Origin of the sequence: Pseudoalteromonas sp. J010 (assembly GCF_003934235.1) — a bacterium.
Classification (GTDB): Bacteria; Pseudomonadota; Gammaproteobacteria; order Enterobacterales; family Alteromonadaceae; genus Pseudoalteromonas; species Pseudoalteromonas peptidolytica.
The window spans coordinates 115344-173014 of the sequence record NZ_RDBW01000002.1 but is presented as its reverse complement, the minus strand read 5'-3'; the positions used below and the strand labels follow the sequence as shown (position 1 = coordinate 173014).

50 protein-coding genes (2 of these 50 cut by a window edge) are annotated in these 57671 nt (G+C 43.0%); 37 read left to right on the top strand and 13 right to left on the bottom strand.

The features are described from left to right. From glmS to EAG18_RS02210, 4 genes are all read left to right on the top strand, one after another. A protein-coding gene (glmS, locus tag EAG18_RS02225; protein WP_125250783.1) for a glutamine--fructose-6-phosphate transaminase (isomerizing) crosses the window boundary here: on the top strand, positions 1–60 show its final stretch. The gene continues 1761 nt to the left of window position 1, outside the view; the window shows 60 of its 1821 coding nt (coding positions 1762–1821); the start codon falls outside the window, past its left edge; the stop codon is at positions 58–60. Between the two features lie 278 nt (positions 61–338). Further along, positions 339–911 carry a hypothetical protein gene (locus EAG18_RS02220; RefSeq protein ID WP_125250782.1) on the top strand — a complete coding sequence of 191 codons (573 nt, stop codon included), beginning with the start codon at positions 339–341 and terminating at the stop codon, positions 909–911. A gap of 520 nt (positions 912–1431) precedes the next feature. Continuing rightward, the gene (locus tag EAG18_RS02215) at positions 1432–1680 is read left to right on the top strand and encodes a hypothetical protein (protein ID WP_125250781.1); all 249 of its coding nucleotides are present in this window, start codon (positions 1432–1434) and stop codon (positions 1678–1680) included. 107 nt (positions 1681–1787) lie between these two features. Beyond that, positions 1788–2336: a hypothetical protein gene (locus EAG18_RS02210; protein ID WP_125250780.1), complete on the top strand. Its 549-nt coding sequence runs from the start codon at positions 1788–1790 to the stop codon at positions 2334–2336. A 540-nt stretch (positions 2337–2876) separates the two neighbouring features. Here EAG18_RS02210 and EAG18_RS02205 read toward each other — a convergent pair. The 3 genes from EAG18_RS02205 to EAG18_RS02195 all read right to left on the bottom strand — a co-directional run bounded on the left by EAG18_RS02205 (position 2877) and on the right by EAG18_RS02195 (position 4974). Next, positions 2877–3296: a hypothetical protein gene (locus tag EAG18_RS02205; RefSeq protein ID WP_125250779.1), complete on the bottom strand. Its 420-nt coding sequence runs from the start codon at positions 3294–3296 to the stop codon at positions 2877–2879. Positions 3297–3572: 276 nt separating this feature from the next. Further along, on the bottom strand, positions 3573–3809 hold the full coding sequence (locus EAG18_RS02200) for a hypothetical protein (RefSeq protein WP_125250778.1): 237 nt from the start codon (positions 3807–3809) through the stop codon (positions 3573–3575). A 193-nt stretch (positions 3810–4002) separates the two neighbouring features. Beyond that, a complete protein-coding gene (locus tag EAG18_RS02195) occupies positions 4003–4974 on the bottom strand; it encodes a transposase (protein WP_125250777.1) in 972 nt (323 codons plus the stop codon). Positions 4975–5632: 658 nt separating this feature from the next. Here EAG18_RS02195 and EAG18_RS02190 point away from each other — a divergent pair. The 3 genes from EAG18_RS02190 to EAG18_RS02180 all read left to right on the top strand — a co-directional run bounded on the left by EAG18_RS02190 (position 5633) and on the right by EAG18_RS02180 (position 8886). Further along, positions 5633–7039: an FtsK/SpoIIIE domain-containing protein gene (locus EAG18_RS02190; RefSeq protein ID WP_125250776.1), complete on the top strand. Its 1407-nt coding sequence runs from the start codon at positions 5633–5635 to the stop codon at positions 7037–7039. A gap of 623 nt (positions 7040–7662) precedes the next feature. Beyond that, positions 7663–8433, top strand: coding sequence for a hypothetical protein (locus tag EAG18_RS02185; RefSeq protein ID WP_125250775.1), 771 nt, complete (start codon positions 7663–7665; stop codon positions 8431–8433). Positions 8434–8553: 120 nt separating this feature from the next. Beyond that, on the top strand, positions 8554–8886 hold the full coding sequence (locus EAG18_RS02180; RefSeq protein ID WP_125250774.1) for a hypothetical protein: 333 nt from the start codon (positions 8554–8556) through the stop codon (positions 8884–8886). Positions 8887–9028: 142 nt separating this feature from the next. On the opposite strand, the gene EAG18_RS02170 is transcribed toward EAG18_RS02180, so the two are convergent. Then, entirely contained in the window at positions 9029–10486 is a 1458-nt protein-coding gene (locus tag EAG18_RS02170; protein WP_125250772.1) for a hypothetical protein, read from the bottom strand. A gap of 347 nt (positions 10487–10833) precedes the next feature. Here EAG18_RS02170 and EAG18_RS02165 point away from each other — a divergent pair, with 347 nt between their 5' ends. The 18 genes from EAG18_RS02165 (at position 10834) to EAG18_RS22110 (ending at position 34652) form a co-directional block, all read left to right on the top strand. Further along, positions 10834–12135 (top strand): type VI secretion system ImpA family N-terminal domain-containing protein, encoded by a 1302-nt coding sequence (locus EAG18_RS02165; RefSeq protein ID WP_125250771.1) that lies wholly within the window; start codon positions 10834–10836, stop codon positions 12133–12135. Between the two features lie 94 nt (positions 12136–12229). Then, complete coding sequence (locus tag EAG18_RS02160) at positions 12230–12760, top strand: type VI secretion system tube protein Hcp (protein WP_125250770.1); 531 nt, start codon at positions 12230–12232, stop codon at positions 12758–12760. 11 nt (positions 12761–12771) lie between these two features. Next, positions 12772–13269 carry a type VI secretion system contractile sheath small subunit gene (gene tssB / locus EAG18_RS02155; protein WP_125250769.1) on the top strand — a complete coding sequence of 166 codons (498 nt, stop codon included), beginning with the start codon at positions 12772–12774 and terminating at the stop codon, positions 13267–13269. After that, a complete protein-coding gene (gene tssC / locus EAG18_RS02150) occupies positions 13269–14744 on the top strand; it encodes a type VI secretion system contractile sheath large subunit (protein ID WP_125250768.1) in 1476 nt (491 codons plus the stop codon). Before tssB ends, tssC begins: the two co-directional genes overlap by 1 nt. A 126-nt stretch (positions 14745–14870) precedes the next feature. Continuing rightward, entirely contained in the window at positions 14871–16148 is a 1278-nt protein-coding gene (locus tag EAG18_RS02145) for a type VI secretion system contractile sheath large subunit (protein ID WP_125250767.1), read from the top strand. Beyond that, positions 16145–16588, top strand: a complete 444-nt coding sequence (gene tssE / locus EAG18_RS02140) for a type VI secretion system baseplate subunit TssE (RefSeq protein WP_125250766.1) — start codon at positions 16145–16147, stop codon at positions 16586–16588. The genes EAG18_RS02145 and tssE overlap by 4 nt, the downstream gene beginning before the upstream one ends. Next, entirely contained in the window at positions 16581–18398 is a 1818-nt protein-coding gene (locus EAG18_RS02135; protein WP_125250765.1) for a type VI secretion system baseplate subunit TssF, read from the top strand. The genes tssE and EAG18_RS02135 overlap by 8 nt, the downstream gene beginning before the upstream one ends. Further along, positions 18389–19309 carry a type VI secretion system baseplate subunit TssG gene (locus EAG18_RS02130; RefSeq protein WP_125250764.1) on the top strand — a complete coding sequence of 307 codons (921 nt, stop codon included), beginning with the start codon at positions 18389–18391 and terminating at the stop codon, positions 19307–19309. Before EAG18_RS02135 ends, EAG18_RS02130 begins: the two co-directional genes overlap by 10 nt. A gap of 15 nt (positions 19310–19324) precedes the next feature. Further along, on the top strand, positions 19325–21898 hold the full coding sequence (tssH, locus tag EAG18_RS02125; protein WP_125250763.1) for a type VI secretion system ATPase TssH: 2574 nt from the start codon (positions 19325–19327) through the stop codon (positions 21896–21898). A gap of 4 nt (positions 21899–21902) precedes the next feature. Then, positions 21903–22622 carry a transporter substrate-binding domain-containing protein gene (locus tag EAG18_RS02120; protein WP_125250762.1) on the top strand — a complete coding sequence of 240 codons (720 nt, stop codon included), beginning with the start codon at positions 21903–21905 and terminating at the stop codon, positions 22620–22622. Between the two features lie 3 nt (positions 22623–22625). After that, positions 22626–23438 (top strand): hypothetical protein, encoded by an 813-nt coding sequence (locus EAG18_RS02115; RefSeq protein WP_125250761.1) that lies wholly within the window; start codon positions 22626–22628, stop codon positions 23436–23438. Further along, positions 23423–23935, top strand: a complete 513-nt coding sequence (tssJ, locus tag EAG18_RS02110; RefSeq protein ID WP_125250760.1) for a type VI secretion system lipoprotein TssJ — start codon at positions 23423–23425, stop codon at positions 23933–23935. Before EAG18_RS02115 ends, tssJ begins: the two co-directional genes overlap by 16 nt. Positions 23936–23937: 2 nt before the next feature. Further along, a complete protein-coding gene (tssK, locus tag EAG18_RS02105) occupies positions 23938–25257 on the top strand; it encodes a type VI secretion system baseplate subunit TssK (protein ID WP_125250759.1) in 1320 nt (439 codons plus the stop codon). Beyond that, complete coding sequence (locus tag EAG18_RS02100) at positions 25257–26426, top strand: DotU family type IV/VI secretion system protein (RefSeq protein WP_275557209.1); 1170 nt, start codon at positions 25257–25259, stop codon at positions 26424–26426. The genes tssK and EAG18_RS02100 overlap by 1 nt, the downstream gene beginning before the upstream one ends. Next, positions 26423–29785, top strand: a complete 3363-nt coding sequence (locus EAG18_RS02095; RefSeq protein WP_125250758.1) for an ImcF-related family protein — start codon at positions 26423–26425, stop codon at positions 29783–29785. Before EAG18_RS02100 ends, EAG18_RS02095 begins: the two co-directional genes overlap by 4 nt. 26 nt (positions 29786–29811) lie before the next feature. Then, positions 29812–31824, top strand: a complete 2013-nt coding sequence (tssI, locus tag EAG18_RS02090) for a type VI secretion system tip protein TssI/VgrG (protein ID WP_125250757.1) — start codon at positions 29812–29814, stop codon at positions 31822–31824. Between the two features lie 8 nt (positions 31825–31832). Continuing rightward, positions 31833–32336, top strand: a complete 504-nt coding sequence (locus EAG18_RS02085) for a hypothetical protein (protein WP_125250756.1) — start codon at positions 31833–31835, stop codon at positions 32334–32336. Positions 32337–32351: 15 nt separating this feature from the next. Continuing rightward, positions 32352–34652, top strand: coding sequence for a hypothetical protein (locus EAG18_RS22110; protein ID WP_185745538.1), 2301 nt, complete (start codon positions 32352–32354; stop codon positions 34650–34652). A 64-nt stretch (positions 34653–34716) separates the two neighbouring features. Here EAG18_RS22110 and EAG18_RS02075 read toward each other — a convergent pair whose 3' ends face one another. The 3 genes from EAG18_RS02075 to EAG18_RS02065 form a co-directional block, all read right to left on the bottom strand. Continuing rightward, positions 34717–35010, bottom strand: coding sequence for a PAAR domain-containing protein (locus EAG18_RS02075; protein WP_125250755.1), 294 nt, complete (start codon positions 35008–35010; stop codon positions 34717–34719). Positions 35011–35145: 135 nt separating this feature from the next. Then, complete coding sequence (locus EAG18_RS02070) at positions 35146–35445, bottom strand: putative quinol monooxygenase (RefSeq protein ID WP_125250754.1); 300 nt, start codon at positions 35443–35445, stop codon at positions 35146–35148. Next, positions 35426–35656: a DUF2798 domain-containing protein gene (locus EAG18_RS02065; protein WP_125250753.1), complete on the bottom strand. Its 231-nt coding sequence runs from the start codon at positions 35654–35656 to the stop codon at positions 35426–35428. Before EAG18_RS02065 ends, EAG18_RS02070 begins: the two co-directional genes overlap by 20 nt. A gap of 89 nt (positions 35657–35745) precedes the next feature. On the opposite strand from EAG18_RS02065, the gene EAG18_RS02060 reads away from it, so the two are divergent. Further along, positions 35746–36606: a LysR family transcriptional regulator gene (locus EAG18_RS02060; protein ID WP_125250752.1), complete on the top strand. Its 861-nt coding sequence runs from the start codon at positions 35746–35748 to the stop codon at positions 36604–36606. Positions 36607–36626: 20 nt separating this feature from the next. Here EAG18_RS02060 and EAG18_RS02055 read toward each other — a convergent pair whose 3' ends face one another. Beyond that, complete coding sequence (locus tag EAG18_RS02055) at positions 36627–37328, bottom strand: NUDIX domain-containing protein (protein WP_125250751.1); 702 nt, start codon at positions 37326–37328, stop codon at positions 36627–36629. A gap of 485 nt (positions 37329–37813) precedes the next feature. Here EAG18_RS02055 and EAG18_RS02050 point away from each other — a divergent pair, with 485 nt between their 5' ends. From EAG18_RS02050 to EAG18_RS02035, 4 genes are all read left to right on the top strand, one after another. Next, entirely contained in the window at positions 37814–38509 is a 696-nt protein-coding gene (locus EAG18_RS02050; protein WP_125250750.1) for a response regulator transcription factor, read from the top strand. Beyond that, a complete protein-coding gene (locus EAG18_RS02045) occupies positions 38506–39885 on the top strand; it encodes a HAMP domain-containing sensor histidine kinase (protein WP_125250749.1) in 1380 nt (459 codons plus the stop codon). Before EAG18_RS02050 ends, EAG18_RS02045 begins: the two co-directional genes overlap by 4 nt. A 66-nt stretch (positions 39886–39951) precedes the next feature. Beyond that, entirely contained in the window at positions 39952–40827 is an 876-nt protein-coding gene (locus tag EAG18_RS02040; RefSeq protein WP_125250748.1) for a retropepsin-like aspartic protease, read from the top strand. Positions 40828–41029: 202 nt separating this feature from the next. Next, on the top strand, positions 41030–41569 hold the full coding sequence (locus EAG18_RS02035; RefSeq protein ID WP_125250747.1) for a carboxymuconolactone decarboxylase family protein: 540 nt from the start codon (positions 41030–41032) through the stop codon (positions 41567–41569). Positions 41570–41607: 38 nt separating this feature from the next. On the opposite strand, the gene EAG18_RS02030 is transcribed toward EAG18_RS02035, so the two are convergent. From EAG18_RS02030 to EAG18_RS02020, 3 genes are all read right to left on the bottom strand, one after another. Further along, on the bottom strand, positions 41608–42030 hold the full coding sequence (locus EAG18_RS02030) for a hypothetical protein (protein ID WP_125250746.1): 423 nt from the start codon (positions 42028–42030) through the stop codon (positions 41608–41610). A gap of 11 nt (positions 42031–42041) precedes the next feature. Beyond that, positions 42042–43838, bottom strand: a complete 1797-nt coding sequence (locus tag EAG18_RS02025) for a S8 family serine peptidase (protein WP_125250745.1) — start codon at positions 43836–43838, stop codon at positions 42042–42044. Between the two features lie 101 nt (positions 43839–43939). After that, complete coding sequence (locus EAG18_RS02020; RefSeq protein ID WP_125250744.1) at positions 43940–44344, bottom strand: YbaN family protein; 405 nt, start codon at positions 44342–44344, stop codon at positions 43940–43942. 256 nt (positions 44345–44600) lie between these two features. On the opposite strand from EAG18_RS02020, the gene EAG18_RS02015 reads away from it, so the two are divergent. After that, positions 44601–45839, top strand: coding sequence for a Zn-dependent hydrolase (locus EAG18_RS02015; protein ID WP_125250743.1), 1239 nt, complete (start codon positions 44601–44603; stop codon positions 45837–45839). A 70-nt stretch (positions 45840–45909) separates the two neighbouring features. On the opposite strand, the gene EAG18_RS02010 is transcribed toward EAG18_RS02015, so the two are convergent. Next, on the bottom strand, positions 45910–47205 hold the full coding sequence (locus EAG18_RS02010) for a porin (protein WP_125250742.1): 1296 nt from the start codon (positions 47203–47205) through the stop codon (positions 45910–45912). Between the two features lie 312 nt (positions 47206–47517). On the opposite strand from EAG18_RS02010, the gene EAG18_RS02005 reads away from it, so the two are divergent. The 6 genes from EAG18_RS02005 to EAG18_RS01980 all read left to right on the top strand — a co-directional run bounded on the left by EAG18_RS02005 (position 47518) and on the right by EAG18_RS01980 (position 56807). Further along, positions 47518–49476, top strand: coding sequence for a methyl-accepting chemotaxis protein (locus EAG18_RS02005; RefSeq protein ID WP_125250741.1), 1959 nt, complete (start codon positions 47518–47520; stop codon positions 49474–49476). A gap of 288 nt (positions 49477–49764) precedes the next feature. Beyond that, on the top strand, positions 49765–50616 hold the full coding sequence (locus tag EAG18_RS02000; protein WP_125250740.1) for a D-hexose-6-phosphate mutarotase: 852 nt from the start codon (positions 49765–49767) through the stop codon (positions 50614–50616). A gap of 392 nt (positions 50617–51008) precedes the next feature. Beyond that, entirely contained in the window at positions 51009–52358 is a 1350-nt protein-coding gene (locus EAG18_RS01995) for a sigma-54 dependent transcriptional regulator (RefSeq protein WP_125250739.1), read from the top strand. Continuing rightward, on the top strand, positions 52336–53607 hold the full coding sequence (locus tag EAG18_RS01990) for an ATP-binding protein (protein WP_125250738.1): 1272 nt from the start codon (positions 52336–52338) through the stop codon (positions 53605–53607). The genes EAG18_RS01995 and EAG18_RS01990 overlap by 23 nt, the downstream gene beginning before the upstream one ends. Before the next feature lie 61 nt (positions 53608–53668). Beyond that, complete coding sequence (locus EAG18_RS01985; RefSeq protein ID WP_125250737.1) at positions 53669–53905, top strand: hypothetical protein; 237 nt, start codon at positions 53669–53671, stop codon at positions 53903–53905. A 91-nt stretch (positions 53906–53996) separates the two neighbouring features. Beyond that, positions 53997–56807, top strand: coding sequence for a hypothetical protein (locus EAG18_RS01980; protein WP_125250736.1), 2811 nt, complete (start codon positions 53997–53999; stop codon positions 56805–56807). A 78-nt stretch (positions 56808–56885) separates the two neighbouring features. Here EAG18_RS01980 and EAG18_RS01975 read toward each other — a convergent pair whose 3' ends face one another. Further along, positions 56886–57671 carry the end of a PKD domain-containing protein gene (locus tag EAG18_RS01975; RefSeq protein ID WP_125250735.1) on the bottom strand. 1026 nt of this gene lie beyond the right edge of the window, so the window shows 786 of its 1812 coding nt (coding positions 1027–1812); the start codon falls outside the window, past its right edge — the gene reads right to left on this strand; its stop codon occupies positions 56886–56888.

Here is a 57671-nt window from a genome sequence, read left to right as displayed (position 1 = left end):
ATCAAAGGCACCGATGTTGACCAACCGAGAAATCTCGCCAAGAGTGTAACGGTAGAATAAGAAAAGGCGCGCAAGTGCCTTTTTTGTGGGTGAACAATAAAGATTCTAAGTATTAGAGTATCATACTAGAATGGCAGCGATCATAGTCGATACGCTGCCATTCTTAAATCGAAAATGCCCCAAAACATGCTTATGTGAATGCCTCAAAAAAGCGAACAACGGACATTAAAAAATTATTTTTCAGTACTGATTTTGTGTCTAGTTGCTATGAACTTCTCCTATTCAGGAAAGCGACCTATTATTGGTCGATATTAAATTGTTATATGACTAAGGAAAGTATGTGTAAATTTTTAATTTTGATGGTATTTTTAGCTTCTCGCTTGGCTTATGCCGACTCTGACCCTTGCGAGTCAAATCAGTACCCTGTTAAATGGAAGTCTGATTTAAGCCATCCCGTATCTTATGAGCTACCTGCAATTTTCTATAAAACTAACAACTCAAAAGTTATTGTCTCTGTTTCAAAGGCGATAAATTTTGTTGAAGGTAATATGGCAACTAATAAACCTTATTTGAAAAACGCCAAAGAATACATAATTAATAGCTTGGCTGGCTTACCGAAAAACAAACTTGTGGATCATTCAAACCTTTTGATCGTGACAGAAGGATTGAAAGGGCAAGAGTTAAATAAAGCAATTCATGTGATGGCGGGTTATCAAGGGTTATTCGAAGGCTTATTGTTAAACAATGAAGCATCAGTAAGTATTAATGAAAAACTAATTGCCTCATCTAATACTGCGTATATGATTGGTAGAGATCCAGCACCTCTTCATGGTTTGGATTATGTGCACAAGCTTATTGTTTCCAACTCTAATGACATAGTATTTTCTAAATGTTGGCTAGACAGCAAATAACCATATAACAAGCGCATTAATGAATGGAAGTCTAAAGCTTGGCTGCGCTCATTCCTCGCTAATCTTAGCCTGTCATTTTGCGCCGTTTACGGCAAGCGTTGGTGCACATTTAGAATGTGGCGTGTGATTATAATATTGATGCTTCTATCAGGTTGTTCGGCTAAACCGGTAAATGGATGTACTTTCGATTTGAATCATTTGGAGGAAATAAACAGCACCCCTGAAACTTTAAACTCTAAATATAAAACTGATATCGATTCTTGGTATAAAAATCAAGACGGAGACCTGTTTTACTGTAAACGGTTTATTGGTAACAATGTTTGTGGAAATGAGTTCGAAATACACTTTAAACAAGCTAATGGCTCTTATCAATCAGACGAAGTTATCTGCATGCAATAGTGTAACTAACAAAGCAAATTAAAAGTGCTGACAAAAATAGTTGGCTTTGTTCGTACCTCACAAATTTTAGCTAGCTAATTTTTGCCATTTATTTGCAGAGTTATATGCCAAAAGGGTTCTGATGCTAGCTTTAGAAAAAGCAGAACAAGTTTTTATACATGCTTCACCAGAAAAGTGTCGCTGGTTAGCATCTCGGTTAGAGGTTATTGCAGCGCAAGCCGAAAAAACTGGAAATGCACATGATCATCTAATGACAGAAGAGCGGGGAGGTAGTGAGTTAACCAATGAGTTAATTGGTAACCCCAAGTCTCGAGAAATTATTAATCACCTTGTTATTTATGGTCATAAAATAGATACAACAGGCATATAACAAATTAAATTAAAAAGGGCGGACACAAAAAGCTTGGCTGTGCTCGTTGCTCGCAAATTTTAGTCAAGCATTTATGCGGCTAACAGTGAGGCGCTAGGATTTTCTTTATGATTAAAACGCTACGTATGAGTATTTTATCTCTTCTATTTGTACCTCTCATTTCATTAGCTAACGGGTTAAAAATGCAAGATATGAAAACAGTCAACTATCGAGATGCCGTTTCATTTCAAATCCCCGCGAACTGGAAAGTTGAGGACGAACTAGGCGTCCAGGGTACATTTTATGAAGACTTACCTGATACTGGAACTTTGAGGATTAGCGTATTTGAATTTGCCAGCAATTCTGAGGACGAAAGAAATACAAAAATAAAAGATACTCTACTTCCTGGCACTGTTGAAACACTAGCAAAGGGTGTATATCTAAAGAGGGCAACATTACTAGGTGAAGAAGAGGGTGAAAAGCTTTCGTTATACAGATGGTTGGTAGCATTGGCATTACCAGAAAATCTATTTAGGGTCGTCATATTTACCCACACGATTGTTAAAGGACAAGAATCAGATCCCAAAATAAAACGAGAGTTAGATTTGATAGATGCGTCTGTTAGAAATGCTCATTACAGTTACAGTACTAAATTAGAGTTTGTTGACACACCGTGAAAATCCTAACAAGTAAGTGACTGAACTGAGGCTATCAGAGCAAGTCATGCCTCTGCTTTCGCAACTGCACGCTGTACTCAGCAAACTCGTTACTCAGGGGGAGATGTACTGAGTGGCTATCGTAAATCGGCGTACATTTGCTACAGTATTGTCTACGTTCTCAGCTCTTGTTTTAGCCGCGTTGATTGCGGTTATATTATGAGGTGCTACAGCTTTTTGGAGTGCTTCTCTTGTGAGAGAACAAACAACCCTGACATCTGTTCACCACGGTTATGGTAGTTTCGACTTAGAATTGTACAAATTTGCTCATTATTTGTATCAAAAGAGCTTCTAAAATAAAGTTTCTGTTTGGCTTCGCCCATATTGCTGGGCGACACCTTTGTGACTTAGGAATAAAATATGGAGCTACATTTTTATCCCTAAGTATTAAAGGTCTACATATTGTCAGAATGACCAGTGACTGACCAGTTCAGTGTATTCAGAGTCTCGATCAAACTAGCAAGTTTTTGCTCGACTCTGAGTCGCTTTGTAAGGTCTAGACTAAAATGCTTTACCACCATTTATGGTTACTGATTGCCATTTATTTTTTGAAACTACATCAGAAATCACCGCTCTAGCAACAAGAAAACCATCGGTTACTGAAGAATCTATAGCTCTTCCCGTAATGGAGCCAAAGCCCATAAAGTTAGAAGCTGAAGCTGGAACACACATTTGGATAGTATTTTGAGCCGATAAAGTAAACTCTGTATTTACAGCTCCCTCACCAGTAATGCTACCTGTATACAAACTACCATCTTGCTTATATAGCTTCACCGTTACACCGACATCGCTAGATGATATATTACTGATGTTAATACAAGTATGTACATAATTATGCTGTCTCCATTCAGGGATAAGGGCGCTACCTGCGTTAGCGTAAAATGAAGACAGTAAGAGTAATGCGATAAGTGCACTTTTCATTATTTTTCCTTAAAAGGTTTGTGGTACGACGAGATCTTTCTAAGCAACTCATTAGCTCTTAAACCCCAGAGCGGGATAAAAATTTAAAAACTAGGAGCTATAACACTGTTCCAAGGTCAGATATTTCGACCAAAAAAAGAGTAGCTTATAAAGGAACAGTCATGAATAAGTTAGCTGAGCTATTTGCTAATGTCGATGATTTTTTAGTTTTTTCGAAGTTGTACGTCTACTATTTTTATTCGCTTCGATTAAACGAAACTTAGGCTGGTGTATTGATTATTTCTCATGAGCATTTAGCTCAGCCACATATCGGTGGTAGCCGTTTTCTTCTAGTGCTTCGATTATACCACTATCGGTTATCACCCCTTCGGCTCTTAAGCGTACTATCATTTCATGGTGTTCTTCGAAATTGTCGTAACTAAACCAATGACTCGCATGATGGTCTTTTAAGGGAGAAAAATAAGCGGAAAAATAAGAGCGGAAAAATAAGTGACACCCATCACAATTAATCACAATTAGCATCCAAACTGAGGTAGTGAAGTAAAAAAGTATGTAAACACCTCAATCACTGGGTACAAAAACGTTTTTCGGTAGGCCAATTTTTAGCGCCCAAGCGTATCTCTACACTAAAACTGGGTTATCGCGCACGGCAACGCGCTGCAAATACAGCAGTAAGAAAATTCTAGMRTTGAGAATGTGARTTTTGCTAAGCCAACAAGCGCTCGCAGTTTGTKAGGTTTGTCCGCCGTCGCTTTTGCAGTGTTTCACAGTAGGTGGTTACTGTTCGCTCTCGACCAACTGCACCGTGAAATACCTGAGAAAACTGCGTAGTGAGTTTTATCCAGTTCTCAGGTTCTATATTGAGTCGAGTGAGTATGGGCTGAGATTCAAAGATATAGCCTCGCTTGTCGTCTCGAATACAACGGCCTGTGAGTTCAACCAATTCAATATAGGATTTGAGTTCAAAAGGCAGGCCTTTTGGCATATGTTTTCGTGGGCTGCCCACAAAGCGTAGTAGGTTTTTTGGTTGCTTTCCCAGCTTAGCGTGGTCGATGCGTTTTTTGATGCTGGCGTAGTCTGAGGTTTCAGGCGTTGCGGCGGTGTTGGATCTAATTGGGTTTAGGTCTACGTATGCGAGACAAGCAGCCAGCGCTGCTTCATCCAGTAATGCTTGGGATTTAAACCGTCCTTCCCAAAACCGACCTGTGCAATTATCTTCTTTATTTGCTCGGCGGGCGATGTCTTCGTTAAGTACTCGCATAAACCAGCTAATATCGGCCAGCCTTTCCCTGTACTTATCAACCAGCTCATCTAATATCAACTGCTCCGACTCATTGAGTGGCTCACCTTCAGTAAATTTTTGGCTTATCCAATTACCTTTAAATAACTTGTGCCATCGTATCACTATCGCTTCATCGGACAGACGTTTCGCCTTGTTGTCATCAACATATAAAACAATGTGAGTATGATTACTCATCACGGCATAAGCACAAACATCAATGCAAAATATGGAAGCCAACATCAATAGCGTTTCTTCAACCCAATCCCGGCGGTGCTCGTATGATTTTCCGGTGAATTTATCTTCACCACACAGAAAAGCACGCCTGACGCAACGGGAAATACAGTGATAATATTTGGTATCGGTTAAACTGATTTGTTTTTTACGGGCAGTTGCCATAGTTTGTTTTTCTCAATCCATTGAGTGCAGGATTAAAGCTTAGGCGGTATATTTAGAGGGGGCAAATTAGTGGTGGGTGTCAGCGACTTGCTGCAGCATACCCGAGCGCGCTATTAACGCGAGCAGCGACGTTTGAAAGGCTTGCTACTCATGCCCGAGACGAAGGGCGAAAACAAGAAGCGATAACGTTTTATCAGCTAGGTTTACACTTCAACCCTGATAACGAGACTCTCCTAGCAGGGCTGAGTGCACTGAAAGTGAACAAACAACACTAGAGCAAACAGCGCTGACACCCATTGTTATTAGCGGTGGGTGTTATTAGTTTCAGTATTGGTTTCTCCCTGGCGCTAATTAGTTTTCAGCTTAAGTCCTTACAACTTGTATGTATCCTTTGTTTGCTTTTTTATTTTTTCGATATCTGAATCTCCCAGAGTCGTTTTCTTCTCCTTTTTTGCCGCGAAAAGCTTAAAAGGCAGGCTGATAATTAACCATGCGAGTTTAAACGTGGAGAGAACAAACAAAATTGCAATTTGATTGAGCTTTGTAAACATAATAATCCTTTTACCAAGAGTGAAATACATTGTTAACATTTGCATTGCTTTAATGTTACGTTTAATTATAATTCAAGTTTACTTTTTAAGCAAAGGAGTTGTGAAAAATGAGCTACGATAAACAATTTGATAGTGCAGCAAAGTTAGTTTTTTACCTTATATTACTGCCTTTCAAAATTATTGGATGGCTTATCAGTTTTTTCATGAAGCAAAAACAAGACGAAGTTTTTCGCAGTTACTATTCTATTCTTAATGAAATCAAAGCAATAGAGCCCGAGTTGAACGCATGTCATGATATTCAAAGCATCGAGGGACAATGGGAGCACTTTAAGTCATTAACTGAACGTTTTGATGTAGTCGCTGCACAAGTTCGCCATATGGTAACAGTTGTTGAGTTTAATAAGGAGTACAATGAGGCAATTGACTTAATTAGATACATCGACGATGTATTCGCACAAAAAAAGTTAAAAATACTATGTAATTCAGAATCAAAGTATGATAGAGCAAATGTAATGGCGGTTGCTTTTGAGTTAAAAGATACTCAGGGAGATTATATTAATGTCGAGTATGTAGAAAACGAGCAGTTGCTTTATCTGAGCTCTGGCCACGGTACTATCGACTCATCAAGAATAGCCGCACGCCTCAAAGATATTTCTAATTATATTGATATGGAATTAACACGTTTAGACACTTTTGCCAAGGGATTAGTACTACATAATGGTACTTTTGTGGATCCAAAAAATATCATCCCTGAATTCGTGTCTAGCGAGGATATTGAGTTGACTTCAGGGGAGGTTATCTACGGTATTAGTAATGGCTCCAATATAGTTGGGCATAGTATCCAAGAAATGACCCACATACTAACTGTCGGCCAATCTGGGTCAGGTAAGACTGAATTTATACGCTGGCTTCTTTATCAATTTCTCACTGTAAACAGACCATATATCGATTGCATCAATATAATCGACTTAAAGATGGGTGCTGGGTTTAACTGTTTTAAAAATTCTGAAAAAGTCAGCTTAGCAATTGATAAAGAACAAACTTTACAATTGCTCAAAGACTTAATAGACACCATGAACTCTAGACTCAAACAAGTCATTGACCAAGGACTTGATGCTTGGAATGGCCCTTTGAATATTTTAATAATTGATGAATATGCAGATATTAAACTTGGTTTTAATGACTCTGCCGAAGCCTCCAAATTGCTCGATCAATTATCAATGAAGTCAAGGGCTGCTGGTATTCGAATTATCGCAGGCTTGCAACGGGCTGACCAAAAAACAATGTCTCAGCAATTTAAACATAATCTTACATCACAGTTTGTCTTTAAAAGCCGAGATATGGGTTCAGCAGAACTTGCATTTGGCACATTGCATGAAATAGAAGAACTGGGCTGGCATCCAAAAGATCTCAATAGAGGAAGGTGCATTGCAGATATAGAAGGAGCTGACTCCCTAGTCAAAATTCAGGTACCTCTGTTAAATAAGGGGTTAATAATAAAAAACGAATGTTGACAAATAAAAGTCTGCGTGTAACATTTGGTTAACCCGATGTGGGAAGAGTAACTCAATGAAAGTTCAATCCAATGGGACGTACTCTAAAGTTATTGGCATTAATCCTTCACATAATTAAGTTATTGATTGATATTGCTAAGAATTTATGGGAAGTAGCAAAAGATTTAATCTAGTTGCTTAATCTTCTTACTTGGGTGTTTTTAGAGCACTTGGGTAGGGACCTGCTCATTTCACCGAGTCGCATCGATAAAAGCTCGCTGCGCCTTGGTGGAGTGTAAGGTTTCCTCCCAAGTGAACTAGAATGGGCTTTGTTCAAAGCAAAAAGTTTCTTTCAAGAGTTTGGTAAGGCTAGTAATAACACTGATACCCTCTATTATTTATTCGCTTCAATTAAACCAAACGTATGCTGGTGGGTTCTTTTTCACCTATTGATTATTTCTCATAAACATTCAGCTCAGCTACATATCGGTGGTAGCCGTTTTCTTTTAGTGCCTCGATTATATCGGCAACGGGAAATGCTGCGCCGTGCGGTAATGGTGTCTGCATGTACTTGCTCAAATTCCTCTAAACGACCCAATATGTCAATATAAAATTGTTATAAATCAAAAGGAAGTATGTCTTAAATGTGGAATCCATTCTCGATATTAAGTTTTTTTTATACAATAGCGAAAGACGCACCAGACCCAATAAATGTACAATTTGAGCAACCTTCTCCAAATTTGTTGCCTAGTGAACTGAGAAAAAAAGCAAAAGTGGATGGTTTTTACGTATCTCAGTTATGGATTGAAAACCTTTCGAAGCGTGTACTCGAAAATGTCAGAATAAATCTAACTTCTCCTCTAGAGTACGCACCAATAGTAAGAACAAACAAGCGGCATGGTGAAGTAGAGTTCAGTTATGACAAGTCAAAAATGGAATTGCTCATTACAAGGCTAGACCCTTCTGAATCGTTGAAACTTTCATTCTTTCCTGAATTGGATCAAATTTTAAACTTTGATGAACCACAAATCATTATCGAAGGTCAAGAGCTTAGCAAGCTTATGGTGCAACTAGGCTTTTATAAGAAATATCCATCAATATTATCAATTTATATTTTTACCATTTTTATTTCAATTTTTACCCTTTGTGCCATTAGCTTTTCTGGTTATCTTGCACTTAGAGATAACGCGTACTTCTTTCCTAACTCTGAATATGCGGTATTACGACAAGCTCAAGAAAGGCTCTCAAAATATGGTTGCCCTTTAATAGTTAGAGATAACACTGACGAATTAAAAGAAAAATTACAATCAGGTCCTCCGTATCATTTACCAACGATAATGGAAGCAAATGGTGTGATTACTGAAAGAGAGCTGTGGAAAAAAGAAACTATTGCATTTATTGAATGTAGGAATTGATTTATAACAAACGCATCAACGCATGGACTAATAAGGTTTGGCTTAGTTCGTGTCTTACTAAATATAGCCAAGCTTAATCCGCCCATTATGCGGGCGTTATATTGCAACAGGAAATATTGTATGGAACTCGAAACATTTATAAAAGAAACACTAACCCAAATATATCGTGGTGTTGAAAGCGCTAATACTGAGCTTGAACCGTCAAGAACAAAAGAAGATGGCTCACCGTTACCAAAAATGTTCCTTTTGCAACCTGGCGCTAAAAAAGACTCAGGTAGCGGAGTATTTTTTGATGTTGCAGTCACAGTAAAAAGTAATAGTAATGCTGGAGCTAGCACAAAAGCATCCTTGTTGTCAGTTGTTGAGATTAATGTTGATGGCAAACAACAAGGCTCGTCGGAGCAGGTGTCACGAATAAGCTTTGCAGTAAATACAAATCAATGGCATGGCTAATTGCAATATATCAAGTCAAACGGATTCACTTTGTTCGCTGGGGCGCATACACGCAGGGTTGCTTCGCAATTATGCCTTTCGTGCCTGCGCCCGTTATTGAAAAGTTATGTGTAAGGCAAAGCATAGAGTTTAATGATAGTCTTTATTCAGCGGGGACAATCTCCCACTCGGTGACATCTAGATGTGTTTCAGTTGCTTTGCACAACGCCGACCAAATTGTCACAAAATGCACCTTTTGAATATCGCTGCCACTGTGCATGATGCTGTTGGAAATTGCTTCTGTGCTCGGGGGCGCATAAAGTCTAGGATGCGAGTCTTTATACTTTTTGTAGGCCCAACTATTTTGACCAAAGGTATCTTTTAACTGTTGCTTGCGTCGAGTGATTTGGTCATTTTTATCTTGTATTTCTTGATAAGTTTGTTCAGCCTCTGGGCGTTTGACTATGGTGGTTTTAGAAATCAGGTTAGGCAAAGACACATTGGCCTGCGTGGCCATTTGCGTAAAGCCGTCTTGCATCTCTCTAAGGCGCTTGTTCCCTGTCGATACCCTTTGTGAGCGTATGGTACTTGGCCAAACATTATCTAGCCTTAGCTTTGCCATGGTGGAGTTGCTATGCACACCAAAATACTCGTCGGGCAGCCCAAGCATATGCCCAAATTCATGCGTCATCACAATGTATTTATGCGGTACGGTGCGATCGACGTTATGCGGAGTGCGAATAACAATAAGTACGCCACCATCTTGACCAGACACCGTGTGGTTACGATCGCGAGTTTTTAAAAAGGTCACTGCGTCTTTTGCCCACTGCTGAGACGTGTTGGCCACAATAGCGAAGTTGTCGCCGACAATGCGCTGGTTAATATAGTTGGCAACTGAATTTGCTCGGCGTGATTCTAAATTGTATGTAAAGGTGCTGTCATTTTTGCCTTTCAGGCCAATAATGTACGCTTTAATACCAAGTACATCTGGGGTTCTACGTGCTCTTACGACCGTTAAAAAACGGTCTAAATAGCTTTTCATACCACTGGTTAGAATGTGTTGATCCGATGAAAAAGTAATATAGTCACCATCACCGGCAGGCAGCAAGCTTCTCAATCCTGAGCGCAGTAACCCCTCTTTGTAGTTGAAAATCCGCTCTTGGTTTTTGGTGGTGTCAATTTCATTGGCGAAATTGTTTACGCCGCAAACATGAGGAACCATACCATGATTAATACCACCACTAGATTTATACCGTGCAAGCTTTTTCACCTCGACAATATACCGGCAGTACGCTGGGTTGTTCACTTCTGCAATGACAAAGTTAATGTCCATCACAAACTCTTCCCAGTTTTGTTTAGTGCAGCGGATTTTATAATTGTTTGCCCACTTTTCTAAAATGACGCGCCGGGCATTGCGTTTAAATTCATTCTTTTCATTCATGGACCAAGAGAGTTGATCTTCGGTGTTGTCGATAAACCGATAAAAGATTTTGACAATCACGGTGATTTTCTTTTTGTGTGGTTCCACTTTGAGATCAAACTTACCGATTTTTGTGGCAGGCACAAAGTCTTTAACAACTAAGTTGCCTCTAATGCCATCCCTGATGAAATTGTCTTTCATTTAAACCTCTTTGTATGACGCCAATTGGCGCAACTATAGTGGAATGTAAAAGTTGAATCAAAGTTAAAAAACTATAATTAAAGTGTTTTTTAGGTTTTTTTGAAAAACAGCAAAAAGTCTGACTAAATTCATTTTTTGTCCATAGTTACTTGATATTTTCTCGTCATTTAGGGCTGTTCACGTTTGTATTTATAGCGAAAAATAATGGTTTTTTCTCTGCGTATTAACGGTTTTATGATCTAACCCTATAATTTAACAAGGTATTAATATCTTGACTTTGGATCATTCTGCTCCACAATGGAATGAAGAATAAATAATAACGCGTATAGGGTTGAAATTAGCCGCCTATGTTACTTTTTTCTCCGAGTACTGAGCTTGATGCCGGTGTATTTCTTAAAGAAGAGCGGACTAAGTTTCGGGAACTACGTAATTTACTCAACGTCGCACAGTCCAGCCTGCGTAAGTTGTTAGAAACGCCTACCTCGGCTCAAGATCAAGTGCTTCAGCGCCAAAACGCTGATGATTGGTATCAGTTGCAGCAAAGTGCAGGTGAAACGCTTAAAAATGATTCTCGTGACATCGAAGTATTTGTATGGTGGCTTGCTTCACTGGCGTACAAAAAAGATGACTTATCTTTATTTAATAAAGGGTTAGGCGATTTTTTGTTTGCACTTAAGCAACTTGGAGAATCTATTCATCCAAGGCTTCCTGAAAAGAAAGTTGCCAAGCTGGATGCCACAGAGGCTGCACAAAAGCATTGTGATAACCAAACCAAACCGCTTGAGCAGCTAACAGGCGACAGTCCAAATTCTGGCTTGTTAAACGTACCATTGATGCACTATCCGTTGTTAGATGAATACACCTTTGGTGATTACTTGCTGGCGCAAAAAGATGGCAGTCTTGAGGCGAAAAAAGCGGAATTTGCAGCCACGCTGCAGTCGCGAAAAGGCGAGTTGAGTGAGCGCTTTAATCTGTTGAGCGAGATTGAAAGCAAGCTTAAAGACGTTGATTTATTCATCAATGGTTATCGCAACAAACATGGCTTGGCGTTGCTTGGCTTTCGCTTTATACGCGATACGATCAAGCAAATAAAGTTGATGTATCAGTACTTTTTTCCTGATGTTGAGCAGCAAGAGTCAGCAATCACTGAGGAAGTACAGTCAGCAGAGCCTGTTGTCGCTACGCCAAATGAAACCGCCAAGAGCGCGCCACAGGCCACCTATCAAGCACCGCAAGCCGCTGTAGTTGCCACGCAGCCAGTTGTCGCAAAAGCTGTGTATACACGCGAACATGCGCTGGAAGAATTAAATAGAATTGCGGTTTTTTTCAAAAAGACCGAGCCACACAGTCCTATTCCTTACTTGCTTGCAAGAGCAATTCGGTGGGGAAATATGTCGTTCTCCGACTTAATGGGAGAGTTAATCGCCAAAGACTCACCAGCACTTGCAGAAATCAGCAAGCTGACGGGCGTAGACAATGACTTAGGTGAATTATTGTCGGAAGAGAGTATAGCAGTATCTAATCCGACTCCTGCGGTTGTTGAACCAGTTGTGCCAGAGCCGGTGCAACCCGTGCAAACAAACGTTGAACCAGAGCCTGAAGTAAAGTCTGCAACAGATAGCAGCGCGACATCAGGACCACTTTGGTAGCGAAGAGTCCTGAACTTATGGTTCAGGGAAATGAAAGATTTAAATTTGTGCCTACACTAAGTAGGGAAAAATAACATAGCTATGGAGAATACAAATGGCGTCAATTTTCATGAGAATCGACGGCAATGACAGCATCAAAGGGGCTGCTACAGTTGCCGATTTAAACAGCAAAAAAGGTTGGTTCGCAGTAGATAGCCTATCTTGGGGCGCTATGCGTGGCGTTTCTGTAGATATTGGCAATGCAAACAACCAAGATAACGGTATGGTGGCGCTGGGTGAAATCAGCATTTCTAAAACGTATGATGGTGCAACACCGTACCTACTAACTTACTTATTCCAGCCAGGTGCAGACGGTAAAACCGTTGAGCTAGTGATGACTAAGCCGTCTCGTGATGGTAAAGGGATTGTGCCTTACTATGTTATCTCTCTTGAAGAAGCACGTATGGCAAACTTTAGTATTTCAGGTAGCGATGGCGGTCAACCGTCTGAGTCATTCTCGCTTACTTACACCAAAATTGAGCAAATCTTCTTCGTTGAAGACGAAGGCGGTAAGCTTGAGAAAGCTGCATCTGTTAAATACGATGCAACCACTAACCAGCTTACTTCTGCGGCTGATCTTAAGTAAGGTAAATCATTATGGCACTTAATTCGCAACATAAGCGTGTTAGTAAAAACCGCGTAAGTATTACGTATGATGTTGAAACTAACGGCGCTACTGAGAAAAAAGAGCTGCCGTTTGTATCAGCGGTACTCGGTAATTTTTCTGGTGACAGAGAAGACCCAAAAGAAGTTGAAGATCGCGAGTTTATTCAAGTCGATCAAGATAACTTTGATGATGTACTGGGCCGTATTCAACCTTCACTTTCATTGAAAGTAGATAATGTCATCGAAGCTGATGACAGCCAGTTTGAAGTTAATCTAGATTTTGAATCTATGAAAGACTTTGAGCCTGACGCTTTGGTTCAACGTATCGAACCACTGAAAAAGCTACTTGAAACCCGTAATCAGCTAAATGAGCTGCTAAGTAAAGCGGATCGCTCTCGCGATTTTGAAAAGCTCCTTAAAGACATTTTACAAAGCGCGGACTCATTGAGCGCGTTGTCTAGCGAGCTTGGCGTGAAAGGAGAAGAGTAATGTCTGAAGAATTACAGCAAGATGGCGGCGCAGCAGCAGGCGATAGCGGTTCGTTTTTAGACCGTGCTATCAGCGCGACGAGTCAAACGGCACCTGATAGAACCAAAGAGCTACTGACTTCTTTAACCAAAGAAGCAATGTCTGGCACGGTAACATGGGATAAAAACCTCACTGACACTATTGCAAATGCGGTGGCTGAGATTGATAAAAAAATGTCTCAGCAGCTTTCTGCGATTATGCAGCAAGACAGTTTTCAAGAGCTTGAGGGTTCGTGGTTAGGTTTACAAAAACTGATCCGCAACAGTGCGCTGGGTACATCTCAAAAAGTGAAGTTACTCAACATCACAAAAGATGAGCTGCTTGAGCAATTTGAAGATGCGCCAGCGGTAGACCGCAGCCCGTTGTTCAATACGCTATATCAACATGAGTATGGCACAGCTGGAGGGGAGCCGTACGGCCTGATCCTGGGTGACTACGCGTTTTCACAAAATGATGAAGATGTTGCGCTATTGCGTTATATGGGAGAAGTGGCAGCAGCAAGCCATGCGCCATTTATCGCAGCGGCGGCGCCAGAAATGTTCGAATTAAGTAGCTTTTCTACCTTCAGTGAAGGTAAACCAATAGCACCTGCTTTTGATTCGCCTAGTTATGCTTCGTGGAACTCATTCAGAGAAAGCGATGATGCCCGTTATGTAGCGCTGACTATGCCTCGCACCATGGCGCGTTTACCGTACGGTGGTAAAGGCAAAAAAATCAAATCGTTTGAGTTTGAAGAGCTTGCAACTGACAACGCTGGTAATCCAAAGCCAACAAGCAATGATGAAGTTGTTTGGTCAAATGCGGCCTATGAAATGGCGCTTAAAATGAACCAAGCATTTGAAGCTTATGGTTGGTGTACAGCAATTCGTGGTATGGAAAACGGCGGTAAAGTAGAGGCTTTACCAAATCTTACGTACCTCACGGATTCTGGTGATATTACACAGCAATGTCCAACTGAAGTGAACTTAACCGATGAGCGTGAGAAAGAGCTGAGCGATTTGGGCTTTTTGCCGCTAGTACATTATAAGAATACAGATTATGCCGTGTTCTTAGGTGGGCAGACTACGCAAAAACCAAAAGAGTATACGGACCCTGATGCGACCGCTAATGCAGCTATTTCTGCACGTTTGCCATATATCATGGCGAGTAGCCGGATCGCTCATTACCTCAAGGTAATGGGGCGTGACAATATTGGCTCGAATATGGAAGCGGCAGATATTCAAAAGCAAATGAGTGAGTGGATTGCGATGTACACAAACTCAGGTGCTATGGGTAATGAAGAGCGCGCTAAAACCCCACTTGCTGAAGCACAAATCTCAGTGATCGAACAACCTGGTCGCCCTGGGGCGTATTCAGCCGTTGCGCATTTGCGTCCTTGGTTACAAATGGAAGAGCTAACGACCTCTGTGCGTATGGTAGCAAGCCTACCTGGCTAATGATAAAAACGTTTTTATCGCCTCACCTGAGCGTTAAAAGCATTAAGTGGCGGTGAGATAATACCTGTGGGTATGCTCACTCCACTTCTTTGTATTAACTAATTGAGCGCTGGAACGCGATTCCCCATGTCTACGACAGTACATCACTCAAACCAGATTGCACAAGTAAAGCTATTAATTGCTGAGATAGACAATTTGATCAGTGAACAGCTGTCACTGGTTATGTCTCATCACCAGTTTGTGGCATTAGAGGCGCGTTGGCGATCACTGCATGAGCTAGTTAACCTACCAGTTAATTACAAGACGGTAAGAGTAAAGCTGTTGAATATCTCTTGGGCTGAAATATCTCAAGATCTCAATATTTCGCCGTCGGTAAAACAGGCAAAGCTATATAACCTAATAGCCAACCGTGAGTTTAATACACTTGGTGGAGAGCCTTATGGTCTTATCGTTATTGACCATAATATTAGCTTAGATATCGATTATGCTAATGAGTTTGATGATATTTATACCCTTGAGCTACTTGCAGAACTTGGCGAGAAAAGCCTCTGTCCTATCGTCTTGGATGCTGATGAAGCGTTCCTCGGGGCGACAGGAGAGTCTTTTTTATGCGATACCGCGAAAGTAAAGCGAGTGCTGGCCGCCCATGAATTTGAGAGTTGGCATCGTCTAAGAGCTAAAGACAACAGCCATTTTATTGGCTTGGTATTTAACAAGGTCGGTTATCGACGCATTTACCGTTATCACCCCGCGGGTTTTGTGTTTAATGAAGATGCCCAAGACAACTTTCGTTGGGGAAATACAGCGACGACATTTTTAAAGAATGTCATTATCGAGTTTAATCGGGTTAGGTGGTTTGGATTCTTAAAATCACGCAAATTAGATGGCTCAGGGGGCAGCGCCATTCATTATTATGGCGCCAAAAAGGAGGAGCTGCCCGTGGTATTTAAAACGCGGCTTTCAGCCAGTAATGCGGCGTTTATTTCTCAGCTTGGTTTGATCCCCATATTCCATAACCCATTAAATGAAAGATACTTTTTTCAGTCCAATTGCTCTATCAAAACAGAAAGTGAGACAGAAAATCGCTATTTGCTACAAACTACACTGATGATCAGTCGCATTGCCCATTATCTTAAGGTGCAACTTAGGGAAATGGTTGGCTCTTCAATGGAAGCACATGATTGTGAAAACAACCTGACACATTGGTTAGAGCAGTACTGCTCAAATTCAATTGTGTCGGATGAAATGACACTTGCGAAGATGCCCCTAAAGTCGGCTAAAGTCAGTGTCGTGGAAGAGTCAGGTGAATTTAAGCGTTACAGTTGTCATGTTGATTTAGTGCCACAGTATCAATTTGACCGGGTCGCCAGTACGGTAAGTTTATCCACGGCGGTGGAGCGATGAGCTTTTTCAGTGCATTTTATATGGATAGAGAAGATGTCTCTGCGGATCATGCTACCGAGGTGGTGCAGTCGATCCATCATAATATCGGTCTGATCTTAAAAACAGAGGCCGCATTTTTACAGGAACGTGACCGAGAACTGGTCAATCAATCGAGTATTTGCTTTGGTCTTGAAGACATTGCGCTATTTAGCCGACTCAATAGTGGTGAGCAAATCGCCATGCGGATAAAAAACAAAATAAGTCAATTTGAGCCCAGACTTCACAGCATAGAAGTTATGTATCTTGCGCAAGACGAAGAAAAACATATTGCTAATACGATGCGTTTTGAGATCTCAGCGGTACTTTCGATTAAAGGCAAAGAAGAATTATTGCAGTTTGACACTGATATTGATTTGACGCGTCTTACTGTATTGATTGAAAACGAGAGTCAATATGATTAGTCGTATGTTAAAGCACTTCGAAGATGAGTTAGCGAGCATTCGCTATGGCTTAGAAGGCTTTCGAAAACATTTTCGAAGAGAAGCTGAGCATATTAACCTCAATGACAAAGGCCAAGAAGATCCTAATGTCACACGGTTAATTGACAGTTTTGCATGGGTTGCGGCAAAAAATGCGATGGAAATTGATGCCCTACGAACACGTCATGTAGAAGAGTTTGCGGATATTGTCTCGCCTAATTTGTTTAAAACGTTACCTATGGTGGTGCAAGCGCATTTTCAGCCTAATGCCGACGACTTTAACAAACCGGTGTTTTTAGATAAACAAGTAGAAGTTGAGTTGGATGTCATTAATAAAGGTGACGATAACACCACGGTTAAGTTGTGTAACTCCTTGCCTGTKACTTTCTCACCTATGTCGGTATCGCGCTTTAAGTTAGAGCAAACCCCATTTCAACACGCTGTGCCTGCCAACCTCGATAGTAAACTTTCACCATATTGCTTGCGTGTCGAATTATCGCCATTGAGCAGTGATGTGGATATGCAGCAGGCACTGGCACAACCAATCCAGTTGCACTTTAGTAACGAGTCTATTGGCCGTAATGTTGCCGATATTATTAACCAAGCCGTCACCAAAGTGGCCATTTGTGTGGCCGATGACGACTTTGCATATGATGTGGGTAAAGGTAATTTTCATCCATTATTGGCTGACGACGATTTCCTTATCTCACCGATTGATAGTAACGAAATTCCCGCCTATTTTAAGCTTAAAGAGTACTTTTCTGTCCCTGCAAAGCGCCAGTTCTTTATTTTGAAAAACCCGCATAAGCTTAATGTCGGTCATGGTAAAAGTGTGTTTATCGACTTTTACCTAAATGAGCTAGGAGCTGTGTTGCTGGAAGAAAAAAATCTCTCAGTGAAGATAAACAAAACACTATTTAGTAATTTATTTCATCAATCATCTGAGCCCGTAAGAGTGAACTATCAAGAGCTCTCATATCCCGTGATAGCAGATGCCAGTCAGCATCATGTGCAAATTTATTCCATCGACAAAGTGTATGTTGTGACCTCCGAGGGGCAACAAGAGATCCCGCCTGTGGTAGGTACGCAGACCGTCGATTTTGAGTCGCAGTTATATTGGTCTCAGAGTGTGAAACTAGGGCATATTGACGAGGCTAATAAAACAGCTTCCTTGGATGAGGTTAAGCACCTTGTTTTACCTATAAACAAGGCGACAGCGACTTACCCTAATGGGTTTACCGCGTTTGCACAGATCACCTGTTATGATGCGCAGCTTGCCAACAAAGTCCATGTAGGTAACCAAATCGTGGTGAATACTGAAGAAGCGTTGGCAGGAGAGTTTAACGTTGGCGGTGTCACTATCCAGCCGAGTAATGTCGCAACAGATGAAAAAAATTACTGGCGCTTGCTCAAGCTCATGTCTTTTAATCTTTCTCAGCTATTACAAGTAGAAGACGCCAAAACGTCATTAATTGGCTTTTTAAAATTGTTTGTCAATGCTAATGCCACTCATCAGGAACTAAATTCAATTTATGACGTGTGTGCTGAAAAGATCAATGCACCATTTCTTGTTGAAGGAAGAATGATATTTGTACCTGGCATGGCGCTTACACTGACGTTAGATAACTCAGAGCTCAATGCTGACTTTTCACTTTTCGCTGAGCTTATTAATGACTTTTTAGCAGCGCAAACTCCATTTGATCGCTGTAGTCAATTAACCGTGAAATATACCAGTTACAACTGGCCTGCAAAGCGCTTTGATGCGCAACTAGGAGCGCGAGTATGCAGTTGACGCGACGCCTATTTGCTAAAGTTTCTTCGGTACTTCACTTTACTCGATTATTGCGGGTGGCTGGGGCGAAAAAAATCAGCTTCAAGCAGCACTTGTTTTCAGACACCTATGGCAAAAGAAAAATAGACTATCAAGAGCTGGCTGATAAGCACTTTGTGGTAGACAGTAACGAAGCCACTTTATTTGGTGAGCGTGGCGGGTTGGCACATTTTATTTTAGATTGGCTCAAAGAAGCGTATCTGCGAAATAACCGAGCTTATCTACGATTTCTTGCTATTTTTGATAATACCTTGGTGCATCAATCTTTACAGATAAAATCATTCTCTTCTTTGATTTTTCGTACAGAAACAACGACCACGACACAACAACAGCGCCAGCTCTTGCAAAGCTATTTTAGCTCGCTTACAGAGCACTACGGCGAGTTATCCATGCTTCCTGCAACACTTATCACTCGGGCAGAGCATTATTCTCTGAGTAACTTACAGCGGTTGCTAAGGCATTATTTTCCTCATGCAATTCACTTAGCGATGAGTGACATTGAGGTCAAAAGTATACCGTCACATGCAAGAAGCCAATTAGGCTCCTGTCAGCTTGGTCGTGGCGCGGTGCTCGGTGCACAGTTTGCTCAGCTTGGCAGAACATTAACGGTCACTGTTATGTACGAAGATGCTGCTATTTTTTCGAAATTAGAGCAGCAAGAAGCGCAGCAAGTTGAGCTATTAAGCGCGATCAAGTCGTTATGCAGCCACTATGTGAGCCACGAAGTCGTGGTTGAAGTGGAAGCACAATATATTGGAACCGTGCCATCTGATTTGGTACTCACTCATCATCAAAAGGGCATTGTGTTAGGTGTGAACGCGAATGTAACACGACGCAATGGCAACCAGAAACGAACAGTAAGGGCTCTGTAGAGTTAGGGATAAATCATGTCTCAAGTATCTATTTCAAAACTAATTTCTTATTTAGATAGTAACTTAAAAAATGCGTTGGAATATGCAGCAGCAGATGCGATGAATAGTCAAGCGGGTGCTATTGAGGTCGAGCATTGGTTACTTTCATTATTGAAGGGCAGAGACCCTAAACTACAACAGTTTCTTGAGTCACAACAGGTTAATATTGCGCAGTTCGTACAAGAACTCGAAGCCAAATTAAGCCAACTGTCGCCAAGCCACTCTGGACAGCCAACCATTAGTCCTGAGCTAATTGAGTTAGTTAAATCAGCTTGGTTACTTGCCTCTGTCGAGTTTTCCCACAGTGCTGTTGCTGGACTCCATTTATTATTGGAGATATTGCAGCCAGATCCATTGTCATTTAAACAAAAAGAGTATGCAGCACTCAAAAATGTCTCGGTGGAGAGTTTAAAAGCACATATTCAATCTTTGTCTGTTGCACCGAAAACATCGGCGAAGGGCGCTGCAAATACCGCAGCACATAATGTCGTTACTGGTGCATTAGATAAATATACCGTAAACCTTACCCAAGCAGCCGCAGATAATGAACTTGATGTGGTATCTGGTCGCGCTGATGAAGTGAGACAAGCGATAGATATTTTGTGCCGAAAGCGTCAAAACAACCCTATTTTTGTTGGTGAACCTGGGGTTGGGAAAACAGCGGTGGTCGAGGGGCTTGCGCAAAAAATAGCAGCCAATGAAGTACCTCCTGTATTGTCTGGTGTGCAAATTCATTCACTAGACCTTGGCTTATTGCAAGCCGGTGCGAGTGTAAAAGGTGAATTTGAAAATCGCTTAAAAGATGTGATCAATGAAGTGAAAAACTCTGAAGTGCCCATCATTGTTTTTATTGATGAAGCACATACCTTAATTGGCGCAGGCGGTGCCGAAGGGCAAAATGATGCTGCTAATTTACTAAAACCGGCATTAGCACGTGGTGAATTTCGCACTATCGCCGCGACGACCTGGGAAGAGTATAAAAAGTATTTTGAAAAAGACCCTGCGTTGACTCGTCGCTTTCAGGTAGTCAAGGTTGAAGAGCCCAATGCTGAGGATGCGCTTCAGATGCTCCGTGGCGTAGCTGAATCGTTAAAAAGCCATCATCAAGTATTCATCACGGAAGCGGCGCTGCAAGCGGCAGTGGACTTATCTATCCGATACTTACCAAGTCGTAAGTTGCCAGATAAAGCTATTAGTGTGCTAGATACTTCATGTGCACGGATTGCATTAACACAAAGTGCTAAACCTGCCAGTATCGAAGCAGCAGAGCAAGGGATCCGCTATTTAGAAAAAGCACTAGTATCTTTGGCTAAAGAACATGAGATGCTGGCTAATCAGGCAACAGCAATAGCTGAAAAAGAAGAACAAAAATCGCAACTTGAAACCCAATTAGTGTCATTGAAGGCGCAATGGGAGAAGGAAAAAGAATTAGTTTCAACATTGGCAAAGATCCAAGCTGGTGAAGAGCAAGGCGACTTTACGGCGCAATTGGCAGCATTAAAAGCGTTACAAGGTGAGCAGCCAATGGTACATGCAATTGTAGATGAGCACATCATTGCACAAGTCATTGGCGCGTGGACGGGGATCCCAATTGGTAATTTGGTTAAAGACGAAGTGGCTAAGTTGCTGACATTAGAAGCGGCATTACATCAGCGAATTATTGGTCAAAAACATGCGCTGCATGAGCTGTCTAAGAGCATTCGGGTATCGCGTGCGGGACTGACGGATAAACGTAAACCAGTTGGGGTGTTTTTAATGTGTGGCCCAAGTGGGGTCGGTAAATCAGAAACCGCATTGGCGTTGGCAGATCAACTTTTTGGCGGTGAGCAGGATATGACGGTCATCAATATGACCGAGTTTAAAGAGGCACATAAAGTGTCTATGTTGCTTGGCTCTCCAGCGGGTTATGTTGGTTATGGTAAAGGTGGTGTATTAACGGAAGCTATTCGCCGCAACCCTTATTGTGTGCTACTGCTTGATGAAATGGAAAAAGCCCACCCGAGTGTCCATGATATCTTTTATCAAATATTTGATAAAGGCTGTATTCAAGACAGTGAAGGTCGCAATATAGATTTTAAAAACACCTTGATCATCATGACTTCCAATGCCGCAGATAGCGCTATTGTCGACTTTTGTAATGTCAGTGATTCACGTCCAGATTTAGTGGAGCTTGTTGAGAATGTGCGACCTGCGTTACAAAGCTTCTTTAAACCGGCCTTTTTAGGTCGTTGTAATATTATTCCTTATTATCCGTTAAATACCGATGAGCTGGCTGAAATTACTGAAATTTCATTAAAACGTGTGGCACAAAAGCTATCGGAAACATATGGTGCGACGCTTAGTTATGATCAGGCGTTTGTGGAATATGTGGTAGCAAAAGGCAATGAGCCAACGATTGGTGGCCGTGCTATCGAGCAGATCATCAATCGCAATTTGATGCCGCAACTAGCTGAGCGCTGTATTGAACGTATTAGTCAAGGTGAGGCCATCACAGCGGTGGTGATCTCGGGAACGGCTGATAGCTCAGGTTTTGAACTGACGATAAATTAACGAAATGATGCGAACAATCAACCTTATACAGACCCTTATATTGGGTCTTGCCTTAACGACAACACACTCGGTGGCCAAAGAGGTGGTGCAACTGGCAACGCATGACGCCTATCCGTACCACTACGTTGAAAACGAGCTGGTTAAAGGAAAGGTGATCCGTCAAGTTCAGTGCGCATTTAGCCGCATGGAAACTCCGTATCGTGCAGAATTTGATACTTGGGTAGAAGCCGAGCTTAAGTTGCGTACAGGTAAGCTGGACGCCATTTTTGCTGTCGCGGGGAGTGAAGCAAGATCGCGCTACGGGAGTTTATCTACTGCCATTGCGAAAAAACACTTGTACTGGTATTTCTCTGGTGCTGAAATGGATATCAGTGACAGCAACCCCTTGTATAAAAAATATAAAGTGGCAGCTGAGTTTGGTTCAGATGAATGGTTTGACATCAAACGTAAGGGCTACAACGTACAAATGAAACCACGCAACGGACATGCGCTGTTAAAGTTGTTATTAGGTCATGAAGTCGATGCGATCTTAATCGATGAGCATGAATTTGAGTATGAGCTGGCCAAGTTTAAGCTACATAATACCAACTTTTCTCGGCGCGAGTATGGCACCATAGAACTGGGTGTTTTGTTCTCAAACGCCTTTTTAAAAGCGCGCCCCACTTTTCTTGAGGCTTTTAATAGTGCCGCCTCAAATTGTCTTGTTGCCGATAATAGGAAGTAATAAATGAATGCTGCAATGTTACAAGTCACAGAGTGTCCTGATGATGTTCGGCTACTCTCGAGAATGGCGACGGTTTCCAAGTCAGGGGTGGTGTTAGGCGCTTCAATCGAGTGTGACTTAATCTTACCTCACGCAGAACAAGAGACGCAGCAGCATGACATCTACGCGCGCATCGAACAAGAAGCCGACAGTGGGCAGCTGCGCCTTTATACTGAAGTCGAAGGGGTGCGCTTAAATGGCCGTCCGCAGATCACACACTCTTCATCGTTGCTCTCTGATGGCGATATTATCGTCGTATTCGGTTACACCTTATTACTCTCAATGCAGTCTGAATTTTCAGCTGCGCCACTTACCACCGAACCAAAAGAAGAAGCTTTTTTTGATGTTATTGATGAGGTTGAGTTTGATGCTAGCAATATTTTTGCTGATCTAGAGACTGAACTGGAACAGATAAATACGCAAACAGAACAAGCGGAGCAAGCACCTTTTATAGAGTACCAACGAGAGCATAGCAATACGGTAGAGTCAGAGAGTAGCGTCAATAATGCAGCCATTGAGCAAAAGCTAGATAAGCTACTTGAGGCCTCTCGCAGCCCGTGGCAGCAACAAAAACAAATGTTGTTGATGCTCGACCAAGTGATGGATGAGTTTCTCAAAGAGTTTGACCCACAGTTGATAGAGGAAATGGTGGGGCCACCTTCTCGATGGAGTGGCAAGCACTGGACTGCATATAAGCACTACTACACAAGAAAAATGAACGAAGGACACTTTAAGCGTCAGTTTAAAGCGTTATTAATCGAATGTATGCAAAAGTAATTTTAGTTTCACTGTTGGTTTTTTTTATGGTGGGTTGCTCAAGTGCTGATCCGCTACAGCGCTTTTCGTTACCGATCCAACTACAGTTAGAGGCCAATGAAAAGCTGAACTGGGCAAACGAAGTCGCTAACCCAGTTGCTGTGCGTGTCTACCAGCTGACTAAGTCGGATAGGTTTATGCAGAGCGAGTTTATCTCTTTGTTTCAATCTGATACTCAGATCTTAGCGGAACAATTAATTGAAAAGCAGCGCTTGTATCCGGTGATGCCCAATACCAAACAACAAAAAACCCTTAAGCTGTTACCTGGGGTGAGGTATTTGGCGGTATTGGTAGAATTTAGTGATTATCAACAAGGCACAACCAAAGCGGTGATTGAAGTGCCAGAAGACGTATCTGAAAATACAGTGATTTGGCTGGGGCTCCAAGGGACTTCAATAAAGTTCTCTGTCATCCCACAACAAAGCTGGATGGATAGTTTGTTTAGTTGGGGAGCATAACTTTGAGTAATAAAATTGTTTGGCGTGAGGGCACGTTTTTATATCCTCAGCACTTTCAGCAAATGGAAGCGCACCTTGAAAATGTTACGCAACAATATAGTGCGTTGACAACTAGTGAATTTGCTCCCCATTGCGGTTTGGCACAGTTAAAGATCAATGAGGGGTTACTGAAGCTTGGTCAATTTTCGGTGATGTCATGTGAAGGGATATTACCAGACGGCCAGTATTTTAAACTCAGTCATGAAATAGCATTTCAGATCCCCGCAGGGACGATAGACCAAATGGTTTATCTTGTTGTACCTGCTTATCTTGCTGGCAATAATAGCTTTGACAATGGTGCGTCTAACTCAAGGTATACCACAGAATTTGCGCGTGTGTTTGACTTTACCAACAATCAAGCTGCTGAGCTTGAAATTGAAACTGCACGCTTAAATGTGGCGTTGAAACTAGAGCAAGAAAATCTTGATGGTTTTGTGAAACTGGCGGTCGGGAAAGTATTAGAAGTGGGCAGCGACGGTGAAGTGGTGATAGATCGTGCCTTTATTCCTGATTGCTTGAGTATCGGGGCGGCCGATATTCTTCTGGAGCGAGTAAAGGAGCTAGAAACACTGGCTAATGCTAAGGTCAATCAGCTCCTGACACGCTTACAGTCTGTGGTGGATACGCAAAGTAACAGCGCGTGGTATAAAGAGCAGCAGCTATTGACGGTGATTTACCACTGGCTGCCTTGGCTGGAGGCTACACAGCGAACACAGCATTATAAGTTAGGTCGTTTTTACTTTGAACTTAAGCAGTTTGAAGCAGCACTACTGAGTATCGATTTTGAAATGCGTACCCCTTGGACACCGCTGACATTCGATAGCTTGTATGAGAAATTCCATACCGTACTGGCAAAAATCAAAGATAAATTGTCGATTACGCAGCAGCAAAATGTCATTGAGTATATCTGGGATAAATCCCTGTTTGATAGTCGCAGAATGTTGCTGGTTAAGGTGAAGCAACACGATATTAGTCAGACTAAACGTATGGTAATTGCTGTAACTAGTCCGCAAAGCCTAGCTAAAGAGCTATTTACTACAGGGTTTAAGCTGGCGGGCAATAAAAGCATCATTAACTGTATAAAAAATGCGACGCCAGGCGTGCGAGTCAGTGCGTTGCCTTATGCGCCACCAGAGCTAAAAGAGCAAGGTTCAACCGAGTACTTTCAGATTGATTTGGACGATCCGCTGTGGGTAAAAATAGTAGACAACAAGGAGATGCTGGCACTACATATTGATGCCCGTATTCATGTCGATGACGTTAAATTATTTTTGATTAGTTAATGATGAATACCGCCAGTTATACGGTGAACCAGTTTTCACTTGTAGATGAGAAAAATGCCGCGTTAAAAGACTTGCTAACAGAGTTTAGTTGGCAGGAAGAGGCACTGTTACAACTCAGCTTACCATTGCTTGCGATGGTTGAGTCGGTATCGTCGTTAGAGGATGCTGCGGCACTAGAAAACTTTAGAGCCAATGTGATTACTGAGCTGAAAAGTATTAAACAAAGAGGAAGAGAGCGAGCGGTATCGCCAGCATTGCTCGATAAACTTTGTTTTGTTTGGGCCGCTTTTTTTGATGAGCGAGTCAGTTACGGTTGTCATTTGGATACTACTCAGTGGCAAAACAAGACCCTAGTGAGCCAATTATTTGGGATCCGTAACAGTGGTGATACCTTCTTTAACCTAGTGTTTCAGCTGATGGAGTTTCCCAAAAAACATCTGGCACTGCTTAAAATCTGCTATCTCATTTTGCAGTTGGGCTTTAAAGGAAAGTATCACAACGGTCAGGCAACTGAGCTTAAAAAACTCACCGCAGAGGTAAGCTTTGCACTAACTGAGCTTGGTGCATTCAAACTATCACTGGAAGCACCCGCTCCTCCAGCTCAAAAATTAGGCCGAAACATAGGGCTGTTTAGTGGGATCTCACCACTGAGCTTTTGGTTCACTTTCATGGCGCTGATGATCACGGGTTTGCTTATTTATAACCAGTATTTTGGTGAAATCTATGCGCAGCAGAACCAAGAATACCAAGAAATGGCGGGAGATACTTTTTTGCATATCCAGCAGTTGCAGCCGAAAAAAATGTTCATCGAAAACGCGAGGTTTTATGATGGCCGACAAATACAGCAACTTGACACTACAGCGCCTAGTGACCCTTCATTACAGCAGTCACAACCACAAGTTGCGCTAGAGGATAGTCAGTCAGATTTGATGATGACATCAGAGGCGGCGACTCGTTACTTAGTGCAAATTGGCGCGTTTAAAAATATGGCTCGGGCGCAGAAGTTGAAGCAGCAATGTGACAATGCACGCTACCCCTTAGTTATCGAAGAAGTCGGGCAAAGCCAATTTGTTGGCTTTATTGCCAATGGTTTTACCCAAGCGAAAGAGGTGAGTCAGTTCTTTGCCGAAAGTTGTAATATTTCACCCTACATCAAGGAGTATCAGTGAAGACCCCATTAGCTCGTTTATGGATCGGTGCATCCATCATGTTATTGGCTATGTTGCTCGTAATAATGACTTTTTTATTAACGTTGGCGACCCACTGGTATTGGCTTGGAGCATTGCTTGCGCTGGTGAGTTTACTGGTGATTTATGTTCCGAGTATTAACCGCTTTGTGGTGGGAAGATACCAAAGAAGAAACTTTTTTAAGCAATATTCCACCCTTTATCAGCGGATTGCAAAAAAGCTGAAGCTAAGTGGAAATATTTATAAAACGGCTTGGTATCTGGTTATTTCAGAAGGCAATACCAGCGACTCATTTGCTCAATTTAACCGCGTTAAACTCAATGGAATGCCGGCCAATATTACGGTCTACCATGTTCAAGGAGCACTGATTTGGCATGTTCAAGCTAAAGTTGAGGAGCAGCAGCACTTTTTGGCGTGGTTAAGCTTTATTCGTGCCAAACAACCGCTAAATGGTGTATTGCTCCTGAGTGATGCGTTTAGTGTGATCCAGCGCTCGCAAAAAGCAAAACAAGAGTTTATTGCAGACTTTAAAGCTCGCCTTGAATCTATCTACTTACGAAGTGGTTATCCTGTTCCGGCGCATTTGTTCTTATGTGGTATTAACAAACTTGATGGTATTGCTGAAAGCCTCAATGAGCGCGTTGAGCTTGCTGATCTCTCTATTTACTTTTCTGAGCAAGGGTTACAGTCATCTCAGGCGCTCAGTGAAGCTTATGACTTGTTATTTAAAAAGTTATTTGCCAACAACCTGCAACAAGTATCGTTGCAGTTAGATGATGAATTTAAACGTAAGCAGCTGCTAGGGCCGATGCAACTGCAGTATTTAAAGCTTGCGGTGTCACACTTTATTGATGAGCTGGCTGATTTTAATGGTCAGGTATTACCGTACAAAATTGAAAGTTTTCACCTTGTTGAGTCGGAAGGCGGGCAGCAACGTGTCAATCTTGCAACGGCTCATACATTAATTGAGGTCAACCAGTCTTTACTGCCGGTCGTAGCTGAAACCACCTTAAAACCCAAAGCAGAAATCACAAAAACGTTTACCAACCAAGTACTGCCATTAGCGCATTTAGCACCAGTAAATAAATGGAAGATCTGGCGTCATAGTTTTCGTCAGCTTGTTATGCTTGGTACCGCAGGGGCGGTATTGACAGGCTCTGCGTGGATCGGGTGGCAAGCCTATGATTATAACCAATCGTTGCATCAAGAGTTTAGTCAGTTACATCAAGACTATAAGTATATTTTAAACAAAGAAGCGATCAGCTTTGATGAGCTGGATTCACTGATTGAGCCGCTCACCTTGCTGCAATCTGGCTATAGAGCGTTTTCTCAAAGTAAAGCGCACAAACCTTGGTATGTATTTCCTTTTTTGGCTTCTATTGATCGAGAAGAGCATTATCGAGATTTATACCAACAGCAATTAGCCACCACACTAGAGCCAACATTGAGTAAATACTTGGAACAAGAACTCTTTGTTTACTTAGAATTAGAAGATTACCTTAATGTGATCAATGTGAAGGATATCTATCTATCATTTGCGCAAGCAGAAAATAAAGCACAAGTAGAAAAGCACCTCGCAAAGTCGTTAGCGCAAAGTGGTATGCTAGACGATACACAAATTCAGACCGTGTTGAGCCTAATTGATGACCTATACCTACTTGGTTACAACAAGATAGATACCAACGAAGAATTACTGGCACTGATTGATTCACAGCTTGCACTGCAAGACACCAATCAGCTTATGTATGAATATGTTAAGCAGTTACCTGAATTTGCTAAGTTAATTGACATTAGGCCGACGCTTTTAGCAAAGCATAACAACCATGTGAGCTTGTTTGGAGTCTCGCGCGAAAATACCCAATTTCTCGTACCTGAACTATTTACTCCCAAGGCATTACAGCAGCTGTCGTTTTTACCAGAGTCTGCATTTATGCAGAAACTAGTGCAAGACAATCATGGTCTGTTTCAACAAACACCTTCTAAGCGTGAACTTGCCCGCATTGGTAATTATATTAAATTTAGTTATATCAATGACTATATCAGTTTTTGGCGGCAGTATTATTCAGGGATCCATCTTGTACCTGAGCTGTCGTTAGAGGTGTTGCTGTCTGAACTTACAGAAAGTGAACAGTCTCCGTTATTACAACTTTACACGACATTGCGAGCGTACGTATACGTCCAGTCCATTGATGTGCCTAGTACAGAACAATCGCAAGTATCGGCTGCGAATGCACCAAAAAAACTGGCAGCTAAAGTACAAAAAGCGCAGCAGTTGGCTGACAAAGCCAATGCAACGTTAAATAAAGCGTTGTTGCTGGAGATAGAACAGGCCAAGGAGTTTAACGAGATTGCTGGAAAGATCCGCCAAGCATTTTCTAGTAGTCCTATTCTCGTACAAAGTGCAGATGTATTAGCAGCAGAGTATCAAGTCTTTGTTGCTGAATTAAAAGCATTAAAAGATTGGAAAGCTCAAGCTGATAGTACGGTGTTTCCTGGTCAAACATATTTTGAGCAGCTTAACGACCCCACTAACTTTAAAGACTTTTCTGGACTTTGGTTAAGTCGTTATGATGAGCCTTTGATGGCTGAACTTGTTGAACAGGTGCTGCGTGAAACCACTACCCATGTTAAGCGTAAGGTCTCTGAATACTTACAACAACAATGGCAGCAAGATGTGGTGACCCCGTACCGCAATAATGTGGCTGCTTATTACCCATTTAATAAGTCTGGTGAAGATTTGAAACTGAGTGCACTGGCTGCATTCTTTGCACCAAATAGTGCTATTAGTGATTTTGATAAACAAATACTGGCACAATTTGTAACGGTTGGTGACGTGCTTGAATTACCCGTATTTGGACGACAGGCAAGCCTAACCATCGCACCGGATGTCACCCAGTTCTTGTCAACGTATCGTCAACTACAACAAACACTTTATGGTCAAGATGGAAATTTGAAGTTTACTATTACCGTAGCGCCAAAAGCTATGTCTGCTGCCTTAAGTGAGTTTTTGCTCCGGGTGGGAGAGCGTAAATTGAGCTACACGCATGGGCCTTTAGTGGAGACTCAGTTTGTGTGGCCAGAAAATTTCTCAGAGCAGTCTTTACAGCTGATATTAACCGATCTTAACAACCAAAAATTGACACAAACCTTTGAAGGGGTGTGGTCGCCCATGCGATTAATAGAGCGCTTTCAGCAACACACAGGACAAGATGCGATTGAGATAAGTACGCAACAAGGCGCATCTGTGGTGTTTAATATTAAAGGCGCTGGTGATAACAGCAGCTTACTTAGTCCTGAATTTTTTGCTCGGCTGTCAGTGCCAAGTACCGTTTTACAGTGATTAATCTACTTCAATAAGGTATCAATATGGAAACTTATATTGCAGGTGAGGTGAGCTATTTGGTTGCAAAAACAGCCAGTGGCAAAACGTATCGCCTGAACTACTGCAACATCAGTGATGAGGTAGATAAGGGCGTATCTGCTGAAGTGGAACTTGTTACTGATGGTGATGATGGCACCAGTTTGCTAGGAGAAACTTTAACAGTAAACTGGTATCAGGACGTCGCGGGTCGACCTAATAATTTATTAGAGTATCAGGCGTATGTGGCGGAAATAACTGAACTTGAAAGCGGAGCTGATAGTGTGCGACGGTTTCAACTGGTGCTCAAATCTTGGCTCTGGTTACTGCGTTTTAATCGCACATATCGAATTTATCAAGGGCAATCTGTAAAAGATATTCTGTCGGATATTTTTGATAATGCGGGTTTTAAGGGGATGTACAAGTTTGGCACTATGCCTAGCGCCAAATTGGAATACTGTACCCAGTATGATGAAACCGATTTAGCGTTTGTTACTCGATTGATGGCACAGTCAGGTGTTATTTTCTATTTTGCGCAATCAAGTGGTAAACACACTTTGCAGGTACAAAGTGCGAGTTCACCACTAGACACAAACAGTCAAGCTAAGTTTGACCATGCGCAAGTTAAAACCGCGAAAAACCTCTTGCTACAACGCTTTGAACCGATGCAAAAGCTGGTTAAAAAGTCACTGTCCCTGTCTGGCTATAACTATACAAAAACAAAAGTCGAGTCGGCCAAAAGTCAAGTTTCAAGCTCCAGTGTGACTACCGCTACGAGCAACGGCTTTGAATATGTTGGGTTACAAAGCGATAGCAATGACTTTAGCGATGTCAGTACACTCGCGACGCAGCTAAACCAGGCTGAACAAGCACAAGGTGGCGATATCGAAATGGAGACAGATGCGAATGTGGTCGTAGTAGGGAACAAGCTATCAGTGGTGACGCACCTTCAAAGTCAATTAGAAGGCGATTATAACGTTTTAGCAGTCAATCACCATATTGATGTGCGTCAGTCAAATCAAGCGACTAGTTATCGCTGTGTGGTGCGCTGTCGTGATGAAGCGCAACCATTGACCCCCCGACATCCAGCTAAGCCATTGGCTCGTGGGATCACCTCTGCGGTGGTAGTCACGGAAAGTGGCGCTGCAGATAGTAAAGGTGAAATCAGTCAAGATACTGATGGGCGGATCAAAGTACATTTTTATTGGGATACGGCAGATGATAAGTCCACCAGTTGCTATTTGCGTGTAATGCAGCAAACTGCTGGTAGTAAGGCCGCAATGCAGTTTATCCCACGGATAGGGGATGAGGTTATCGTTGACTTTATCAATGGCGATATTGATAAGCCGATAGTGATTGGCAGTGTTTTTAATAGCAACACTAAACCACTTTACCCACAAAAAGATGCGACACAGTCGAGCATTAAAACGGGTTTAGCCGACGATACCGCCCATGAAATTTGCTTTGATGACAAAAAAGGTGAGGAGTTACTGTCGATTACGTCAGGTAAAGACTTTACCGTCACAGTGGCAAATAATGCCACACATTTAGTCAATGCCGATGATAGCCTAACGGTTAAGAAAAATCAGACGACTTCAGTGGAAGAGTCACAAACGGTTTCTGTAACGAAAAATTATTGCTTGAAAGCGGATAAAATTACACTGGAAGGAGACAGTGAGATTGCGCTAAAAGTGGGGAGCAATCAAATTACAATATCTAGCTCTGGAATTAAAATAGAAGGCGCGGCTATTGACCTGAAATCGTCTCAAGATACATCGATCTCGGCGATGAATTTTACGAGTGCTAGCAAAGCTTCCACCAAAATTAGTGCTACCGCCAATTTGGACTTAAAAGCCACGGCTCAAGCTAATCTAGAGGGGACAGCTGGGGTCAATGTTAAGTCTACAGCCATTGCAAAGCTAGAAGGGACGGCCGGTGCACAAGTTACTTCAACGGCAATGGCAAAGCTCAGTGGTACGGCAATGGCTGAGATCAGTGGTGCGTTGGTAAAAATAAACTGAGTAGATTAATGACGAGAATTAATGAGCAAGTGCTTGGGCAACTCAAGCAAGCGTCTATCGCGACGATTATCGGACGCTATAAGGCTTCTGAAGAAGCCAGCCACTTATTACAGCCAACATTGACGCCACAGCAGGGGGTCGCTGTACTGCTAAAAGCTGATCTAGAGCGGGATGCGATTCAACTTATTGCACATGGTCTAGCGGTGATGAATGCTATCCGCTGGGGGCTTGAAATAGTGAAATCCTATGGCGCAAACACAGATGATGAGCATAAGGTATTAAGCTGTGTAGAGAGCTGGTTGCAGTCCCCGAGCGAAACCTTACGTATTCGTGCACAACAACTCGCTGAACGGGTAGGGCTAGACAACGCATTTGGTTGGCTAGCTTACTCAGTCTTTTGGTCAGGAACCGGGTCAATCGTTGCACCTGAGTTACCTGTGGTACTACCACCTGAAAATATGGTTGGCCATGCTATCAATGCTGCAATATTATTATCTATGATAGATCAATAATCCCTTGGAGCTTTCATGCCGTTTGCCACGACTCATATTTTGAATACATGGCGCAATGACACCAGTATTAGACTGACACCTAGAGGCAAATTATTACGAAAAGTGGATAGCAAAGTTGCAGCGTATCGAGCGTCTGCAACTGCTGCCAACTTTAGAGAATTAAAAAGTGCCTATTTCTTATGGCAGGTAAGCAAAGAAGAAAAATATTTGAAGCAAGACGGTTGGCGTTCAAGCCAGCGAAACTCGGCTGATAATAACTTTCCTGTTGAGCGCTTGCATCACTTTCTATTTCCAGAAAAACAAGATCAAGAGATTGATGACTTCTCTTTGTTGCTTGCCAAAGAGGCCAAGCGAGATTGTGTGAGGATTTTATACGGCAGCCGTGCAAAGTTTCTGTATAAAGATGACTTGAAAGACATGGTGAAGCAGGCCAAGAAAGACATCACACAGTCAAAGCGTGAAAAACAAGAGAAAGATCGCCAAGTACAGTCAAATTACAATGAAGAGCAGCGGCGTGAATCATCAGAAATTCATAAAATTGCCAATGCGATTGTGAGTCAAATCAAAAGTGGCAATGTCATGGCTACCGCCGTTAAACAGGGCTACCACTGGGTAAAAAAAATCGCGCAAACCGTTATCGATTTTTTGAAAGGCATAGCGCAAGACTTTATGTTCTTTGTCAAAGAATGCTGGGTGAGTATCCGCGAATTGTTGATAAGCTTGGTTGCTGAAATCTGTATTGCTTTAGTGCCTGGGATCAACGCTATCGTTTCTGCCGCCAAATCTGTAAAAGAGTACACAGATGCGGTGAAAATGGCAGCTAAAGCTTGCTCTCAGCGTTTTAAAGATAGCAAAACGATGATGCTGGCCAATAAAACCTATCAGCTGAGAACAGCCTTGACGACATTCGCTAATAACCAATTCTTGCTGGCGATGGCTGAGGCAGGTAAACAGTTGGTGAAGGCAATTGATAACAGCTTTTCGGTCATTTCTGGGATCACACTCCCTGGTAATGTTACGAAAATACTGACTCTGACCGCTTTTTATGTACAAAAGATCGCAGTATTAGCGAAAGAGTACTACTACACTCGAAAGATTAACCGACATTTACTGCAAATCAATAAACATCATCCGTATCTTGATGACAATTTGCTAAAAGATCCGCTCATTGCTGCTTACCTTATTGTCAATGCAACCGACTCCACTTTATTTGCAACAGTGCGAGACAATACGGATATGGCAGTGTGGCTTGACTACTGCAATGAGCATTTATCTGAATTTGAGTCGTTAAAGGAGCGAGCGCAAGAATATATCGAGTCTCGTAAAATTCGGTTGAAGGATCTGAAAACCAAGAGCGATGAAGTGGGTCCTGCGCCTTTTCTGCAACAAGTACAAAATTTTGATAAATCCTTACTGAGTAAAGTGGAGTTATCTAAGCCTAGCTCTTTACTTGATGATATCAGAAGCTTTGATAAATCTACTTTAAAATCAACGTCAACGCAGGAAAAGCACGGTCATGGGTTGTTGGATGATATTGAGCTGTTTAATCAGAGCAACTTAAACTCGGTGAAAACAATAGAAAAGCGCGGTTTGGGACTACTAGATGAGGTGACCCGATTTAACCCCTCACAATTAATGCCAAGTGATACCCAAGTAAAGCGCGGGGTTGGTGTGCTCGACCAGCTGGAATTATTCAACAAAAAGTCATTGAGTAAAGCGAATACGACGGTAAAGCAGGGTGTGAGTGTATTGGATCAAGTTGAGCTTTTTAATAAAAAAGTACTGAAGCAACAAAGCACCAATCAGTTTGACCAGCTATCGCAACTAAAACGATTAGAAATGGAATTGCAGGCCTTAGACTATAAGCTGCTTGGGCAAACGTTATTAGGTAAATCGTCGCTGTCGCATGATCTGAATACACTGGAGCAGACGCCAGTTAATGTCGCGCAGTGGAAAAAGCTAACATGGGTAAAATTTGGTCGCCGTCACGAAATTACTAAAGCTATCGACAATGGTATTGGTAAGTACTACCAGTTTTTCCGCCAGCGCAAACAGGCATTAATTAGGCCACGTAACTGTAAGCAGATCCCCGCTTGCTTAGCCATCATTGCTCACCGTATCGAGATCTTGCAGCGTGATGTATTGTACCCTGCACAAAAGTGGTTATCTCAGCTGGACTCGACACATCGAACCAGTCCTCGTCGCCCTGCGATGACAAGGCTTAATGCGGCTTGTCAATCGGAGCGTAACGCACTACAGGCTTTGGCTATGTCTTTGGAAAAGCTGCATAGGCGATATGCCTTACTGTCTGATTAGCGTGGTGCTTGGACAGCGAGTGAGCGTAGATAGACCTGAGCTTCAAGCTCACCGCTAATTGTGTTTAGCCTATTAACACCGTTGGCATGCCAAGGACGATATTACCGCCATGGCTGGTGGTGTCTCCCATTCTTGCTGCTGGTCTGCCACTGATAAGCACACTGGTACTGCCTTTTACTATGGTATCTGGTGGACCAACACAAACAGCGATATCACCAACAACAGAAGCAGGCATTCCCCCAATTAACACATTTGGCACCGAAGGGCCTGATATTGGCCCGCCTACATGTGGCACGGTGCCAGTCACCAAAGAGCAGACGTGCATATCTGAAATCCGTGCAGCTGGTAATCCTGGCATGGCATTTTCCTTTTATTGTTGTACTTCACCTTAGTATATCGTCTTTGTAAAAATACCCAAGGTTTAACAAGTCACTAAACCAATCGCACAACACCTAATAAAATGGCATTGTGCGATATCGAGCTAAAGTGTTGGTTAAAGCGGTTTGATGGCGATTATATCCACTGCTTTTGCCAGCCACCCTTGATACAGTGTAAATACCTGTTTGGTGTAAGCTTGCTGGTGATGAAAATCAAACGCGGCTTGATCGACGAAGCGTTCAACTAAGGTAAGCTGGGTGCGGTTTTCATTTTCATAAAATTCAAAGCGCAAACAGCCTGCTTCTGCTCGAGTGGTTGGCAAGATCTCTTGGATTGCGTTAATACAATCTTGATAGTGCTCGGGCTTAGGTGTGATATGGGCGATAAAGTTAACGTTATTGTGGCTGATGGTCATGGTATTTCTCCATAATGCGTTTAGTAACTGCGGTAACTGGGGCTGATAATAAATAAGCTGCGACAAACGAGGCTGGCCAAGCGTTGGCAAAAGCATGTGCCCATCGCGTGGTAAAGTCAGCCACTAATCCTAAGTTGATGTACGTAACCCACCCAGACACCATAAATGACAGGCATAGTGACAGTAGCAATGTAAAAACGAGTTTTTGCATGTTTTCTCCTTTGGCTATTGGTATGATTGTAGGGAATAGCCAGTCGATCAGAATGGCAGAAGTGGAAAGCTAAGATTGCAAAGGTAATTATGCTAGATGACTTACGACTGTTTATTGAGATAAGCCGCTGGGGAAGTTTTGCCAAGGCTGCAGAAGAGCTTGGGATTGGCGCCCCGACGCTGTCTAAGCGGATGTTAGCGCTAGAAGACAAGCTTGGTTATCCGTTATTACTGCGCAGTGCCAGAGGGCTTAGACTAACAAATCATGGTCAAACTGTAGTCGATGAGATGGCTGATCCGCTGCTTGCGCTGCATGCAAAAAGTGAAACGCTTTCGACACTAGAAGCTAAGACGTTCCACCTGCTATGCCCGCAAAACCTAATAATTGATCCATTATACGATGCACTGCAATCGTTTCAGTCGCAACATCCTGATATTCAATTACATGTTGAACCTGCCAACAGTGTGGCCTTGTTAAGCCAAAAACGCTTTGATTTAGCGATCCGTGTAGGCGAGCTGGAGGATTCTAGCGTCTATCAAAAGCGCTTGGGGCAAATTACCGTGCGGGTAGTGGTAGCTAAAGAGATTGCGTCTACGCAAACTTTGTTCTTACCGTTTAAAGCTTCACAAATTCCAGCAACCGATGAGTGGCTCACACTACTTGCACAGTTCAATCACGTATCTTATGTGGGTGATATCACTCTGGTGAGAAAATTGGTTGGTTCAGAGAACGGTGCGGGTGTATTGCCAATGACGGAAATAGCCGCGCTGCGCGCGCACTCTGAAACAGCATTTAAATATATCGGTGACTGTCAATTTACTCGTAACATTTATGCGCTTTGGCCAAACCAGCGGATCCCACCGGCTTACACCAAGGATTTTATCGAACAGTTGCAAGCACAATGTCAGGCACTAGATTATTTGCAAGGAGCAGTATTGTCGTTGTCGTAAAAATTGCCACGATCTGCGCTTTATCCAAAGCTCAAACTCCGTTCAAAATACACAGTTTCTGTGTCTGACTTTAGCCGGTATAACTGTGCCAGTCGCCCACCAGACTTCACTTTTTCATCGAGTGCTTCAAGCATGCCGGAAGCTTCAACACGCCTTATTAAGCTTTTACGTTGAATAGGCTTGGCGATGATGGCCTCAATGGCAGCTTTAAGTTGTCCGATGGTAAATTGATCCGCTAAGCAATAAACGGGGATCATTGAATATAATGCTTTTTGTTGTAGCTGAGATCTTGCCGTTGCGATGATCTGCTTATGATCAAAAGCCATTGCGAGATCTTGGATCGCACTCAGATCCATCCATTTTACTTCCTCCACTGCACTTGGTTTTACAGCGATACACTGCGGTGAAATCAAAGCGTAATAAACCAGCGATACGCTAAAGCCTCGTGGATCACGGTTGATCCCAGAGAAGGCTTGTAGCTGCTCAAAAAATTGCGGAGTGGCAGCGGTGAGCGCTTTGATGTTGCGCAGCGCACTCATATCCGTGTTGTCATCCAGTTCAATATCAACACACCCGCCAGGTAGCTCCCAGCGACCTTTAAATGGGGCGCTAGTACGTTTTACCAACAGTACTTTTAGGCTGTCCTGCAACATTGTAAATAGCACGTTGTTTACTGAAAAAAGTGGGGTGTGAAACTGGGTTAAATCATGTTCAGAAGTCATCGGTTATTTAGATACTGTCTTTTGGACACAATAAACGATTGTCCAGATTAAATCAAAAATAAGGGTTTTTATGTTAATAAATATAATTTATTGTCTGTGCGACACTAAGGTTTGAATCGATCAAAATTTGTATTGTTGTCAGTTTGTGTCTTAGTGACACTATTAACTGTGAGTTGCAAAGGTTGCGATTTTGCATTGATAAGTAATGTAAAAGTCCTTTTATTATAAATAGTTACCACCCATCAAGAGGGCGAGTGGTTGATTGTTTTTTGTTATGCGGTGTTTGCAGCTTGGTATAATTTGCTATGGTCACTACGTTTAATAAGCTGTGCAGTTGTGGCATAGTGCGACTATTGACATAATCAGCTGACGGATCGCTTACTTGAGTGGGCGCAATTGACTCTCATCACAATAATGATGAAAGGTATTGCGGCTATCAAAAGGATTCGAATACTTCAGCACGACTCGTTAAGTTAATTTCAACAATGCCTAACCAATATACTGTTTTATATGTCGAGGATGACCCAAGCAGTGCCGAGATTTTAAGTTTATATCTGGCACAATCGGATATGCAGGTTGTCCATTTCGATAACGCCCCAGATGCCCATCGAGCCTTACAAAACCTCACATTTGAGCTTGCGATTTTGGATGTTATGCTCCCAGGAGGCGATGGCCGTGAGCTACTTAAAGAAGCCGTTATGCGCAACATTCCTACCATTATGGTGACCGCCAAAGTGTCTGAAACCGACCGCCTTGAGGGGTTTGAACTTGGCGCGGATGATTATGTGTGTAAGCCTTATAGTCCGCGTGAAGTTATCTCTCGAGCAAAAGCGCTATGTAAGCGCAGCTATCGTGGACAGCAAAGTGCCGCTTTGCTATTTGATGGCTTAAGCATTAACTTAGAGAGCAAATCCGTCACTGTGGCAAAGCAGACTCCTACGTTGACGGCGGTAGAGTTTGAGTTACTACTCACCATGGCCAAACAACCTCACCAAGTATTTAGCCGTGCACAATTAATTGAGCAAGTGTGGGGGAGCGATGCACCGATCACAGACCGTGCCGTTGACACGCATTTAGCAAACCTTCGTAAGAAACTAGGTGATAGCAAAGCTGAGCCTAAGTTTATTGCTACGCGTTATGGTCAGGGTTATCAATTTATTGCGCATAAGGTATTGCCATGAAAATAAAAACTAAATTTACCTTACTTGTGGCACTATGTACCTTTGCATTGCTTGGGAGCTTTTATCAGTTATCTAAACACTCGGCGGAGCGCACCTTTTTAGCGTTCAATAAGCAAAGTGCGGTGACATTTGGGCATACATTGCTTGATGATGACTTAGTGGAAGCCGCATTGGCTGACAAAGCTTTTGTAAACCCAGAAGCGACGCTGACGTTTTTATCAGCGACTTTTCCCGAGCAACTGTTTATTTGGCGAGACACCAAGTTAACCACGAGTGCAAAAACCCTCGACCCAACGCTCTCAATTGAGTATGAGCAGGTAAAATCCGGTCATCAATTTTCAATTCATCATCCCGGTGTTGCAGCCTTTGTGGTGCAATTTAATGAAGTGCAACATGAACTGGCGCAAAATGAAGAATTATTTTGGCTTCCCAAGGTACTGCTAGACAGGTCGTTTGAAAAGGAAGCACTACAGCAAGCGATGCTGGACGATTTTATGCTTACTTTGGTCATCTTATCGATTATTGCTGCATTACTTGCGTGGCTGGGGTCGTGGTACTTCTTGTCGCCGCTTAAACAGCTTAAACGTAGCTTTAAGGCGATAGAGTCGGGCGAGTTAGATACCCGCTTGGCGCTTAAGCGCCATGATGAAGTGGGTGAAATCATTAGCAGCTTCAATAATCTTGCTGCGTGGTTACAGGGGTTGCATCAGCAATATAAACAAATGAACTCAGACTTATCTCATGAGCTCAGAACCCCACTTAACGGCATTCGCTCACGCTTGGAGGCAATGGAAGACGGCATCTTACCGATGGATAAAGCTCAGCTGGCAGTGATCGCCCAAGACCTTCACAACGTCAATCGTATCATCGACGACTTGTGCTTATTATCGTTAACCGAATCAAAACAACTGACGTTGTCACCTACACAGGTGAATGTTTCTGAGTTGCTAAGTGCGCTTTTGGTGCGTTATCAAGCGCAGGCACAGGAGCAAGGTGTGGCGTTGACAGCGGATATTCAAGCGGGCGTAACCGCTACGCTCGATGCAGGAAGAGTTAGGCAGATAGTGGTGAATCTACTCGATAATGCGTTTAAATACGGCGCTGATGGCGGCATTGTAATGCTACACCTACATTATCAAGACAATGAACTGGTTATCACGGTGGCTGATCGCGGTCAGGGTATGTCTTCTACTCAATTAACACAAATATTTGAACGCTTTTACCGAGTTCAGGCGTCACGCCATGACACATCTAGTTTAGGGCTCGGCTTACCAATTTGTCGTCAACTTGCTGAGTTGATGGGAGCGACCCTGACTGCCAATAGCACTGAAAATCAAGGAGCGAGCTTTACGCTGAGGTTTTCTCGACTAACTTGATAATTGCTTGACAATTGCTCGGCATAGTTAGCTCAACAAAAACATCAACAGTTTGAGAGCAAGATTATGAGAGCAATTATTTTATCAGTATTAGCATGTACTACCGTTGGCTGTGGCATCACCGCGTCTACCAAACCTGAGTCACTAACCTTACCGATGAAGTATACCGAGAAAGGTCATGCCTATGTAATGACAGCGCTTAATCATCAGATCACGCATCCCATGATTTTAGACAGTGCTGCGAACTTGGGGGTTTTACCCTCTCATTTAAAAGCCGCACTTGCTTTGCCAGAAGATAAAATCAGCACAATGAAAGTGCAAGGAGCCAATGGTAATTCAGAGCTGGAATTGACAAAGATAGAGCACACGAGTGTCGGGCGCTTTGCAATTGAGTCGCTGCCTTATGTATTTAAAGATATGGATAATTTAGAGGTGGAAGGCGTCTTACCTGGCATTTTGGGGCATGGATATATGTCGCAATATTGTAATGTGTTTGATTTTAAAAATAATGCGTTTAGTTTGTATCAGGGGGATTGCCCAAGTAGTGTGACACAAGGTCTAAAAAGTGCGCGCTTTACGATAGACGACGACTTTATCAAACTCACAGCAAGTTTTAATGGTGAACGGGTGGATGCGTTACTAGATACCGGCGCGACAACTAATTACATCAACTCACACTTGGCAAATAAGCTATCTTTGACGCTTGGTAAAGAAGATATCAGTCGAGGTCTAAATGGTATAGAAAATAAAAAGGTCGCCATAGAATCACTGCGCTTTAGCGTAGGTGGCAAGGAAATCATCAATACAGAAAGTCACTTGTCAGATATGCCGGTATTTGAGGTGCTTGGATATAAAGATGAGCCATTTATCCTACTTGGCTTAAGTAACTTTAAGGATGACAAGCTAGTTATCGACTATGCTGAAAACAAAATTTATTTTTGATCCCAATGCTGCTGGCTTGACCTGACCAGCCAGTAGCGAATTATATTTCATACTAATTTAGAAAGTTATTGTGTTTACTATAGCGAATAGTTATTTGAACGATCATTCAAGTAAGGTTAGTCTAGTACTCAATGAGTAGTTAACCTGAGGTTAGTTAGATCTCGGGTTATACCAATACAAAATGCACCAAAAGGAGCAAGTTATGACTGACTTTACAATCCATACTGTGGACTCTGCACCGCAAAAAGGTAAACCATTACTCGAGAAGTCCCAGCAAGCGTTTGGCCGTATTCCAAACCTTCATGGCGTGATGGCTGAGTCGCCTGAGCATCTACATGGTTATCAAGTGTTACACGAAGCGTTTTTAAACAGCTCGTTCAATAACGATGAAAAAACCGTGGTATGGCAAGCGATTAACGTAGAGCATGAGTGTCATTATTGTGTGCCTGCTCACTCCGCTATCGCAAAATCAATGAAAGTGAGTGATGAGTTGGTCAAAGCATTGCGTGAGCAAGCACCATTGGGCGATGAAAAATTAGAAGTATTGCGTGCCACAACGCTCGAAATGCTGCGTGAGCGCGGTAAGTTAAGTGATGCACAAACTAAAGCGTTTTTTGCCGTGGGTTACACCAAGCAAAACCTGTTGGAAATCATTTTAGCGCTAAGTCAAAAAGTGATGAGTAACTATGTGAATCATATTGCACACACGCCACTAGATGACGCTTTTAAGGCGTTTGCATAGTGTGCAGAGGAGGCGTCGCGCCTCCACTTCATAACCCTTTACTCGCTTTCTAATCCTTCGAGTTGTAGACCAATTTGTGTGCTCAATACTCCTGGCTGAGCGCGTAATTGAGCGTTTAATACTTGAAGATCTATCTGTGAGTCAGCATGCCTATAAATAGCGCGATTGCCCCTGACATAACTTAAAACCAGCGTATTATCTCGCGCAAAAGTTGTGGCATCGATCACTGAAAGGTGCTCCACGATAATTTCCCCCGTGACCGTGTACAATTCGCCGGTTGACGGCGACTGTAGCTGCAAGCCTTTTGTTAAGGTAACACTATTCGCTTCTACAGCAATAAACTCTTGATTATTAATAGTAACAGCAGTGCCTTGAGAGGCTTCTACCAGCTCAACCAATGCGTCGTTGTTTGCAAAAGCATGGCCACTCAGTAATAAGGCAGTTAAAACGATTGCTTTCATGAAGGTTCTCCTTAGTTATGACCAATAAAACGAATTTGCCATGAGGTGAGTACACCATCTTGTGCATTATTTCTGTGAACTGCTCGAATATCTTGTGCGCCATTACGAGGGTCAAATACGAACGCCTCATCTTCACCTTGTGTATCAATGAGCCGGATTGTCCATTGGCCTTGAGCGGCTTCACCATAGAAGTGATGTGACAACATTTGCATGTCATCAAAACCATTACGACCTGTGATCGTTCCAGTTCTTGGGGTCATCAATACACTGCGAGTGCCTGCTGGAGAAATAAGTTCAATTGCCACGTCTCGTGTGCTGGTATGCTCTCCAGTTACTCGGATCTGGACAGCTTCAACGGTGACATCGTTGTCAATTTGTACCGAGCTTTCACCACCTGCAACTGAACCATCAGGTATGGTTACGTTGGCATCAACTTGCTGCCACGGTGTGATAGTAAAATTGCCGCGATCTGCATTATAGAATCTTGCCATGTGAACTGCCGCGTCAACATCTACGGCACCGAAACCATAAAAGGTATGGAAGTCATAACCTGCCGCGTTAGTTTGCCATGTAGGGATAGCGTCGTACTGTTGTGCTTCGCCCTGTGCATTGTTAAAAGTCAGGGTGACGCCTGGGTGCTCCGCATCAATTTTGCGTGCGGTAGAAGCTAATATGTGCCTGACATCGCGCCAAGTCAAAGCGGGGTTTGCTGACATAATTAATGCGATTGCACCTGTTGTATTTGGTGCTGCTGAAGACGTTCCATTCATTGTGGCATTATAGTCACAGTGTGGGTCGAGTGGGTGCCCACCATGCAAGCTGTTACGTAAATTGGCTGGGTTTTTACCCCAATCGCAACCGCTGATATCGGTTGAGATGATCGCTGGTGTTGTGGAGCCATACTCACCACCCGGCGCGCTCACAAATACACTTGAACCGACCGTAGAGTATGAAGAAAGTTTGCCATCTGCGTTATATGCTGAGACCACTAAGTTCCAGTAACTGGTATCAATTCGCTCGAGGTTTACATTTTGCATCGGTAAGCCGTGGTTACGATTTGCAAACCATAAGTAACCTGAGCCAAGACCACGGGCGTTAAAGCTTTGTACCCGATACCCGTTGCCCGCTGACTTCACGAAAATAGCACCGCGTCCGCTGTGACTGGTGGTGGTGATCTCTTCTTGTGCCTGTTCATAGGTTTGTAGCCATGGTGTTGAGTCATAATTAAAGCGCTGCGGTGCAGATAAGGTGCGACCATAGCTTTGATTGAACACCCGAGGAAAATCAAATGAAGCCTTGTTAAAACCATCAGAATACATGCCGTGAGACTGTAGCCAGTTCTCCATATTGCCATTTTTTAGGTAGTTAAAACCAACAAGTCCAGCTCTTGAAGCAACCCCACGACCACCAATACCATTAAATGCAGTTGCTGCAATAATTCCTGCAACACCGGTACCGTGACTGTCACTGCTGTTGGCTGGTTTTAAGTCTGGTGAGTTGGTTAGAAAGTCCCACGATCCTGGTTTTACATTATTAATTAAATCGGGGTGTGTCAGCTCAACACCACCGTCAATTACAGCGGTGGTGACGCCGCTTCCCATAATGCCAAGCGCATGAGTTAAACTTAAGTTCAGATCTTCTCCTGCCACGCCACCTCGTTCAGAAAAAGCATTTTGTCCGGTGTTTTTTAGATGCCATTGCTGGTGTACGAGAGGATCACCGGGAAATAAAGGATATTCCTGTTGGGCGCTGGCAGAACTTGCCATTATCCCTAACACTGTTGCTAGATAGGTTATTTTTATTTTCATAGTATCTCAACTTGTTGTTGCTTCTTTTACAAGAACAAGAGGTATACCTTAAATGGGTAGCAATGTAAACTTCAGGTTTATTTTGTTTTATTTGTGTGTTTTTAATCTCTAATGTTAACAGGCGTTGTGCTTGGGCGTGAAAATATATAACAAAGCACTGTGGCCTCGATGCTTGCGACAACCCAGATCACCCACATAGGTGCAGCGCTTAGACTTAGTATGACAAGGCCAATCGTCATTCCTACTGTTGCACCAATTTTACCTTTGGGTGGAATAACTTGATATTGTTGCCATGCCACTAGGCTGGGGCCAAATTTTGGGTGAGTCAGTAGCCAGTGCGCTAATTTTGGAGAGGAGCGAGTAAAGCAGCCCAGCGCGAGAATGAAAAAAATAGTCGTAGGCATCACAGGTAACGCCATACCTATAAAACCAAGCCCAACAAACAGGATCCCTGCTGCGTGAAACCAGAAACAGCGGTTGAATAGGGAGGTGTTATGTTTTGGCATTGAAATTCTCACTTTTCAAGCGACAGAGACAGTCACTTCACACACTTAAAAGCATACCACAGAGCCGGAAATTCGCGAATTTTCAACTAAGCTAAAGCTAAGCTTAAGGCAGAGTCCAAGCCTGAATCAAAGTGAGCACCTAGTTGGTATAGGTAGTAACTGGTGAGCGTAGCAGGCACATATTGTCGGCTGAGGGTTATAGTTACGAAGTGAATAACAGCACACGGAAGGTGTCATCGAAAATGAGGAGTGAGTTATGAAAGTGAATTTGGAACGTCTCAAGTCAATGCTATTCGCGCTCGCAGAGTTTGGCTACAACCATGAAGACAAGGGGATCTATCGACAAGGGTTTAGTGACGAAGATTTTGCAGCTAGAAAGTGGCTGATGTCCTGTGCACAACAAGAGGGATTTATAAGCCGAATGGATGGTGCAGGCAACGTGATCATTGAAATGACTTCTCCTGAAATAGCAACAAAACCCGCAGTGATCATAGGTTCGCACTTAGATAGTGTGCCAGCTGGTGGTATGTTTGACGGCACGCTGGGTGTTGTTGCAGGCTTTGAATGCCTGCGAGTGCTTAAAGAGCAAGAGGTAGCATTGACTCATCCAGTATGGGTAATAGGTACTAGTGAGGAAGAGGGACGTTTTAGTGGCATGATTGGCGCACAGGCGTTAACTGGAAAGTTAACCACACAGCAATTACTCAGTAGCCATGATGCCGATGGATATATGCTCAGTGACGCTATGCGCGCTCAAGGGTTAGAACCGATGGCGGCGCTGGGTGCAAAATTACCGCCAGAGCAAATTGACTGCTTTTTAGAACTTCATATAGAACAAGGTCCTGTACTTGACCAAAGCGGAATACAAATCGGCGTGGTAGAGGGGATTGCTGGCGTATTTAAATGGATGGTTAAGTTAATAGGTAAAGCGAGCCATGCTGGGACTGTGCCAATGGAAATGCGCAGTGATGCCTTTATGGGGCTGGCAGACTTTGCTTATCAGCTTGATAGAATTATTGCCGAAGATGGTACTGACACTACAAGGATCACGGTTGGCAAAGCGGAAATCAAGCCTGGCTTTGCACATACTGTGGCGGGCGAGGTTAATTTTACTATTGTGGCGCGCGATATGGATGAAACGATAATGGAAGCCTTGGAGTTGGCCTGTCATAAGGTATTAACCGCGATTGCTCGTAAGCATCAATTGGTGTTTGAGCATGAGCGGATGAGTTGGGTACCACCAGTAAAATGTTCACCAGATATGATCCAGTTTATCCGCCTACAAGCAGACGCTTTGTCACTTAATTATCAAATCATGCCAAGTGGCGCTGGACATGATTGTCAGGTTTTTTGTGATATATGTCCAACGGGACTTATTTTTATCCCGTCTCTTAACGGTGTTAGCCATTCACAAGACGAATGGAGTCACTGGCATGATGTTGAAGCGGGTAGTAATTTGCTGCTCCATTGCGTGTACCAAAAGGCGATGCGCTAATAGCTACATCGCCCTGAATGCCACGCTTTTGCAGGTTTATGCGTGAATTTTATTGGCGTCCCCTGAACGGCTAAAAATAGTAGCCAAAGTTAATATTGAAGCGACGCTCGGTTTCATCGCTATCGCCAGCAATTGAGCCGCCAATAAACGGCTGGTTTTTTGCGTGAACTAAGTCAACATAGGTAAAAAATGCACCAGCGGCAAGTGATACGCCCGTTACATTCATCCATGTATCTTCAGTGTTATCGGATTTATCATAAATAATACCGAAGTCATTATAAAATTGCAGATCGGTAATAGGACCAAACTCAACTGGCATACTGTAAGCTAAGTTAACATTTGACATGGTTGCTTCTGCTGCAATTGAGTCATAGAAAGCATAAGCGCCCACAGCCATGCGATTCACGTCATCAATATCGTAGTTGTACTCGCCATGCTGTAACTGCAAGTTCCAAGGGCCTATATTGCTATTTAGGTGCAGCGCCCATGCGTGGTAATCGCCGGCACGGTCATTCCCGTCGTGTAAACCACCGGCCAATCCTGAGAGGCCAATTTCTGTGACACCACCGCTGTGCTCAAGGTGGTAGGCATAGCGGCCAACAAACGTATTGTATTCACCGATTGGTTGAGTGGGATCATCATAGACACCATCTCCCGCTTTACGAAAACCAACGACGTCATAAGAATAGCGGTCACTGCGGTCATCAACGTAACCATCTACGCCACCTAACTCGTCATTTTTAAAAAAGCCGAGGTCGAGCTGCCAGTTATCTGCAACTTTTCGTTTAAAGACCACCCCCATATCATGATCATCTTCGAGGCCAATATAATAGGTGGTGTTAAAAAACCAGTTATGAGAGTTGTAAGGTGAATTGCCAAAAGGCACTTTGGTCATACCAACCTGTGCTTGCCAATTCTCGGCGAAATCGTAGTCTAAATAGGCATACTTTACAGCAGTCATGTAGTCAAAAAAGCGGATTTCTGCATTTAAGCCAAACCCACCTACGTTACCTGAAAAGTTAAGCCTGAAAATATCGAAATCAAAATCACCGCCGCGATTTTTATTGTCATCATCGTATGAGGTATGACTGAAATTAGTTCGTACGGCGCCGCCAACTTTGATACTTGGCTTTGGCTCTGCTGCGGCAACGGTGGTTGTGGTGTTACCTTGCGCTTCAGCTTTTTCAGCTTTTGCAAGTTCTTCCTGCTTAGCTCGAGCTTGTTCCTTCTCCTCTAATTGCGTGAGTTTCTTTTGAAGTTCAGCCAATTGGCGTTTTAATAGGTCAATTTCTGAATTATTGGCAAGCACTGGATTAGTGCTAAGTGCTAGACCTAATCCCAGTGAGATGGTTGAAAGTTTTAACATAGTTGTCCCGTTGTTAAGTGGTTGAGCGCAAAAACTTCTTACGGATAATAGACTATAAAAACCAATTTTGCAGAAGATGGCATATATGGTCTAGTAATTAAAAAGCTGAGTTGAAAAGTGCGTTATCACACCTGACCCAGACATTTTATCAAGTTGTTACAATAACATGCCGAAGGCTTTACCCCAAAGTCACCGAGATAAGCGGTCATAACGACCAATAATAGCTGCTCAAGTAGTCATATTTTTGTGTCATTCTTGCTCAATAAGGTATCTATCACTATATTTTTATAATCGATGAAATGGTGTTGATTCATGAATATATCGCAAAAGTTAAGACTATCGTTTGCAGTGGCAATCGCCCTGCCGTTACTGATTATCGCGGGGCTCATTATTAGTCAAACAAGGCAGCAGGGTATTGAGACTTTTTCAGAGCTAAGCGATAGAGAAGCGATCCAAGTCGATAATGGCATTCAGATGTTTTTTGATGAAATTGCAAAAAATGTTGATTATCTAGCTTCCCACCCTGATGTGTTAAGTGCCCGTCAAGGCGTACAAACGTATATGGACAAAACCAGTGCAAGCCGTCTCAACTCAATGGCTGGTAGTGAGAGTGAACGCGCAGCATATACCCTGTTTGAGCACTTTGGCAAAACCCACCCTGGCATTGCCTATATCTATATGGGTAATCAGCAAGGCGGGTATATTCAATGGCCGTTGGGACAAGTAAATGCCAATTACGATCCACGTCAGCGCCCATGGTTTAAAACAGGACAGGGCGGTAATGGCGATACTATCCGTACAAGTGCTTACTATTGGGCGCCAGATGATATGGTGATAGTGTCGACGGTGAAGGCCGTGAAAGCTAACGGCCAAAATGTTGCAGTGCAAGGCATGGATGTATCTTTGCAGGGATTAACCAAGATTATTCGTAATATTAAGCTCGGAGAAACGGGATACTTAATGCTGGTGGAGGATACCGGTAATGTCCTAGTTGATGCGAAGTTTTCGGAACACAGGTTTAAGAAGTTAAATGACATCGCAAATGGCCGTTATCGTGAATTGGCACAAAATAATGATGGTCTATTTGAGTTGGAAATAGACGAAAAAGACTATTTTGCCAACATTTATACGTCGCCTAAGCTTGGCTGGAAATTTATTGGGTTAGTTGAAAAAAGTGAAGTAATGGCAGCATCAAACGCAATGACGCTGACCATTCTAATCTTGAGTGCCGTGCTGATTGCCATTTTTGTGGTGCTGGCCAATTACATCTCCAAGTTGATTTCAGCGCCTATTGTAGAGGTGAGTGATGGACTGACTGAAATATCGCAAGGGGGAGGTGATTTAACCCAACGTCTAGATATAAAAACCAAAGACGAAACAGGTAAACTCGCAACTAGTTTTAATCAATTCCTAAATTTAATCGCTGAATTAGTGGCACAAATAAATGAATGTGCGCAGCAAGTAAATGAAACATCAAAACAAACCGCGTCGCAGTCTGATCAGCTCACTGGGGCGACGAGTCAACAGCAACAAGCGTTGGAAATGGCTGCCACAGCCATCAACCAAATGGCGGCTACGGCCAATGAAGTGGCGGCCAGTTGTGCAAATGCCGCAGAGCTGGCTGGTCAAACGCAACAAGCCTCTGAGCTTGGGCAAAGTGTGATTACAGAATCGGTAGAGAGTGTAGCCACTCTATCTGAAGTTATTAACAAGGCGACTTCAGATATTATGCAGCTTGATACTGAAAGCGAAAATATTATGTCTATTTTAAGCGTGATACGAGGCATTGCTGAGCAAACTAACCTATTGGCGTTGAATGCTGCAATAGAAGCAGCGCGCGCAGGTGAGCACGGTAGGGGATTTGCTGTGGTTGCAGATGAAGTAAGAGCCTTGTCGCAACGTACTTCAGAGTCAACAGAAGAAATTGCATCACAGCTTGATAAGCTGCGAAAAATGACTGAGTTGGTATCTGGGGAAATGAAGCGCAGCCTCACACGCACAGAAAAAACAGTGGAGTTGACTAACTCTGCACAGCAACAGTTTTCCGAGATCACTCAAGCAATTGTGAATATCAGTGATTTAAATACGCAAATTGCTACCGCAGCCGAAGAGCAACAGCATGTTGCAGAAGATATTAATCGCAACGTGGTAGAGATTAAAAATGCCGCAGATAGTGTGAGTGATATAGCGGTGAACACAAATGAAAACGGAGTGAGGCTGCATTCTTTATCTAGCGCATTGACCGATTTAGTTGGCAAATTTAAGGTGTGATCCGCCATAGATTGAAACAGCATGAGTATGCTCACTCTTATCCAAACCTTAATATGTATCGCTGAAAGTGGGGATGGGTGAGCTGAATGGTTCTAATCGCCCATAGTAACCCGCTTTCTTGCCCATACTTACTATATTTTAAGGCTTTTCCCTGCGCTCAAAAAGTACCTGATAACGCAATATTTAATTATCAAGTAATTGAATAAGTTTCAAAATGATTGATAACAGTTTACTCGCAGTATTTAAGTGGTAAGGTAAGCATATCATCGAGTTGACGTAGGAATTACCATGGAACTATCACCTTCTGTTTCGATTGAGCGCACAGAGTCAGGTCTGGAATATATCTGGGTTGACAGTGCACTGTGTCAGGCAAAGATTTTTTTACAAGGCGCACAGCTGACGGAGTTTACACCAGCTGGAAAAGGCAACTTAATCTGGGTTTCTGAGGCTGAAGATTATCTCGAAGGAAAACCAATTCGAGGTGGTATTCCTATTTGTTGGCCTTGGTTTGGCGTGCATAGTCAGGCTGAGTGGCCTATCCATGGCGTCGCGCGTAAATTGGTCTGGCGTGCTGATAGTGTGATAGAAAACGACAACGAAATTATCGTAAAACTCACTTTGCCAATGACCTTGGTCGAAGCGCAATATTGGCCCCATCAATCAACGTTAGCAGTTGAATTTGTGCTTTCAGATAAACTGGCTGTGCGACTGACTAATACGAATACAGGTGATGTGCCTTTCACTCTGACACAAGCTTTACACACCTATTTTCCGACACCAGAGATTGGCAGCACCACGGTGGATGGGTTACAAGGTGCTAAGTATATTGAGTTTGGTGAAGGCCCATATGAGCAAAATGAGATAGTGAGTTTTGCGCGCGAAACAGACATGGTTTATACCCAAGCGGGCGCAGTACAAACGATTAATACCCCAGCTGGAATTATTGAAGTAAAACGTGAGCAATCTAGCTCTTGTGTATTGTGGAACCCCTGGATTGAGAAGTCACAACGCCTAAGTAATTTTAATGACGAGGAGTACCATAACATGCTGTGCTTGGAAGCTGCGAATGTTATGGACGATGCTGTACAGTTGGCACCTGGAGAAAGTCATACACTAGGCACAGTGCTGCGCTGGTTATAACGCGTGTTTGTGTGTGCTTTGCTTCTAAATCAAACACTAACGACATTAGATGTTGTTATTTAGTACAAACTAAATAGCATAAGGATGTATAGGTCGTAGTGATAGCGGTGATGCCGACTAGGTTTCCTCGGTGAAAAGTAGCTCACTTAACTAAGCAAATAACTGAGCAACCTGAATTCGGGATAATAACTTGAACTCTAGCAGCTGTTACCCCTTACTACAGCGTTAAATTTGTTTAGCTATTGACGCACAAATTTGCTTTGTATCAAGAAAGAACTGCGAGCTAGCGTGATATTACACCTTTTGAGCTCAGGTTCACTAAATTGGCATAAATGAAATCTTTGCGGAGCAACTTCGCTCCGCAAAAGCAATAAAAGAATAAAAACTCTGCTATGGAAAATCCGACCATCTTGGTTATTGACGACAACGCTGAAGTTCGTCTAAGTGCTGCATTTTTTTTGGAAGATCAGGGTTTTAATGTAATCGAAGCCGACACACCTGAGCTTGCTAAAACACTCATTACTAAACACAAGATTGCCCTTGCGCTGTTAGATATGAATTTTGCTCGCGATACCACCTCGGGAAATGAAGGTATTGCTTTTTTACAGTGGTTACAGTCACAGCACATTACGCTGCCGGTGATCTGCATTACCGGTTGGGGGAATGTGACCTTGGCTGTATCTGCAATGCAGCTTGGTGCGTGTGACTTCATCGAAAAACCATGGGATAACCAGCAATTACTACAAGCAATACAACAACAACTCACCATCACGGCAAAGCAAACGAATATCATGTCACAGGTGCCTACTACCTCAGAGTTCCAGTGGCAATCTAGCGTGATGCGCTCGCTGTATAAGCAGCTTGAAAAAGTTGCGAAAACACAGGCGCGAGTATTATTGACAGGACCTAGCGGAACTGGAAAAAGCCATCTAGCTCACTGGTTACATCAACACTCTGAGCGAGCTCAAAAACCTTGGGTGGAGGTTAACATGGGCGCTGTACCTGCATCTTTGTTTGAGAGTGAAATGTTTGGTCACCGTAAAGGTGCCTTTACTGATGCAAAACAGCATCGGGTAGGGCGCTTTACGATGGCACAAGGCGGAACATTATTTCTTGATGAAATAGTGACGATCCCACTACCGTTGCAAGCCAAATTGTTACGCGTTTTAGAAAATGGCAGTTTTGAAGTCGTTGGAAGTAGTCAAACTCAACAAGCGGATTGCAGGCTCATTTGCGCAACTAATGCCAATCTTGAGCAGATGGTTAGCGCCGGTGAGTTTAGAGAAGACTTATTTTACCGTATTAATACCATAGTGATTGAGGTGCCACCACTGGCTGAACGACATGGGGATATCGTACCGTTGGCTGAATTTTTTATTGCCAAGTACAGCCAGCAATATGGTGAACCTTTAAGGCAATTAAGCGATGAAGCTAAGGCGGCATTGGTAGAACATACTTGGCCGGGTAATATTCGAGAATTGAGTCACGTGATAGAGCGGGCTGTGTTGATGGCTGAAGGTGGTTATATTGCGCTAAGTGATTGCCAATTACGGTTTAAACGTGCGCCTTCAATCGTACCGAGTAGTTCTGGACAGACTTTACAACAAGTCGAGCGCGATATGATAGAGCAAGCGATGCAGCGCGCTCAAGGAAACGTCGCCGTTGCGGCTAAAGCCTTAGGGTTAACTGCTTCTTCGCTTTATAGGCGGTTAGAAAAGTATGGCCTTAAAACTGCTAACTAGTGCCGAACAGCGGCTCAACTGGTATTGCACCGTATTAACCCTAAGTTGCTCGATACTTGTGCTGCTATTACTTATTCAGTCTCCATTACATATCGTATGGGTCGGGGTGATAGTATCGAGTGTCTTAATCTTGTTAAGCGCTTTACAACTGCGGGTGTTATCCCATTGTCGGCGTATTATCACGCGCGCCAATTGGCAGCTAGAAGCCATAGCACAGAGCGACTTTACTCAAACAATGAAGCCCCACTATAAAACAGGTGTGGTTGCTGAGTTTGAGCAGCGGTTGTTGGCTCTAAGTACTCAGCTTCATACTCAAAAGCGTCGTTATCATAGCCAACAATTTATTATTTATCAGCTAATTGACAGCTTAAATACGCCTATTTTAATGTTTGATGATAACTTGAAACTGGCGTATGCCAATGGCGCTTTTTCGTCACTTTATCATCGTCCATGGCAAGAATGTAAAGGCGTAAATGTCACTCAATTTGGACTAATGCAGCAGGACGGGCATTGGCAATTTCAAGATCCCACAAAACAGTCGCGATGGCAGCTACACAGCAGTGAATTTTTTCAAGAGGGTAAGCAGTTTTCTTTATTGGTTGCGTTAGATATTACCAAAGCTCTGCGTCAGCAAGAGCTGGCCGCATGGCAGCACCTGATCCGAGTTATCAGCCATGAAATCCATAATAGTTTGACACCGGTGAGCTCTTTAGCGCAAACGTTACTGGCTAAAGCACAGAATGATAGAGATAAGCAGGCGCTGAGTGTGATCGGCCAGCGTTGCCAGCATCTACGGCAATTCGTTGGTCAATATGCAAAAGTCACACAAACACCAGAGTTAACCCGAGAGTCGATCTCTGTGAAGATGTTGCTATCGTCGGTGGCAGCCTTGTTTGAGTCAACCGACATCGAAGTGAATTGTACGGTGAGTAGCTTACAACTAGATAAAGCACTGATTGAGCAAGTATTGATTAACCTAGTCAAAAATGCCATTGAGGCATGCACAACAGAGGCACAATTAACGTTAAAAGCGTATTATCAGCAGCAACAGGCCGTTATTGAAGTGCTTGATAATGGTCCCGGTTTTGCTAATTTGGATAATATTCTCACACCATTTTATTCGACCAAAGCTGCTGGCCAAGGCATTGGATTGACTTTTAGCCGTAATATAGTGGAGCTACATGATGGACAACTGGTGTGTGAAAATACAGAGACAGGTGGGCGAGTAAAAATGATCTTTTCTATTTGATAATAGTTATCATTAGCATATAGTGAATGTTGTCTTCGAAATCTCAGCAAGGAGCTTTTATATGCTATTCACCTATCTATTGGCTTGTGCATTTATGTTTGTCGCGAATAGTTACTCCAAGTCTTGTCAACCTCAAGGGCAAACCAAAGCGAAATGTGCGGTGCTGTTAAGCGCAACTTTGATTGCGGCTGCAAAGTGGCAAGCTGGACTGAGTACGACAGTGATATTTTTTGTATTTGCGGTTTCTCTGGGTGTACTCAGCCTGTTTATAACGCTGGCGCAGCCACAGCAACAATAACGAAACTTAACGACTAACAAGTATAAAAATCACACTTTTTCTCTCAATATCTTGATAAGCTAGGCATAATCTAAGCGTTTTAGGACAGGTTATGCGTGCTCTACTCGTCGTATTAGTCGCTGTGGCAAATTTTGGTGCACAGGCTCAATGGCTAACCATTAAAACTGATAATTTTAATGTTCACTATCCCCGTTCATTGCAACACTGGGCCTATTCAGCGGCAAATGAACTAGAAATTGTAAGAGAGAAAGTGCTAGCCCAGCAAAGGCGGGCATTGGATGAGCGCGCTGATGTGGTGATCTATGACCCCGATAATGCGGCAAATGGCTTTGCGTTACCTAGCACAGATAAACCAATGATGGCACTGCTGGCAACGCCTCCCCAATCCGATTCCTTTATCGCAAACAACACGAGCTGGCAACAGCTTTTGATTTTGCATGAATATATCCATTTGGTACATCTTTCTCAGCCGAGCCGCAACCTGTGGCGTCAGCATCTGCGTGATTGGCACGATATTACTGACTTGCTGGATGCAGTACTACCACGCTGGGTGAGTGAAGGGTATGCCACTCTGTTGGAGTCAAGACTAACGGGTCGTGGACGGCTGTACGACAACTACAGTGAGAGCGTTGTGCGCTACTATGCGCAGCAGGGTGCATTGCCGACTTATGGTGCGTTAAACAATGGTGATAAATCTTATCTTTCTAATTCTATGGCGTATTTAGTGGGTGTACGTTTTTTAGCATGGTTGGAAGATAATTATGGTGCGCAGACTCTCGATGCAGTATGGACAAGAGTGCAAGCGCTTGAGTCTCGTAATTTTGAGACTGCTTTTCGAGGTGCGTTTGGAAAATCTGCCAATCAGTTATATCGACGCTTTGTTGTTGAGTACAGTTATCAAGCTATGCAGCAAGAATTGGCACTGCCACCAACAGCAAGCCAGTTGTGGCAGACGTTTTCATTTGATGCCAGAGATATTGTGTTTTCGCCGGATCGAAGCCGGTTCTTAGTGGTAGAGCAAGACCATAACCGTCGAGTGACACTAGGGATTTATGAAGCTAAAGACAATGACGAAGCTGCTGAGCAATTCAACATGCGCAATCAAGCCATCTTGGCTGCTGATCCAGGAGACGTACCGGATATTAAACCGGAAGTCTTTCCAAAAAAGCGTCTTGCACAATTTAATTCTCATAACTTTGGTGGGATCTATCACCCACAATGGCTCAATGACAAGCACATTTATTTTGTCGCAAAAACACCAACTTCAGAACATACCTTCGTCAATGATTTGTTCTTGTGGCAAAGTGATACGGGTGTATTAAAGCAGCTAACCCATGGTACTGGTATTCGCCGTTTTAGTATTATTGATGCGAATACTATCATCGCTGAGGTATCGCGTCAGGGCTATTCTCAATTAATGAAAATAGCGCTGGATTCTGGCGAGCTGACTCCGATCACTACAGCAAAACTTGGTGATGTCTATGATTTCCCCGTATTAGTTGAAAATAACTCGACATTAGCCTATTTGCGCGTGTCTCCAAATAAACGTTGGCAGCTGGTAGTTGAAGATCTTACAGGCAATTTAATTGATATTGTCTATCTACCAAAGCAGCACCAATATCTAACGGCATTACATTGGTCAGGCGATGAACATAAACTCTATTTCATCTCAGGGCTTGAAGGTCATATGAAAGTGATGCGTTATGATTTGTCGAGCCGCAAACTTGAAACCTTACCGAAAAACGCAAAGCCACTCAAGCAAGTATTGGTACACTCTCAAAAGGTATTTGTTAGTTATGCGACTCCTGAGGGCGTCAAATTGGCGCAAATTGTTTCACCGCGTTGGCAAGTCGTTCGGGTATCGGAGCCCGTCGATAATGCTGAGCGAAAAGCGCAGCATAAACATCAACTACCACCTGCGAAAATAGATCAAACAGCACACGAGGCCGTGGCGTATTCGGCATCTGAACAGTCTTACTCCATTGCTTTATCCGGTGCACTACACAGCGCTGCCTTTGACAGTGTTGGCGTGGCATTAAAAGGACAAGATGTGTTGAAGCACCTCTCATGGCAGTTGGGGATTGAGAAAAGCATTAATAATGGAGCGTTATTGGGAGGGTTTGCTCAGCTTGAATATCATCAACATAATTGGAAAACAACGCTAGATGCGGGGTATCAAGATCTCGCACCGGATAAGCAATCCAATGCAATATTAGGAAAGGGGAATGAAGCTCGCTTTAAGCAATTTGCGCTCACATCTAGCTATCGTTTTGGTGACATACTCAATAATGTAACGCCTGAATTTGGTGTAATTCGGATACAACAGGGTGACACTGTTTGGAACGGCAGCCGCTATGGGGCAAACGGCAATTTGGTTTGGGATGCACAGCAACACGGTACTGCGCTGCATGTATCTGCTAGTCAATGGTTGGGAGAGCTAAATGGCTTTGATTACCAAGTAAACTTATTCGCAAAAGCGTGGCATATTCCTTTCTATGCTTCGGTTGATAGCCGTTATAGTAATAGTCTCCCTATTTCACTTGGCGGTGGTCAGTTGACAAGTACCTCAACTAGCAACGGTTTGAACGCCATAAGTGAGCCAATGTTACCTTATTTGTTTGCCACAGGTAGTCGCTATTTGGGTTACGAATTTGCGACCTCATGGCAGCAAGGTAGACCTAAATTATTCTATAAGCAGCATCAAGTTGATAGTAGCGTTATTGGGCAAAGCTACGGGATAAAAATGCAATCATCATTATCAAAAACCGTGTTAGGCAGAGCCGCAAATTTTGCCCCTGCGGGTTTAACCGATCTGTATTTTAGTGCTGGTATTGGTCGCGTAGAAGGGCATAACATGGCAAATGAAAACCGAGTTTGGCTCGGAGTTTGGTACGAGTTGTAGTCAAAAAAGCGGGGGCAAGCCCCGCTCTATGTGCTTTACACTGCAATTTATACCAGTTTACTATTGTAACTAATGGTATTAGTTATGGTCTGCGACAATCTGTAATCCTGAGTATGCGTTGTAACCACGGATCATCACCCAATAACGACCAGCCCCTTCATTTAAATTGCAAGACTCATTGTTACCGTAGCGGTAAGGTCGACAAGTCCAATTGCTGGTAGTTGGCTCTTGACCTTTGAGGACATACAGGTCTGCATCACCTGTTCCGCCACTAATATTGAAGGTCACTGTATTTACCCCCGCCGGTGCATCATAGTAGAAAAACATCTCACTACCGCTGCTTCCCGACAAGTTGCTTTTTGCCACACCTTTGAAAAGCTTTTGCTCTTCACCTGGTAGGCTCACAGTTACTTGCTGACTAGTTGATGCCGTTGCACTAGTATTGTCCGTTATCGTGAGCTCAACATTGTAGCTACCCGAACCTGTAAAACTGTGTGATGTTTGCGCACCTGATGCAGTTGCACCGTCACTAAATTGCCAACTATATTGTGTGATGGCACCATTTGGTGAGTTGGAACTTGAACCATCGAAACTACACGAAAGGTCATTACAGTTGTAGGTGAACAAGGCGATTGGTGTGGGATCGGTTGTGCCATTATCCCCAACCGGGATCTGACCACCGAAGTGGCTAGAAACTTGCGGCCAGATCAGGCTAATTTTGGCACCTTTGTTAGTACAGCCACCTAAATGGTGCAGTGCGACAACGTTATTAGTTGCAGCTGCCAGTACTGGAGAGCCGGAAGAGCCACCAATAGTGTCACAATAATAGCCGATATCTGTGCCCGTTCCCCTACCATTGGCATT

What these genes read in the sequence shown, in the direction of transcription:
- EAG18_RS02220 (WP_125250782.1), top strand. Translation starts at nt 339, where the DNA reads ATGTGTAAATTTTTAATTTTGATGGTATTTTTAGCTTCTCGCTTGGCT.
- EAG18_RS02215 (WP_125250781.1), top strand. Translation starts at nt 1,432, where the DNA reads ATGCTAGCTTTAGAAAAAGCAGAACAAGTTTTTATACATGCTTCACCA.
- EAG18_RS02210 (WP_125250780.1), top strand. Translation starts at nt 1,788, where the DNA reads ATGATTAAAACGCTACGTATGAGTATTTTATCTCTTCTATTTGTACCT.
- EAG18_RS02205 (WP_125250779.1), bottom strand. Translation starts at nt 3,296, where the DNA reads ATGAAAAGTGCACTTATCGCATTACTCTTACTGTCTTCATTTTACGCT.
- EAG18_RS02190 (WP_125250776.1), top strand. Translation starts at nt 5,633, where the DNA reads ATGAGCTACGATAAACAATTTGATAGTGCAGCAAAGTTAGTTTTTTAC.
- EAG18_RS02185 (WP_125250775.1), top strand. Translation starts at nt 7,663, where the DNA reads ATGTGGAATCCATTCTCGATATTAAGTTTTTTTTATACAATAGCGAAA.
- EAG18_RS02180 (WP_125250774.1), top strand. Translation starts at nt 8,554, where the DNA reads ATGGAACTCGAAACATTTATAAAAGAAACACTAACCCAAATATATCGT.
- EAG18_RS02170 (WP_125250772.1), bottom strand. Translation starts at nt 10,486, where the DNA reads ATGAAAGACAATTTCATCAGGGATGGCATTAGAGGCAACTTAGTTGTT.
- EAG18_RS02165 (WP_125250771.1), top strand. Translation starts at nt 10,834, where the DNA reads ATGTTACTTTTTTCTCCGAGTACTGAGCTTGATGCCGGTGTATTTCTT.
- EAG18_RS02160 (WP_125250770.1), top strand. Translation starts at nt 12,230, where the DNA reads ATGGCGTCAATTTTCATGAGAATCGACGGCAATGACAGCATCAAAGGG.
- tssB (WP_125250769.1), top strand. Translation starts at nt 12,772, where the DNA reads ATGGCACTTAATTCGCAACATAAGCGTGTTAGTAAAAACCGCGTAAGT.
- tssC (WP_125250768.1), top strand. Translation starts at nt 13,269, where the DNA reads ATGTCTGAAGAATTACAGCAAGATGGCGGCGCAGCAGCAGGCGATAGC.
- EAG18_RS02145 (WP_125250767.1), top strand. Translation starts at nt 14,871, where the DNA reads ATGTCTACGACAGTACATCACTCAAACCAGATTGCACAAGTAAAGCTA.
- tssE (WP_125250766.1), top strand. Translation starts at nt 16,145, where the DNA reads ATGAGCTTTTTCAGTGCATTTTATATGGATAGAGAAGATGTCTCTGCG.
- EAG18_RS02130 (WP_125250764.1), top strand. Translation starts at nt 18,389, where the DNA reads ATGCAGTTGACGCGACGCCTATTTGCTAAAGTTTCTTCGGTACTTCAC.
- tssH (WP_125250763.1), top strand. Translation starts at nt 19,325, where the DNA reads ATGTCTCAAGTATCTATTTCAAAACTAATTTCTTATTTAGATAGTAAC.
- EAG18_RS02120 (WP_125250762.1), top strand. Translation starts at nt 21,903, where the DNA reads ATGATGCGAACAATCAACCTTATACAGACCCTTATATTGGGTCTTGCC.
- EAG18_RS02115 (WP_125250761.1), top strand. Translation starts at nt 22,626, where the DNA reads ATGAATGCTGCAATGTTACAAGTCACAGAGTGTCCTGATGATGTTCGG.
- tssJ (WP_125250760.1), top strand. Translation starts at nt 23,423, where the DNA reads ATGTATGCAAAAGTAATTTTAGTTTCACTGTTGGTTTTTTTTATGGTG.
- EAG18_RS02100 (WP_275557209.1), top strand. Translation starts at nt 25,257, where the DNA reads ATGATGAATACCGCCAGTTATACGGTGAACCAGTTTTCACTTGTAGAT.
- tssI (WP_125250757.1), top strand. Translation starts at nt 29,812, where the DNA reads ATGGAAACTTATATTGCAGGTGAGGTGAGCTATTTGGTTGCAAAAACA.
- EAG18_RS02085 (WP_125250756.1), top strand. Translation starts at nt 31,833, where the DNA reads ATGACGAGAATTAATGAGCAAGTGCTTGGGCAACTCAAGCAAGCGTCT.
- EAG18_RS22110 (WP_185745538.1), top strand. Translation starts at nt 32,352, where the DNA reads ATGCCGTTTGCCACGACTCATATTTTGAATACATGGCGCAATGACACC.
- EAG18_RS02075 (WP_125250755.1), bottom strand. Translation starts at nt 35,010, where the DNA reads ATGCCAGGATTACCAGCTGCACGGATTTCAGATATGCACGTCTGCTCT.
- EAG18_RS02070 (WP_125250754.1), bottom strand. Translation starts at nt 35,445, where the DNA reads ATGACCATCAGCCACAATAACGTTAACTTTATCGCCCATATCACACCT.
- EAG18_RS02065 (WP_125250753.1), bottom strand. Translation starts at nt 35,656, where the DNA reads ATGCAAAAACTCGTTTTTACATTGCTACTGTCACTATGCCTGTCATTT.
- EAG18_RS02060 (WP_125250752.1), top strand. Translation starts at nt 35,746, where the DNA reads ATGCTAGATGACTTACGACTGTTTATTGAGATAAGCCGCTGGGGAAGT.
- EAG18_RS02055 (WP_125250751.1), bottom strand. Translation starts at nt 37,328, where the DNA reads ATGACTTCTGAACATGATTTAACCCAGTTTCACACCCCACTTTTTTCA.
- EAG18_RS02050 (WP_125250750.1), top strand. Translation starts at nt 37,814, where the DNA reads ATGCCTAACCAATATACTGTTTTATATGTCGAGGATGACCCAAGCAGT.
- EAG18_RS02045 (WP_125250749.1), top strand. Translation starts at nt 38,506, where the DNA reads ATGAAAATAAAAACTAAATTTACCTTACTTGTGGCACTATGTACCTTT.
- EAG18_RS02040 (WP_125250748.1), top strand. Translation starts at nt 39,952, where the DNA reads ATGAGAGCAATTATTTTATCAGTATTAGCATGTACTACCGTTGGCTGT.
- EAG18_RS02035 (WP_125250747.1), top strand. Translation starts at nt 41,030, where the DNA reads ATGACTGACTTTACAATCCATACTGTGGACTCTGCACCGCAAAAAGGT.
- EAG18_RS02030 (WP_125250746.1), bottom strand. Translation starts at nt 42,030, where the DNA reads ATGAAAGCAATCGTTTTAACTGCCTTATTACTGAGTGGCCATGCTTTT.
- EAG18_RS02025 (WP_125250745.1), bottom strand. Translation starts at nt 43,838, where the DNA reads ATGAAAATAAAAATAACCTATCTAGCAACAGTGTTAGGGATAATGGCA.
- EAG18_RS02020 (WP_125250744.1), bottom strand. Translation starts at nt 44,344, where the DNA reads ATGCCAAAACATAACACCTCCCTATTCAACCGCTGTTTCTGGTTTCAC.
- EAG18_RS02015 (WP_125250743.1), top strand. Translation starts at nt 44,601, where the DNA reads ATGAAAGTGAATTTGGAACGTCTCAAGTCAATGCTATTCGCGCTCGCA.
- EAG18_RS02010 (WP_125250742.1), bottom strand. Translation starts at nt 47,205, where the DNA reads ATGTTAAAACTTTCAACCATCTCACTGGGATTAGGTCTAGCACTTAGC.
- EAG18_RS02005 (WP_125250741.1), top strand. Translation starts at nt 47,518, where the DNA reads ATGAATATATCGCAAAAGTTAAGACTATCGTTTGCAGTGGCAATCGCC.
- EAG18_RS02000 (WP_125250740.1), top strand. Translation starts at nt 49,765, where the DNA reads ATGGAACTATCACCTTCTGTTTCGATTGAGCGCACAGAGTCAGGTCTG.
- EAG18_RS01995 (WP_125250739.1), top strand. Translation starts at nt 51,009, where the DNA reads ATGGAAAATCCGACCATCTTGGTTATTGACGACAACGCTGAAGTTCGT.
- EAG18_RS01990 (WP_125250738.1), top strand. Translation starts at nt 52,336, where the DNA reads ATGGCCTTAAAACTGCTAACTAGTGCCGAACAGCGGCTCAACTGGTAT.
- EAG18_RS01985 (WP_125250737.1), top strand. Translation starts at nt 53,669, where the DNA reads ATGCTATTCACCTATCTATTGGCTTGTGCATTTATGTTTGTCGCGAAT.
- EAG18_RS01980 (WP_125250736.1), top strand. Translation starts at nt 53,997, where the DNA reads ATGCGTGCTCTACTCGTCGTATTAGTCGCTGTGGCAAATTTTGGTGCA.